At 67.4% G+C, this 57,671-nt stretch carries 46 protein-coding genes and 1 pseudogene (2 of these 47 cut by a window edge); 20 read left to right on the top strand and 27 right to left on the bottom strand.

Annotated elements, in window-relative coordinates; all coding sequences use genetic code 11:
* The 3 genes in view from ACVOKU_RS04635 to ACVOKU_RS04625 are tightly spaced (each overlapping or abutting the next) and all read left to right on the top strand, a layout consistent with a single transcriptional unit that may run on beyond the window.
* A protein-coding gene (locus tag ACVOKU_RS04635; RefSeq protein ID WP_481559284.1) for an amidohydrolase crosses the window boundary here: on the top strand, positions 1–1,100 show its 3' portion. It extends 748 nt beyond the left edge of the window; the window shows 1,100 of its 1,848 coding nt (coding positions 749–1,848); its start codon lies off the left edge, out of view; its stop codon occupies positions 1,098–1,100.
* Positions 1,079–2,362, top strand: a complete 1,284-nt coding sequence (locus tag ACVOKU_RS04630; protein WP_481559241.1) for an alginate export family protein — start codon at positions 1,079–1,081, stop codon at positions 2,360–2,362. The genes ACVOKU_RS04635 and ACVOKU_RS04630 overlap by 22 nt, the downstream gene beginning before the upstream one ends.
* Entirely contained in the window at positions 2,356–4,002 is a 1,647-nt protein-coding gene (locus ACVOKU_RS04625; protein WP_481559240.1) for an MFS transporter, read from the top strand. Before ACVOKU_RS04630 ends, ACVOKU_RS04625 begins: the two co-directional genes overlap by 7 nt.
* 105 nt (positions 4,003–4,107) lie before the next feature.
* Here ACVOKU_RS04625 and ACVOKU_RS04620 read toward each other — a convergent pair whose 3' ends face one another.
* Entirely contained in the window at positions 4,108–4,932 is an 825-nt protein-coding gene (locus ACVOKU_RS04620; RefSeq protein WP_481559239.1) for an alpha/beta fold hydrolase, read from the bottom strand.
* A gap of 187 nt (positions 4,933–5,119) precedes the next feature.
* Between ACVOKU_RS04620 and ACVOKU_RS04615 the strand changes: the two genes are divergently transcribed.
* A complete protein-coding gene (locus ACVOKU_RS04615; RefSeq protein ID WP_481559283.1) occupies positions 5,120–5,515 on the top strand; it encodes a DUF4124 domain-containing protein in 396 nt (131 codons plus the stop codon).
* A 70-nt stretch (positions 5,516–5,585) separates the two neighbouring features.
* Here the strand turns inward: ACVOKU_RS04615 and ACVOKU_RS04610 are convergent, their stop codons facing one another.
* The 13 genes from ACVOKU_RS04610 to ACVOKU_RS04550 form a co-directional block, all read right to left on the bottom strand.
* A complete protein-coding gene (locus ACVOKU_RS04610; protein ID WP_481559238.1) occupies positions 5,586–6,293 on the bottom strand; it encodes a DUF2968 domain-containing protein in 708 nt (235 codons plus the stop codon).
* A 98-nt stretch (positions 6,294–6,391) separates the two neighbouring features.
* On the bottom strand, positions 6,392–8,539 hold the full coding sequence (locus ACVOKU_RS04605; protein WP_481559237.1) for a TadG family pilus assembly protein: 2,148 nt from the start codon (positions 8,537–8,539) through the stop codon (positions 6,392–6,394).
* 8 nt (positions 8,540–8,547) lie between these two features.
* Positions 8,548–9,003, bottom strand: a complete 456-nt coding sequence (locus ACVOKU_RS04600) for a DUF3613 domain-containing protein (protein ID WP_481559236.1) — start codon at positions 9,001–9,003, stop codon at positions 8,548–8,550.
* Positions 9,000–9,878, bottom strand: coding sequence for a tetratricopeptide repeat protein (locus tag ACVOKU_RS04595; protein ID WP_065175332.1), 879 nt, complete (start codon positions 9,876–9,878; stop codon positions 9,000–9,002). Before ACVOKU_RS04595 ends, ACVOKU_RS04600 begins: the two co-directional genes overlap by 4 nt.
* Positions 9,879–9,883: 5 nt before the next feature.
* Positions 9,884–10,813 carry a type II secretion system F family protein gene (locus tag ACVOKU_RS04590; protein ID WP_065175251.1) on the bottom strand — a complete coding sequence of 310 codons (930 nt, stop codon included), beginning with the start codon at positions 10,811–10,813 and terminating at the stop codon, positions 9,884–9,886.
* Between the two features lie 22 nt (positions 10,814–10,835).
* Positions 10,836–11,786, bottom strand: a complete 951-nt coding sequence (locus ACVOKU_RS04585; RefSeq protein ID WP_481559235.1) for a type II secretion system F family protein — start codon at positions 11,784–11,786, stop codon at positions 10,836–10,838.
* A 2-nt stretch (positions 11,787–11,788) separates the two neighbouring features.
* Positions 11,789–13,138, bottom strand: a complete 1,350-nt coding sequence (locus tag ACVOKU_RS04580; RefSeq protein ID WP_065182946.1) for a TadA family conjugal transfer-associated ATPase — start codon at positions 13,136–13,138, stop codon at positions 11,789–11,791.
* The gene (locus ACVOKU_RS04575) at positions 13,123–14,379 is read right to left on the bottom strand and encodes a CpaE/TadZ family protein (protein ID WP_481559234.1); all 1,257 of its coding nucleotides are present in this window, start codon (positions 14,377–14,379) and stop codon (positions 13,123–13,125) included. The genes ACVOKU_RS04580 and ACVOKU_RS04575 overlap by 16 nt, the downstream gene beginning before the upstream one ends.
* A 27-nt stretch (positions 14,380–14,406) precedes the next feature.
* Positions 14,407–15,765 carry a type II and III secretion system protein family protein gene (locus ACVOKU_RS04570; RefSeq protein ID WP_111185926.1) on the bottom strand — a complete coding sequence of 453 codons (1,359 nt, stop codon included), beginning with the start codon at positions 15,763–15,765 and terminating at the stop codon, positions 14,407–14,409.
* 18 nt (positions 15,766–15,783) lie between these two features.
* Entirely contained in the window at positions 15,784–16,827 is a 1,044-nt protein-coding gene (gene cpaB / locus ACVOKU_RS04565; protein WP_481559233.1) for a Flp pilus assembly protein CpaB, read from the bottom strand.
* Between the two features lie 19 nt (positions 16,828–16,846).
* The gene (locus ACVOKU_RS04560; protein WP_065182943.1) at positions 16,847–17,323 is read right to left on the bottom strand and encodes a TadE/TadG family type IV pilus assembly protein; all 477 of its coding nucleotides are present in this window, start codon (positions 17,321–17,323) and stop codon (positions 16,847–16,849) included.
* Positions 17,320–17,865: an A24 family peptidase gene (locus ACVOKU_RS04555; protein ID WP_065182942.1), complete on the bottom strand. Its 546-nt coding sequence runs from the start codon at positions 17,863–17,865 to the stop codon at positions 17,320–17,322. Before ACVOKU_RS04555 ends, ACVOKU_RS04560 begins: the two co-directional genes overlap by 4 nt.
* A gap of 104 nt (positions 17,866–17,969) precedes the next feature.
* A complete protein-coding gene (locus ACVOKU_RS04550; protein WP_263174570.1) occupies positions 17,970–18,149 on the bottom strand; it encodes a Flp family type IVb pilin in 180 nt (59 codons plus the stop codon).
* 690 nt (positions 18,150–18,839) lie between these two features.
* On the opposite strand from ACVOKU_RS04550, the gene ACVOKU_RS04545 reads away from it, so the two are divergent.
* The 4 genes from ACVOKU_RS04545 to ACVOKU_RS04530 all read left to right on the top strand — a co-directional run bounded on the left by ACVOKU_RS04545 (position 18,840) and on the right by ACVOKU_RS04530 (position 27,794).
* Positions 18,840–19,820, top strand: coding sequence for an AraC family transcriptional regulator (locus ACVOKU_RS04545; RefSeq protein ID WP_481559232.1), 981 nt, complete (start codon positions 18,840–18,842; stop codon positions 19,818–19,820).
* Between the two features lie 202 nt (positions 19,821–20,022).
* On the top strand, positions 20,023–26,478 hold the full coding sequence (locus tag ACVOKU_RS04540; RefSeq protein ID WP_481559231.1) for an ESPR-type extended signal peptide-containing protein: 6,456 nt from the start codon (positions 20,023–20,025) through the stop codon (positions 26,476–26,478).
* Positions 26,479–26,540: 62 nt separating this feature from the next.
* Positions 26,541–27,380 carry an outer membrane protein assembly factor BamE gene (locus tag ACVOKU_RS04535; protein ID WP_481559230.1) on the top strand — a complete coding sequence of 280 codons (840 nt, stop codon included), beginning with the start codon at positions 26,541–26,543 and terminating at the stop codon, positions 27,378–27,380.
* A 123-nt stretch (positions 27,381–27,503) separates the two neighbouring features.
* Complete coding sequence (locus ACVOKU_RS04530) at positions 27,504–27,794, top strand: DUF6959 family protein (protein WP_053517836.1); 291 nt, start codon at positions 27,504–27,506, stop codon at positions 27,792–27,794.
* Between the two features lie 15 nt (positions 27,795–27,809).
* Here ACVOKU_RS04530 and ACVOKU_RS04525 read toward each other — a convergent pair whose 3' ends face one another.
* Positions 27,810–29,606 (bottom strand): chloride channel protein, encoded by a 1,797-nt coding sequence (locus ACVOKU_RS04525; protein ID WP_481559282.1) that lies wholly within the window; start codon positions 29,604–29,606, stop codon positions 27,810–27,812.
* A 38-nt stretch (positions 29,607–29,644) separates the two neighbouring features.
* The gene (locus ACVOKU_RS04520; protein WP_481559229.1) at positions 29,645–31,726 is read right to left on the bottom strand and encodes a TonB-dependent receptor family protein; all 2,082 of its coding nucleotides are present in this window, start codon (positions 31,724–31,726) and stop codon (positions 29,645–29,647) included.
* Positions 31,727–31,856: 130 nt separating this feature from the next.
* On the opposite strand from ACVOKU_RS04520, the gene ACVOKU_RS04515 reads away from it, so the two are divergent.
* Positions 31,857–32,777 (top strand): M14 family metallopeptidase, encoded by a 921-nt coding sequence (locus tag ACVOKU_RS04515; RefSeq protein WP_461289323.1) that lies wholly within the window; start codon positions 31,857–31,859, stop codon positions 32,775–32,777.
* A gap of 73 nt (positions 32,778–32,850) precedes the next feature.
* Here the strand turns inward: ACVOKU_RS04515 and ACVOKU_RS04510 are convergent, their stop codons facing one another.
* Complete coding sequence (locus tag ACVOKU_RS04510) at positions 32,851–33,702, bottom strand: LysR family transcriptional regulator (protein WP_345781886.1); 852 nt, start codon at positions 33,700–33,702, stop codon at positions 32,851–32,853.
* A gap of 112 nt (positions 33,703–33,814) precedes the next feature.
* Between ACVOKU_RS04510 and ACVOKU_RS04505 the strand changes: the two genes are divergently transcribed.
* From ACVOKU_RS04505 to betT, 4 genes are all read left to right on the top strand, one after another.
* Positions 33,815–34,168 (top strand): SMR family transporter, encoded by a 354-nt coding sequence (locus tag ACVOKU_RS04505; protein ID WP_481559228.1) that lies wholly within the window; start codon positions 33,815–33,817, stop codon positions 34,166–34,168.
* Positions 34,168–34,488 (top strand): DMT family transporter, encoded by a 321-nt coding sequence (locus ACVOKU_RS04500; protein WP_065175236.1) that lies wholly within the window; start codon positions 34,168–34,170, stop codon positions 34,486–34,488. Before ACVOKU_RS04505 ends, ACVOKU_RS04500 begins: the two co-directional genes overlap by 1 nt.
* Positions 34,489–34,554: 66 nt before the next feature.
* The gene (locus ACVOKU_RS04495) at positions 34,555–34,935 is read left to right on the top strand and encodes a VOC family protein (protein ID WP_065175235.1); all 381 of its coding nucleotides are present in this window, start codon (positions 34,555–34,557) and stop codon (positions 34,933–34,935) included.
* Between the two features lie 137 nt (positions 34,936–35,072).
* Positions 35,073–37,052 (top strand): choline BCCT transporter BetT, encoded by a 1,980-nt coding sequence (betT, locus tag ACVOKU_RS04490; RefSeq protein ID WP_481559227.1) that lies wholly within the window; start codon positions 35,073–35,075, stop codon positions 37,050–37,052.
* A gap of 127 nt (positions 37,053–37,179) precedes the next feature.
* On the opposite strand, the gene ACVOKU_RS04485 is transcribed toward betT, so the two are convergent.
* Together ACVOKU_RS04485 and ACVOKU_RS04480 are read right to left on the bottom strand one after the other, a co-directional pair.
* Complete coding sequence (locus ACVOKU_RS04485) at positions 37,180–39,807, bottom strand: TonB-dependent receptor (RefSeq protein ID WP_481559226.1); 2,628 nt, start codon at positions 39,805–39,807, stop codon at positions 37,180–37,182.
* Positions 39,808–40,007: 200 nt separating this feature from the next.
* Positions 40,008–40,984, bottom strand: a pseudogene (locus ACVOKU_RS04480) (zinc-binding dehydrogenase).
* A gap of 431 nt (positions 40,985–41,415) precedes the next feature.
* Between ACVOKU_RS04480 and ACVOKU_RS04475 the strand changes: the two are divergent.
* The 4 genes from ACVOKU_RS04475 to ACVOKU_RS04460 all read left to right on the top strand — a co-directional run bounded on the left by ACVOKU_RS04475 (position 41,416) and on the right by ACVOKU_RS04460 (position 45,719).
* The gene (locus ACVOKU_RS04475) at positions 41,416–43,779 is read left to right on the top strand and encodes a ribonucleoside-diphosphate reductase subunit alpha (RefSeq protein WP_128987960.1); all 2,364 of its coding nucleotides are present in this window, start codon (positions 41,416–41,418) and stop codon (positions 43,777–43,779) included.
* A 105-nt stretch (positions 43,780–43,884) separates the two neighbouring features.
* Positions 43,885–44,928, top strand: a complete 1,044-nt coding sequence (locus ACVOKU_RS04470) for a ribonucleotide-diphosphate reductase subunit beta (RefSeq protein WP_231107806.1) — start codon at positions 43,885–43,887, stop codon at positions 44,926–44,928.
* Between the two features lie 13 nt (positions 44,929–44,941).
* Positions 44,942–45,421, top strand: coding sequence for a flavodoxin (locus ACVOKU_RS04465; protein WP_481559281.1), 480 nt, complete (start codon positions 44,942–44,944; stop codon positions 45,419–45,421).
* Entirely contained in the window at positions 45,393–45,719 is a 327-nt protein-coding gene (locus tag ACVOKU_RS04460) for a thioredoxin family protein (protein ID WP_053517820.1), read from the top strand. The genes ACVOKU_RS04465 and ACVOKU_RS04460 overlap by 29 nt, the downstream gene beginning before the upstream one ends.
* A 66-nt stretch (positions 45,720–45,785) precedes the next feature.
* Here the strand turns inward: ACVOKU_RS04460 and ACVOKU_RS04455 are convergent, their stop codons facing one another.
* Positions 45,786–47,117 (bottom strand): Nramp family divalent metal transporter, encoded by a 1,332-nt coding sequence (locus ACVOKU_RS04455; protein WP_481559225.1) that lies wholly within the window; start codon positions 47,115–47,117, stop codon positions 45,786–45,788.
* Positions 47,118–47,233: 116 nt separating this feature from the next.
* Between ACVOKU_RS04455 and mntR the strand changes: the two genes are divergently transcribed.
* Positions 47,234–47,698, top strand: coding sequence for a manganese-binding transcriptional regulator MntR (mntR, locus tag ACVOKU_RS04450; RefSeq protein WP_053517818.1), 465 nt, complete (start codon positions 47,234–47,236; stop codon positions 47,696–47,698).
* 115 nt (positions 47,699–47,813) lie between these two features.
* Here mntR and ACVOKU_RS04445 read toward each other — a convergent pair whose 3' ends face one another.
* The 4 genes from ACVOKU_RS04445 to fabR form a co-directional block, all read right to left on the bottom strand.
* On the bottom strand, positions 47,814–48,362 hold the full coding sequence (locus ACVOKU_RS04445) for a thioredoxin-like domain-containing protein (RefSeq protein WP_164152555.1): 549 nt from the start codon (positions 48,360–48,362) through the stop codon (positions 47,814–47,816).
* Positions 48,352–50,508, bottom strand: coding sequence for a TonB-dependent receptor plug domain-containing protein (locus tag ACVOKU_RS04440; RefSeq protein ID WP_481559224.1), 2,157 nt, complete (start codon positions 50,506–50,508; stop codon positions 48,352–48,354). The genes ACVOKU_RS04445 and ACVOKU_RS04440 overlap by 11 nt, the downstream gene beginning before the upstream one ends.
* A gap of 237 nt (positions 50,509–50,745) precedes the next feature.
* A complete protein-coding gene (locus ACVOKU_RS04435; protein ID WP_481559223.1) occupies positions 50,746–53,133 on the bottom strand; it encodes an autotransporter family protein in 2,388 nt (795 codons plus the stop codon).
* 328 nt (positions 53,134–53,461) lie between these two features.
* The gene (fabR, locus tag ACVOKU_RS04430; protein WP_053517811.1) at positions 53,462–54,118 is read right to left on the bottom strand and encodes an HTH-type transcriptional repressor FabR; all 657 of its coding nucleotides are present in this window, start codon (positions 54,116–54,118) and stop codon (positions 53,462–53,464) included.
* 93 nt (positions 54,119–54,211) lie between these two features.
* On the opposite strand from fabR, the gene ACVOKU_RS04425 reads away from it, so the two are divergent.
* Together ACVOKU_RS04425 and ACVOKU_RS04420 are read left to right on the top strand one after the other, a co-directional pair.
* Positions 54,212–55,282, top strand: coding sequence for a ferredoxin reductase (locus ACVOKU_RS04425; protein ID WP_481559222.1), 1,071 nt, complete (start codon positions 54,212–54,214; stop codon positions 55,280–55,282).
* A 12-nt stretch (positions 55,283–55,294) separates the two neighbouring features.
* Positions 55,295–56,443, top strand: coding sequence for a fatty acid desaturase family protein (locus ACVOKU_RS04420; protein ID WP_262100547.1), 1,149 nt, complete (start codon positions 55,295–55,297; stop codon positions 56,441–56,443).
* 27 nt (positions 56,444–56,470) lie between these two features.
* Here the strand turns inward: ACVOKU_RS04420 and ACVOKU_RS04415 are convergent, their stop codons facing one another.
* The 3 genes in view from ACVOKU_RS04415 to ACVOKU_RS04405 are tightly spaced (each overlapping or abutting the next) and all read right to left on the bottom strand, a layout consistent with a single transcriptional unit that may run on beyond the window.
* Positions 56,471–56,809, bottom strand: a complete 339-nt coding sequence (locus tag ACVOKU_RS04415; protein WP_053517807.1) for a tetratricopeptide repeat protein — start codon at positions 56,807–56,809, stop codon at positions 56,471–56,473.
* A complete protein-coding gene (locus ACVOKU_RS04410) occupies positions 56,806–57,384 on the bottom strand; it encodes a flavin reductase family protein (protein ID WP_164152563.1) in 579 nt (192 codons plus the stop codon). The genes ACVOKU_RS04415 and ACVOKU_RS04410 overlap by 4 nt, the downstream gene beginning before the upstream one ends.
* Positions 57,381–57,671: the 3' portion of a superoxide dismutase gene (locus tag ACVOKU_RS04405; protein ID WP_164152564.1), read on the bottom strand. The gene runs 339 nt beyond the window's last position; only the last 291 of its 630 coding nucleotides appear in the window; its start codon lies beyond the right edge, outside the window; its stop codon occupies positions 57,381–57,383. Before ACVOKU_RS04405 ends, ACVOKU_RS04410 begins: the two co-directional genes overlap by 4 nt.

Below are 57,671 nucleotides of genomic sequence, written 5' to 3'. Positions count from 1 at the left end.
ACGACCAGCTGACCGTGCGTATCGCCTACAACCTGTTCACGCAGAACAAGGGCAAGGAAGTGGATGACTTCCGTGGCTGGAGTGAGATCCTGCAGCCCCGCCAGGGCGATGATCTGCTGCGCCACAACGGTGCCGGCGAGATGCTGGTGTTCTCGGCAGCGGACTTCGAGCTGTTCAGCGAACCACGCCCCGAGCTGCCGCCGGAGCTGGAGCCGGAGCTGCATGATGTGGTGAAGCTGCTGGTGCAGAAGCGCTGGCCGTTCCGCATCCACGCGACCTATGACGAGAGCATCGGCCGCATCCTCGATGTCTATGAGCAGGTCAACCGCGAAGTGCCTTTCGATGGACTGCACTGGTTCATCGATCACGCCGAGACCATCACCCCGCGCAATATCGAGCGGATCCGGGCACTGGGTGGAGGCATTGCGGTACAGCACCGCATGGCCTACCAGGGCGAAGCGTTCGTCGAACGCTATGGCGTGCAGGCGGCACGGCATACGCCGCCGGTGAAGCGGATGCTGGCCGAAGGCGTGCCGGTCGGCGCCGGCACCGACGCCACCCGCGTGGCCAGCTACAACCCCTGGGTCGCGCTGTCGTGGCTGGTCACCGGGCGTACCGTCGGCGGCCTGGCGCTGTATGGGGAGGAGAACCTGCTGGAGCGCGAGCAGGCCTTGCGCCTGTGGACGCAGGGCAGCGCATGGTTCTCCGGCGATGAAGCGGTGAAGGGCACATTGAAGGAAGGCCAGCTGGCCGATTTCATCCTGCTCTCGGCCGATTTCTTCCGCGTCGAAGATGCCCGCATCGCCGATATCACCAGCCTGCTTACCGTGGTCGGTGGCCGCATCGTGCATGCCGACGAAGACTATGCCGGACTGGCGCCGCAGCTGCCGCCGGCGATGCCGGACTGGTCGCCGGTCAACCGGTTCGGGGGGTATCACGTGGGCGGCGCGGCCACCGGCCTGGCGATGGCGCATCACCATCACCCTGGTGCGGCCTGCAGGACCCACGGTGCACACGACCATGCCGCGCGCCACGCAGCACCCAGCAATGATCTGACCGCATTCTGGGGTGCGATGGGATGCTCGTGCTTCGCATTCTGAGCCTCGCCCTGCTGGCCGCGCCGTCCCTTGCGCTTGCCTGCGAGGGCGGCTACTGCAGCGATGCCGCTGATGGCACGCTGCAGTGGGATGCCTCGATGCGTCTGCGCGGCATGTACTACGACCCGACCCGCTTCGGTATCGGCGGCGGCGAGGATGGCTACGGCCTGCTTCGCGCATTGGCGTCGGCCACCTACAGTGAACGCGACTGGAAGGCGATGCTGCAGCTGGGCGTGCACGGCGAGCGTGGGAGGGCCGGCGGACCTGGCAGGACCGATCGGGGTGCGCTGGACGTGCAGCAGGCGTACTGGCGCTGGCAGCGCGGCGGCCTGCATGTGCAGCTCGGGCGGCAGGAGGCGGGCCATGGCAGCTCGCGCCTGCTGTCGGTGCGCGACGGGCCGAACATCCGCCTGGCCTTCGATGGTGCCAGGGTGGGATGGCAGGGCGGACTGGGCGTGCTGGAACTGATGGCACTGCGTCCGGTGGAGAACCGGCCGGGTGCGTTCGATGACCGTGGCGAACGCGGTGCACACCTGTGGGGCGCCTATGCAACCACGGCGCCAGGCCAGGGTCCGGGCCAGTGGGACCTGTATCTGCTGGACTATCGCCGGGAAGACGCCCGCTTCGCGGCAGGTGCCGGCATCGAGCGCCGGCAGACCCTCGGGGCGCGCTGGTTCGGCCAGGCCGGATCGTTGGACTGGAACAGCGAGCTGGTCGTGCAGGGCGGTGAGCTGCGGACCACCCGCCAGCAGCTTGATATCCGTGCGTGGACGCTGGCCACCGATACCGGTTGGCGTTGGCCGCAACTGCCCTTGCAGCCACGGTTGGGACTGAAGGCCGACATCGCCAGTGGTGATGGCCGCCCGAACGACGCCCGGCTGGGCACCTTCAATGCCCTGTTCCCGAAATCGGCCTACTTCAGCGAAGCCAGCCTGCTGGCGCCGGCGAACCTGATGGACCTGCAGCCAACCCTGACCCTGCGGCTGCATGAATCCGTCACCACTGAACTGGGCATGCAGATGGCCTGGAAGCATCGCCGCGCCGATGCGGTGTACACGACGCCCGCACCGCTGGTGGCGCTGCCTGGCAGTGCCGGTGGCGCGCGCAGGATCGGCCGGCAGTACAAATCCGAAACCCGCTGGCAGGCCAGTGCACACTGGCAGTGGCAGCTGCAGCTGGCCTGGGTCGATGCCGGTCCTGCGCTGACGCAGGCCGGTGGCCAGGACACGTTGTTCGCCTCGATCGTTGGAGCATGGCAATGGTGAATGCACGCACATCGCAACCTCCCGCACCGGCCGCAGGTGCCTGGTCCCCGCTGAAGATCCGGATGTTCCGCTCGATCTGGCTGGCGATCCTGGCCAGCAACATCGGTACGTGGGTAAACGACGTGGCCGCGGCCTGGGTGATGGCCGAACGCACCGGATCACCGCTGATGGTGGCCCTCGTGCAGTCAGCTACAACCGTACCGATCGTGCTGCTCGCACTGGCCGCAGGAACCCTGGCCGACATCGTCGATCGCCGCACGTACCTGCTGGCCACCCAGGGATGGATGCTGGCAGTGGCGGCCTTGATGGCGGTGCTGACCTCGCTCGGCATGCTGACGCCACAGCTGCTGGTGCTGCTCACGTTCTGCATGGGATGTGGCGCGGCGATGGCGATGCCGGCGCAGGCGGCGATCGTCTCCGAGCTGGTGCCGCAGCCGATGCTGCCGTCGGCAGTGGCGCTCAATTCGATCGGCATCAACATCGCCCGTTCAATCGGGCCTGCTGTCGGTGGCCTGATCGTCGCCCAGCTGGGAGCTGTGTGGGCCTTCGGCTTCAATGCCATCACCTTCGGTGCGATGCTGTTCGTGGTCTGGGGCTGGAAGCGTGACCCGAAGGCATCGAGCCTGCCGCCGGAAGGCTTCGGTGCCGGACTGAAGGCCGGACTGCGCTATGCCAGCCGCGCGGGGCGTCTGCAGGCGGTGCTGATCAAATCGGTCGGGTTCTTCTTCTTCGCTGCCGCGATGAACGCATTGTTGCCGGTGGTGGTGCGAGGGCAGATGCAGGGCGGTGCAGGGCAGTACGGCATGCTGCTGGGCTGCATCGGCATCGGCGCGGTTGCCGGGGCGCTGCTGCTGCCGAGGTTGCGCGCACAGCTGGACCGCGATCTGCTGGTGTTGCTGGCGACGCTGGCGCTGGCACTGAGCCTGGTTGGACTGGCGCTGACCCGCAGCTGGTACCTGCTGCCGGTGGTGATGCTGGTGAACGGTTTTGCCTGGATCACGGTGCTGTCCTCGTTGCAGATCGCCGCACAGACGGCGGTTCCGGCGTGGGTGAGGGCGCGAGCGCTGGCGCTGTACATCATGGTGTTCTCGGCAGGCATGGCCGCCGGCGGCCTATGCTGGGGCGCGCTGGCGCAGCGAACATCGCCGGAACTGGCGCTGCTGGTTGCGGCAGCAGGCGCGGTCATCGGCGGGCTGCTGGTGTGGAGGGTGCGTATCGCTGGCACCGAAGATCTCAACCTGCGCCCGGCGGGTCATTGGCCGGCGCCGGAACTGTCGGTGCCGGTCTCCAACGATCGCGGGCCGGTGCTGGTGACGATCGAATACCGCATCGATGCCGCCGACCGTGCATCGTTCCAGGCGCAGATGCGCGCGCTGGGCACGATCCGGCGCCGCGACGGTGCGGTGGTGTGGGGCGTGGTCGAAGATGTGGCCAGCCCGGGCATCCATCTGGAGTATTTCGTGACCCCGTCCTGGCTGGAGCACCTGCGCCAGCACGAACGCATCACGGCCGACGACAAGGCGATCCAGGAAGTGCTGCGTGCCCTGCACCGTGGTGAACGCGCGCCGGTGGTGCGTCACTTTGTGGGTGGTCACGATCCGCTGCCTGCCGCCGTGCCTCATCACCACAGCGATATCTGACCGGTAGCGCCGGGCCATGCCCGGCGGATGCTGGATACGTTCGCCGGGCATGGCCCCGCGTGACCCCGCAGGAGCGGCGGCGCAGTGGGGCGCCGCCGCGGGACATCATCTGCGGGCGAACGCCAGCAGGTCGGCGTTGAAGCGATCGGCATGGGTGACGGTCAGGCCGTGCGGCGCGCCGGGGTAGACCGTCAGTTCGGCGTCCTTGATGATCTGCGAGGACAGCTTGGCCGACGCATCGAAGGGGACGATCTGGTCGTCGTCACCGTGCACGACCCATGCCGGCACGTCGATCTTCTGCAGATCTGCGGTGTAGTCGACTTCCGAGAATTCATGGATGCAGTCGTACTGGCCCTTCACGCCGCCCAGCATGCCCTGCAGCCAAAACGAATCGCGCATGCCCTGGGTGACCGTGTTGCCGTCACGGTTGGCACCGAAGAACGGCGTGGCCAGGTCCTGGAAGAACTGCGAACGATCGCCGCCGGTGCCCTTGCGGATGCCGTCGAACACCTCCAGCGGCGTGCCGGCCGGGTTGCCCGCTGTCTTCAGCATCAGTGGCGGTACCGCACCGACCAGTACCACTTTCGCCACGCGTGCGCTGCCATGGCGGCCGATGTAGTGGGCCACCTCGCCACCACCGGTGGAGTGGCCGACCAGGATGGCGTCCTTCAGGTCCAATGCGTCGATCACCGCGGCCAGGTCGTCGGCGTAGGTGTCCATGTTGTTGCCGTCCCAGGTCTGGCTGGAACGACCGTGGCTGCGACGGTCGTGGGCGATCACGCGGAAGCCGTTCTGGCCCATGAACAGCATCTGCGGGTCCCAGGCGTCTGAGGACAGTGGCCAGCCGTGCGCGAACACGACCGGTTGCCCGGTGCCCCAGTCCTTGTAGAAGATGCGGGCGCCGTCGTTGACGGTGATGTAGTTGCTCATTGCGGTTTCCTTGGCGGAAGGGAAGGACGGCGGCGGCGAAGGTGGCCGTCGCCTGTGGCAGTACAGCGCAGAGGCGATGCAGTGGCTTGCACGGCTGTGCTGGATGAGCACGGATGTGACGCGGATCGCTCTGGCGCGCGGCGCGCGTCGTACCGACCATGAGTGCTGGTCGTGGGAGGGGGTGAAGATGAGGACTTTGCCGGGATGGGGGCTGCTGGCCATGCTGCTGGCGACATCCGCAGCGGCGCAGACCCAGGTCTACAAGTGCGCGGACGGCGGGCGTGCGCTGTACCAGCAGACGCCTTGCCAGGGGCAGGCGGAGTGGCGCTGGGAAGTGCCCGCCGAGCAGTCGCTGCCGCGCGGCAGTGCGCCCACCGCCGAGGTGACCTCCACGGGTAACGGTGGACGCAGGCCGGTGCGGCGATCGGGCCGTGCACAGGGGGCGTTGATTCCGATCAGTGCGGATGCTGCGGCCTGTGCACGGGCGCGCAGGGTGCGCACGGAGGCGCTGGCGAGAACGCGCCGGGCGGATTTCGTCCAGCGCCGGCAGTGGGACGATGCCGTGTTCGAGGCCTGCCGCTGAAACGGGTCGCAATCAGGCCAAAAACGACAACGGCGCCGTTCGGCGCCGCTGTCGGGTTCTGTCGGGGGATTCAGCGAACGTCGCTGGCCGCTGCCGGCGCGGTTGTGCTGTCCGGCTTCGGCAGGCTCAATTCGGGGTTGCCCTGTTCGGCCTGCAGGATCTGGATGCGGCGCTGCAGGGCGTCCAGCTGGCTGTTGGTGCTCTGCACATCGGTGCTCAGGCTGACGGCCTGCTGCTGGGCCTGCTGCAGTGACGCGCTGACCTGGGCCGACTGCGCCTGCTGCTGCTCCATTTCCTGCTGCAGGGTACGCAGGCGCTCTTCGTTGTAGGCCACCAGGCGCTCGGTATAGCGCTTGCCGGCTTCCAGGCGGGTGGTATCGATGTAGACCTGCGCGAGCTGTTCGGTCTGCTGCACGAACGTGCGGTAGACCCGCTCGGCGTTGTCGACGGCATCGGTCTTGATGACGCGCCAGAAGTTCTTTTCCTGGAACAGGGCGACGTAGTAGGTCAGGGTACTGGCATTGAAAAGCAGGCTGGCGCCGTAGTTGCCGTTGTACGTGGTACGCAGTTCGGTCAGCTGACGTGCGTCCATCAACTGCTTGAGCTCGTCCACCGTGTTGCGCACCACGGGTGCGCTGCTGCGTACCGGTTCGGCTGCGGCTTCGCGGCTGCTGCGCGCCGCCAGTGCGGACGGTGCCGCCAGCAGCATGGCCACGGCCAGCAGTGCCGCGCCGCGCGCGTGGCGGGCGAAGACGGTGCCCCCTGAAGTTTCTCGCATGTCTGGACCATCCACGGATGAGTGTGGGTTGAGATGGAAGTGTTCCCCGCCCGGGAGTCTAGCATGCGCGGCGGCGGCGCCAAGGGCGCCGGCCCGGCTCAGAACACAAGCTGTGCGCCATTGCACTGGATGGACTGGACGTTGACATCGGTGCGGCCCAGCTCCAGCCCCAGCAGGCTGGCCAGGGTCGTGCTCAGCAGGGAGCCGACGGTGTTGAGCACCGGCTTGAGCGCGGCCAGCACCGGGTTCAGCACGGTGCACAGCACACCGCTGCAGGACACGTTGTTGCCGGGCGTGGTGACACCGCCGCCGGCCGCCGCGTCGAGGAAGCCGTCCGGGGCGGTCTGGATGTACGAGGCCAGATTGGTGCGGACGCAGCCGTTGTAGTCGATCAGGTTGCCCAGCAGGCTGTCGCAGCGGTTGATGAGCAGCCCGCCGACCAGTGAGCCGAGCAGCCCGTCGAGCAGACCCAGGCCCTGTCCCGTCACGGTGGCGCGGTAGCCTGCCCACACCGAGCCATCTTCCCAGCAGGTGCCCAGCCCGATCAGGCAGGGTTTTGGCACGCCCTTCTTGACCGTCCAGTTGCCCAGCGGTGCCAGGCTGCGCGACGGGTCGCCGTCGCGCAGCAGGGGAATGAGCTGGTCGACGTTGTAGCGGCCGCCCGAGGGGAACGCTGCCTGCAGGTAGCGGTCGGCCAGTGCCTTGGCCGTGTCGTTGGCATTCATGCCCTGCGCCGGCGAGCTCAGCATGCCCGACAGGACACGCAGCAGCTCGTTGACCAGGTGCGAGACCGCGTCACCGACGGCCAGGGGATTGATCCGGGTGGTGCCGGTCTGGCCGGCGGCCAGGGTCAGGCTCTGCGTGCCGGTCAGCGCCGGCAGGGTGATCTTGTCGTTGATCAGCGGCCGTCCCAGCAGTGTCAGCAGTTGTTCGTTCTGCAAGGTGGCGTCGCAGACATTGCTCTTGGAGAAACGGTCGGCGGCATTGACCTTGCCGACGCACGCGCGCAGTACCGAGGAGTCCACCTGGATGGTGGCGGTGGGCGGTGCCGCGCTGCATTGGATGCTGGTCAGTGTTCCCATCGCGTTGGCCACGTCCACATGCAATGGCAGGTGCAGGCGCGTGCCCAGCAGGTTGAGCAGTGGCCCCACCCCGAACAGGCGGTCGCTGTCGACGTCGACCATCAGCCGGACCTGTGCGTTGTAGGCGCGTGCGCCGACACCGCCGATGGCGATCGAAGGCGGCTCGACAACGCCGGCCTTGATGTCCATGCCGAGCAGGTTGAGGTTCGGCACCGCTACCCCATTGCCATCATTGGCGATGGAGATGGCTGCATTGACCAGGTCAAGCACGTTGATCTGCGACTGCAGCGCACTGCCCACCGTGCCGTCGGGAGAGATCACCTCGGCGAACAGTCCGCCGCCGCCGTTCTGGCTGCCCAGCGCGATATTGACCCGATTGATGTCGAGGCGGGTGGCCACCAGGTCGGACAGCGCACGCAGCTGCACGCCCGCGGTGGTGCTGCGGCCGACCACCGTGGCGGTGGCGTCCACCAGCCGTGCCAGTGAAACCTGGTTCAACGACAGCAGGCGATTGAAGTCGGCCACGCTGAGATTGGCGGTGACCGGAATGCCGAGCGCATTGAGCAGGCCTGACGGTGTGATGTTGGCCTGTGCCAGTCCGTCGTACGACAGCACCGTGGCGTTGGTGACGTCCAGCCCCACCAGGCGCAGGGTGCCCATCAAGGGCGAGTTGCCGTTCGTGCGCAGCAGCTGCGAACCCACCGCGAACACCGCCGTCGGTTCCGAGCGGCGCGCCACGGCCTGCACGGTGATGGTCGGCAGGCTCTCGTTCTGGCCGAAGAACGGCAGCACGCTGCGGGTCGCAACCACCCGGACCGCGTTGCGTGGATTGCTGGCGTCGACCGTCTCGCTGAAGCGGTTGCCTCCGCGTGCGGCGCTCCAGTTGCCGCAGCGGACCTGCACCGTGCCCGGGAACTGGTTCTGCGTGAGTGCGCTCTGCCGCGCGGCGCTGTTGTCGCCGTTGCTCGATGTACACAGCTCAAGTCGCTGTGCACCTGCCAGCGCCGCCAGATCCACGACCTTCTGCGCATCGCGCTTGGCCCAGAACAGGAAACCGACCTCGATCAGACCCAGCATGGCCACCAGTGCCAGCATCACCAGCATCATGGTGACGGACATGCCGCCGCGCGGGCGGTGGAAACGGGGCTGGCGAGAGCGGTTCATGGCATGCCTCAGCGTCCGGAGTTGGAGGTGCTCTTGGAACTGCCGACATCCGTGTCGAAGAAGGCCGGGATGTCCTGCTCGAAACTCTTCAGGTAGCGCGCGTAGCTGGCGGTGGCCTGGTCACCGAGGATCGGCAGCCGCGGGCCGGCCTGTTGCCCGGACGCCTGCAGCTGGAACAGCTGGCGCGTGGCATCACCGACCTCGTTGCGCCGTGGCGCAGCCGGTGCAGCGGCCACCGGGGCAGGAGGCGCGGGTGGCATCGCCGGGGGCGGCGCAGGCGCCGCCAGGTCGACGGTTGCAAGTGCTTCGGCCTGCTGTGGGGCGACGGCCGGGCCGGCGGCCGGGCCGCCTCCCAGCATCTGGCCGGTCAGCGGCGCTTGTGGCGACTGTGCGTGGGCTCCCGTGGCAAGCAGGCAGCAGGTGACCGCAGGCAGCAGGCATCGGATCAGGGTCATCGCGGTCATGGCGTGTTCTCGGTCGGGTGGTCGGACGTGCCGAAGCGCTCCAGCATCGACGGCGGCAGGCGGGAGGGATCGCGATCGCGGGCGTCACGGCGTGTTTCGGCCGCCAGCCGGCTGCCGGCCGGGGCGGGGGCGCGGGATGGCACAGTGGCGATCCGTGCCGTGCTGCTCGCCGCCGATGCCTGGGCCTGGCGCTGCTGCAGCCGGCTGCGGATCTGCTGGGCCTGCTGCTGGATGCTGCGCCGGGTGTCTTCGTTGAGGTTGGCCTGCGCAGCCAAGCGTTCAGCCGTGGCGTTGTCGCCGCGCAGGACCGCCCACAGCGCCAGGTTGGCGGTCGCCTTGGCGTTGCCCGGTGACAGTTCCAGTGCTTTGGCCAGCGGCTCGCGGGCCTGATCGAAGCGGCCGGCACGCAGACGCGCATACCCCAGGTCACCCAGGTAATCGGTATTCAACGGCTGCAGCTGGGTGGCGCGGGCCAGCGACAGTTCGCTGCCGGCCTCGTCATCGCGATGCGCGGCAATCAGGCCCAGGCCATGCGCCGCGGCGGCGGCCTGCGGCCCGCTGCTGAGTTCGCGGTACAGCGCGGCCGCGGCGTCGGTCTGGCCGGTCTCGCGCAGTGCATTGGCCTGCAGCAGGCGCAGCGCCGGAGGATCGCCGTAGCGCTGGCGGAATGCATCCACATGCGCCAGCGAGGCGTACCAGGCCCCTTGCAGCTGCATGCGCTCGATCAGCTCAAGGTAGGCATTGCGGCTGTCCTGCGGCGCGGGCCCGGGCTCGGCCAGGGTGGGCGCGCGCAGGTACTTCGGGGTGGACGAGGCGCATCCCGCGACGGCAGTGGCAAGAGCAAACAACAGACAGGCGTGGCGCAGAGCAGGCATGACGGTCATCCCATGTTCGACAGGGTTTTGGCCAGCGCGACCAGCGCAGGCCCGGCCAGCACCAGCATCAGTGCAGGCAGCAGGGTCAGCATCATCACCACGGTCATCTTCACCGAGAGCTTGCCGACCTTCTCTTTCAGTGCATTGCGGCGCTGTTCGCGCAGCCGGATGCTGAACTGGCGCAGCGGCTCCTGCACCGCGCCGCCGTGGGCGTGCACCTGCAGGATCAACTGCACCAGGCTGGACAGGTCGTCATCGCCGTAGACATCGCTGAGCCGGCGCAGCGACTGGGCGCGAGTGCGTCCATGGGTGTAGGCGACATTCGCCTCCTGGATCTCGCCACCGAGCACCGGCAGTGCGTCGCGCAGCTTGTCGCCCAGGGTCTGCAGGCTCTGATCCATGCTGAAGCCAACCCCCTGCAGAAGGCGCAGCAGGTCGATCAGCAGCGGCAACTCGTTGTTGACGGCGCGCCGCCGCCGCTTGACCCACGCAGCCAGCACGAACTTGGGCAGCAGCAGGCCGGCGGCAAGCGCGCCGACGATCACCATGATCCGGGCCAGGCCGGTGGCATCGCTCACGGCCAGGGTCAGCGCCAGCACCAGTACTGCCAGCAGCAGGCGCAGGCCCAGATAGATCGCCGTGCCGCGACGGGTGTTCCAGCCGGCCAGATCGAGCAGCAGGCGATCCTCGCCTGCCAGCAGTGCGGCTTCCAGCCGCCCGCCGCTGAGCGTCCGGCCGAAGCGCTCCAGCCAGCCCAGTGAATCCCTGCGGGCCGCGTCCTCGTCGGCGACCGGGTCACGTGGCTGCAACGCGGTCTTCAGCGTTGCCGCACTGCGGTCCTCGCGATGGCTGCGGACCCAGCCGCCCACACCGAGCAGGGCGACGCCGGCGGCCAGGACCAGCAGGGCAAGTGCAAACCAGGCAGTTGCGCTCATCGGGAACCTCCGCTGCAGATGCTCATAGCGACTTGGCCAGGCGATACAGCAGGAAACCACCGAGCAGTTCCAGGCCCAGGGCGATCAGCAGGATTTTGTGACCGAGCGGATCGTGCAGCACGGGCTGGAAGAACTCGGGGCTGGAGATCGCCATCAGTACGGCGCTGGCGGGCGGAAGCAGTCCCAGCACCCAGGCCGACATGCGGGTCTCGGAAGTGGTGGCTGACAACTCCTGCTGGGCCTGCTCCAGGTCGCGCATGAAATCGCCCATGCGCTGCAGGATCTGATCGGCGCGGCCGCCGATGCGGACGCTGACGCCCATCACCACGGCCAGCACCTTCAGCACCTCCATCCGATAGGGCTGCGCGGCGAGGTTCAGTGCGCGGTCCAGGTCCATGCCGCCCCGCGCGTATCGCACCGTGGTGTCCAGCAGCTCACGCAGCGGCGGCGTCGCCTGCTGCGACGCGACCTGAAAGGCCGACTGCAGGCTGTTGCCGAGCGCGGTCAGGCGGACCAGGTTGTCGAGGAAGTCCGGCAGCTGATGCAGCAGCTTGGCCTGCAACTTTGCGGTGCGGCGCATGATCCACAACCAGCAGCCCAGCAGGTACAGCAGCAGTGTCAGCGGCAGCATCCATGCCGTTCCCAGCCGCAGCATCGCGAACAGCGAGAGGGCCAGGCCGGGCACCAGCAGCATCAGCGGCACCTTCCAGCCGGTGGCGAGGCCCGCGCGTTGCAGCAGGCCATTCCAGGGCAGCGCGCGCCGGCCAGCTGCTGCCGGCGGTGGCCGCGATCCATCGTTGGCCGCAGCCGCGTTGCTGACCGGGCCCGCGCTGCCACGTGCCAGCTGCTGTTCGGCGTGCTGCAGGGATGCCTGCCGCTGTTCGCGGCTGTTGGCGGTGCCCCACAGCCATACCGCCAGCGCCAGCAGCACCGACACGATGCTCAATACGCCCAGCAGCAGGCCGGTCCCCATGTTCAGTAGTCTCCGTAGAGGGATTCGCGCAACAGTTGGCGGAACGGCTCGAGCTTGTGCGAGTGCGGCTGGAAGCCCAGCCCGATCCAGCGGTCGGTCTCCTTGCCACTGCCGTCGATCTGCACTTCGTGGCGGAACATCTCCTGGGTGGTGATCAGGTTGTCGCTGACGCCGGTGATCTCGGTGATCGATACCAGCACGCGCCGGCCACTGCCGAGGCGCGAGATCTGCACGATGAAATCGATCGCGCTGGCGATCTGCCGGCGCAGGCTGTCTTCGCTGCCCTGGAACCCGGCGAAGCCGGCCAGCATCTCGATGCGATAGAGACAGTCGCGTGGCGAGTTGGCATGGATGGTGGCCATCGAGCCGTCGTGGCCGGTGTTCATCGCCTGCAGCATCTCCAGCACTTCCGCGCCGCGCACCTCGCCGACCACGATGCGGTCGGGGCGCATGCGCAGGCTGTTGCGCACCAGGTCACGGATGCTGACAGCGCCCTGTCCCTCCGCACCACCGATGCGGCTCTCCAGGCGTACCACGTGCGGATGGTTGAGCGAGAGCTCGGCAGTATCCTCGACGGTGATCACGCGCTCGGTGGGTGGCACGTAGCTGGCCAGGGCGTTCAGCAGCGAGGTCTTGCCCGAGCTGGTGCCGCCGGAGACCAGGATGTTGCAGCGACCCAGCACCATCGCCTTCAGCAGCGCCTGCATCGGCGCATCGAAGGTGCCCTTGGCCAGCAGTTCATCGGGCGTGAACGGGTCCTTGCGGAACTTGCGGATGGAGACCATCGGGCCGTCCACCGCCAGCGGCGAGATGATCGCATTGAGGCGGCCGCCGTTGGGCAGGCGCGCATCCACCATCGGATTGGAGTCATCCAGGCGCCGGCCAAGCGGTGCGAGGATGCGGCGCAGGATGCGCAGCAGATGGGTGTCGTCGGTGAAGCGCTGGGTTGCGCGCTTGAGCTGTCCGCCCTGCGAGACGTGCACATCCTTGAAGCCATTGATCAGGATGTCTTCGATGGTGGGATCATGCAGCAGGTCGTCCAGCGGGCCGAAGCCGGTCAGCTCCTTGACCAGGCCCTCGGCCACCACCTGCATCTCCTCTTCATTGATCGGGATGCGCCACTCCTGGATGAAACCCACGGTCTGCACCTGCACCCAGCGCGCGATCGTGTCCGGTGCCCAGGAATCGATATCGATGCGCTCGTCCTCGATGCTGTTGAGCAGGTGCTCATGCGCCGCGGACAGCACCTTCTGGTACTGCTCGGTCTCTGCGAACGGCAGATTGCCCGCAACGTGGTCAGGCACGGTGTGGCGGGCGACGGCGTGCGGAAACGGGGTTACTTTGTCTTCCATTGCGATCCACCCAGGGCAAGGGCAAGTCTTTCCCGCAGGCCGTGCGTCTGGACCGGGCATGCAGCCGGATCCAGGCGTTGGACGAGCGGGGCGAGGGCACGCAGGTACGGATCACGCGGCGCGTCCTGCAGCAGCAGGTGGCCGTGGCTGGCGGAGGCACGTACGCGTGGTCGTTCGGGGAGCGTGGCCAGCAGTGGAAGCTCGAACCGGCGGGCGATCTGCTCCGGACTCATGCCGCTGCTGTCGTCATGGCGGTTGATCACCAGTTGCAGGCGCTTCTCCCGTTCGCGCTGGCCGGACAGATGCTTGAGCGCATGGTCAAGCGAGACCAGGGTGGCAATTGAAGCGTCCGCGACCAGCCAGATCTCGTCGGCCTGGTCCAGCAGCAGCGGGGGCAGTTGACGCAGCGGGCAGCCGCCGGCGTCGCACAGCACGCTGGCAAACACGCCGCGCAGCCGCTGCAGCAGGGCGCCCGGATCGGACGGCGGCAGTGCATCGCTGCCGCTGGCGCGGTCGAGCAGGACCAGTCCGCTGTCATGGCGCGCCATCGCAGTGCGCGCCAGGGTGGCGTCGATGCGGCTGGCATTGCGCAGTGCGTCTTCGTAGTGGAAGCGGCTGTCCAGATTGAGGTAGAGCGCCAGGTCGCCCGCCGGCTGCGCCAGTTCCAGCAGCAGGCCGTCCTGGGTGCTGGCCTCGCCCTGCGCCAGTGCATGGGTCTGTTGTGCGAGCACGGCCAGATGCGCGGCCAGTGTGCTGGTGCCGACCCCGGCACGTACGCCCAGCAGCAGGATCAACCGCGCCTTGTGCGGCTGGTGTGCGGCGGCGGCGGGCCGCGGCGAGAGCGCGCGGCGCAGCGCGGCCTCGATGCCGGTGTTGTCGCTGTCCAGGTCGAGCACATCGCGCAGGCCGGCGCGCAGCGCCATCACCACGCCTTCGACCTGCCCGGCACTGGTGGCGCCGACGGCGATCAGCGCAAGGTCCGGCTGGGTCTGCTGCAGCTGCTGCGCCAGCACGGTCGAGGCGGCGGCATGCTCGGGGCGGAAGTCGAGCAGTACCAGGTTCTGCGGACCGCGTTGCAGGTCCTGCGCGGATGTCGGCTCACCGCTGTCCTGCCAGTGCAGGGTGGTGGCAGGCGGCAGCTTGGCCGCCAGCCGCGGCAGCAGTTCGCGATCCATCCCGTACAGGACCAGGTTCATCGGCGGTCCTTGCGGATGCAGCGGCTGGGCAGTGGCGTAGGGCATGGGCGTGGTATCGCAGGCATCATGGATTCAACGTGAGAAACCGGGCACAGGGTCCTGGCTGACCGGACCCAGCAGCCAGGAACCCCACTCAGGCAGGTTGGGCCGGGCCTCGCGCTCGCCTGGCAGTGCCAGCTCGGCATTGCGGGCGAGAGGCTGCACCAGCCGTGGCGTGACGATGATCACCAGTTCCTTGTCCTGGCGCTTGTAGTCGAAATCGCGGAAGAACGAGCCGATGATCGGCAGGTCGCCCAGCAGCGGGATCTTGTTCACCGTGGAGGCGACCGTCGAGCTGACGAGACCGCCGATCACGAAGCTCTCGCCATCGCCCAGTTCCACCGTGGTATCGGCACGGCGGGTGCTGATCGACGGAATCTGCACACCGTTGAGGGAAATGGCGTTGGTGTAGTCGAGGTCGCTGGCTTCCGGCGCCACCTTCAGGGCGATGCGGTTGGGCGCGAGCACGGTCGGGGTGACGGTCAGGCCGATGCCGAACGGCTTGTAGGTGATGGTGGTGGTCCCCAGGCCCTGGGGTTCGAGGATCGGCAGTTCGCCACCGGCGAGGAAGCTGGCGCTCTGGCCGGACAGCGCGACCAGGGTCGGCTCGGCCAGCACCCGGGCCATGCCGTTGGACTGCAGCAGATCGAGGTCCGCATTCCACAGGCCCTTCGTCGAGCCGAACACCAGGCGGAAGGCCGATGAAATGGGCGATTCCGATTCGTTGCTGGAGTTGCCCTCCTGCATGCCGGGCAGCACGCCGGTGTTGCCCGGCAGGATCCCGCCCGGACGAGCGAAGCCATAGGCAAAACCGCCGTTGCGGTTCTGGAAGCTGATGCCGACCTGTTTCAGCGCGGTCTTGTTGAACTCGACCACCTTCACCTCGACCTGGACCACACCGCCGCTGGCGATGGTGGAGGCATCGGCCAGCTGGCCATCCTTGCCCAACGCCATCGCGGCCGCCTTCTGTTCCTGCATGTGCGAGAGCGCACTGTCGGTGCTTCCCTGCAGCAGGCCCTGCTGGTCCTGCTGGGTGAACACCAGGCCGCTGGAACCCGCATCGGCCGCCCCCTGCACCGCGCTCTGCACGCGGACCTGCACGCGCTGTGGCTCCGACTGCTTGCGGTGCCACAGCAGCAGGGTGGTGGTGCCGGGGGCCTTGCCGACCAGCAGCGCCTGGCGCTGGCCACGCAGCATCACGATATCGGCGACGCCCGGATCGGCGATGGCCACCCGTTCCAGGTCCGCGGGCAGTGTCCAGGGCCGCTGTTCGCGGGCCTGCAGCACCAGGTCGTCAGCAGCCACGCTGGTCGCAGGCGCCAGCAGCACCAGCAGCAGAGCGAGCCAGCGCTGGCGGGAGGAGGGGCGTGGACTCTGGCGACGTTCGGTCATGGAAGCTCTCGGTGCAGGTCAAAGGGAGCCGCGGGGCGCAGAACCATCGCCGCGGATGATCTCGATTCCGGATGCGCGCGGTGCGCTGCGGCGGGCGGCGGGGGGCTGTGCCGGGGCGTCGTTCACCGCGCGTGCGCGTGCGTTGCTGCGGCCGGCCAGCGCATCGCCATCGATGCCGGCGAAGGCGTGGTTCTCGGGGCGCTGCAACGCCAGCTGCTGTTCCGCGTCCAGGCCACGCAGCGGATCGATCACGCCTCGCGCCTGCGGGAACAGGGCCAGGTCGGGCTGGCCGGCGTCGGCGGGATTGCGCAGCGCGAGGTAGAGCTTGCCCTGCTGCGCGCCCAGCAGCAGCCGGTTGGCATCGGCCACCGGCACCGCCAGCACGGCGCTGCGGGCCGGCTGGGCCGCGTCACCGCTACTGCCGCCACCGCTGCTGGCGTTGCTGGTGATATCCGCCGCGCGCGGGTCTGCACGGTTGCTGGCATCGGCGCTGGCATTCGTGCTGCCCGTGTTCGGGGCGATGTCCTGCTGGCCATAACTGAGCACGCGCAGGCGCGACAGCAGAAGGCGGGTCTGTGCGGCGTCGGGTGCCGCGTTGTAGCTGGCAGGTTCGCTGCGCAGGTTGAGGAACACATCGACGAAATCGCCCGGCAGGATGCGGTTGCCGGCACCGACCAGTTCATCCACCGGCACCGCCAGTGCACGCTCGCCGGGCCGCAGCTGCAACGAGAAGCCCTGGGCCAGCACCGCGTCGCTGATGGTGCTGCCTTCGGCGATGTCCTGCACCGGCACCTTGCCGACCACGGCGGCCAGGTCTGCGGCGGCGCCCGGCACGGCTGCGCTTCGACGCGCCAGGCGCACGCCATTGGCAGTGATCGGTTCACCGGCCGGCAGCCGGGCGATGGCCTCGACCACCGTAATGGCCTGTGCGTCGGCCTGAACGACCGGAGCCGCGCTTTCCGTCGAAGGGGCGGGTCTGCGGCCGATCACGAATGCGATCAGCGCCAGCAGCACCGCGAGTGCGATCAGAGCGATGGCGGCGATGCGGGTCAACTTGAGCATGGAACCGTCTCCTGTACCGTCAGTTGCCGGAGCCGAGGTCGAGCTGGGCGACCGCGACGCTGCGGATGGGGGCCTGCATCACCCAGCCGTAAAGCGTGGCGGTGCCGGGGAAGAAGGGGTGGGCGGCATAGTCGTAGCGGACGGTCACCGTCATGCACTGCGCGGTTGCCATGCCCGCGCACGGTGCCTGCGCCGAGACCTGGATCGGACCGGTGCCGCCGGCGCTGCAGTCGGGGTTCTGCCTGGAGAACTGCAGCAGCCATTGCATCGACTGGCGTGCTGCGACGCACGCGGCGGTGCGTCGTTCGTTGGCGGTTCCGAAGCGCAGCGATGCGCGCGCGCCTTCGGCAGCGGCCGTTGCAAGCGTCTGCTGGGCAGCCATGATCAGCACGCCGGAAAAAGTGAACAGCAGCAGCGGCACCAGGCCGAGAATCATCATCAGCGCGTATTCGACGGCAACCACGCCACGCTGGCGCCGCGGACCGAGGGTGTTCATGCGAGACCTCCGTAGGTCGTGGCCAGGAGCCAGCCGATCGCCGCCAATGCGAGGTAGGCCGCATAGGGAATGCCGCGGCGCCCCTGGCGGGCAGCCTCCATTCCGCGCAATGCGGGGTGTGTCTGCCATTGCTCGCTGGCGCGCGATACCTGCAGCTGCACGCGCATCGGCAGGTGCATGCCCAGCTGGCGCCCGAGCAGGATCGCCACTGCGTGGGCGCCGGCGGCAAGGCTGGCCACTACCCATATCGGCAGCAGGGCATGCCATCCCAGCAGCAGGCCGAGCACGGCAAAGAATTTCACGTCGCCTGCGCCCATCCAGCGTAGTGCGTAGAAGGGCAGGAGCGCGAGCAAGCCGGCAACGGCACCGAGCAGGTGCGCCGGCCATGGCAGTCGTGGCTCACCAAATTGCCCCGCGACCAGCAGAGGTATTGCGAGTGCGCACGCCGCCAGCAGCCAGGCATTGGGCACCCGGCGGGCATACAGATCGCTGATCGCGATCCGCAGGCACACACCGATGGCCAATAGTCCCAGCAGTGTCATCGCACTCCCCTTCGTCCGTCACTGGACCGTCTGCAACCGCATCCCGGCCTGCGGCCACCGTGGTCGCGGATGGCGCGACCAGCGGTGGTGTGTCCGCAGGTCGCTCAGGTGGTTGCTTCGGTGGCGATTGCCGAAAGGCGGGTGAACAGCGTGGTGAAGAATGCCGTGATCTGGGTGCGGCCCACGGCAATCAGGATGCCGGCGATCACAGCGGCCAGCAGCCCGTATTCGAGTGCGGTCACGCCATCTTCTTCTTTCAGGAACTTGCGGATGGAAGCGTTCATGACGGTTGTCTCCCTCTACCTGTCAATGGCAACAAGACACCTGCATCGGCCGGTTGCCCGACTCCGTCGGGACCGTCCATGGACCTCTGCCATCCTGGCGGAGGTGGCAATGCGGGCTGTCCCGCATCGCTCAAGCAGGGTGATCTCCGCCAGGGAGTGCAGCGACCGCGCATGCGCGACCGCGCGGCACCAGGCCGGTGGTCGCAACGTCATCGAGCAGCGCGTGCATCGTCATGCTGTCCCCTGGGTGTGACCGCATCGGAGCGGTTCGATCACCGTGATACCGACTTTGCCTGAATGGCGGCCGGGTGCAACCGGAACCTATATGCAAATTCGGCAGGAATCTCTTATTCCTGATAATCGGTTGCTTATTCTGTGATGAAGCGCCGTTCCCAGGCGTAACGATTCATCGTGATGTTAATAATGTGACCCGGGTTAACGCATGCGAGAATCGTGCCACTGGCGCCCACATTTCCTTCACGCCGGGCGCGGGTTGCTGTATTCCCGTGCGACCTGTTTACCTGCGCGGATTATCGGGCATACTCGTATTCAAGGTTTGGTACTTTCAAGGTGGAGCCGGCCAGTGGCCGCATCCATCACGGCAACGGATGATGCTCTTGGAAACCGCGCGCACCTGTAGGGCAGTGGGGGGTTGCGGCGGGCAGCTGACCAACGGGGGACGACACTGTCATGGTTGATGGTGGGGTGGTTGACAGCGACGACGGCGAGCTCCGGTCGATCGACCTGGCCACGCTGAGCGGTGTGCTTCGCGTATGCGATGTGGAACTGTTGCTGCTCGACGGCAATGGTCCGCGCGCGGCGTTCGCTTCGCGCGTGCATGAGGAAGCCCTGTTCTGCAGCATCAGCTGCGGATTCCATTGCCGTGGCCGCTTCATGCTGCCGCCGGACTGGGCGATGCTGGGGTACCTTCAGGCCACCGACGAGGCGGTGAGCTGGTGCCATGGCGTACCGCTGGCGGCCGGGATGGCGTTGACCGTGCTTCCCGAAGGCATCAGTGAATTCACCCTCAGCCCCGGTACCCGCTTGACCCTGATGCTGGTGCCGGTGTCCCGCGTGCAGCGCAAGCTGACCGAACTGAGCCTGCGCAGCACACCGCCGGCGGGGCAGGCGCTCTCGCTGTTCAATCTGTCCGGTGATGATGCCCCGCTGGCGATGCATTACCAGCAGCTGCACCAGCAACTGGGGCAGGGTGCCAGCCTGCAGCCGGAGGAAACCGAGCGGCTGCTGCACGAGCACATCCAGGCCCTGCTGGGTGCCGGTGCCGTCGATCGCCCGGGGTGCAGCCGCGCACGGCGTACGCATTACCTGATCGCCCAGCGCGCCGAGAATTTCATGCGGCTCAACCTGCGTCGCAATATATATATGAATGAAATCTGCGACGCCGCCGGTGTCAGCGAGCGTGGCCTGCGCTATGCATTCGAAGATCTGTTCGGTACGTCGCCCAACCGTTATCTGTCCATGCTGCGCCTCTGTGCAGCCTGCCGCAGCCTGTCGATGGCCGACTCCAGCAGGCGTTCGGTCAAGGCGATCGCGCTGAGCTGTGGCCTGTGGGATCTCTCCCGCTTTGCCGACAATTACCGGAAGGTGTTCGGTGAACTTCCGCGGGATACCCTGATGCGTGCACCCGCGCAGTTGGGCCAACCGGCCTGAGTCCTGCCCCACAAGGGCTTTCACGGCATTGCTGCCGGTTTTGCATATTCGGCTGCCGAATCCGGCCGTGGATTTGCCGGATTGCGCGATTGCCCTGCCGGATTGAAGTGCGCCACGCCTCCGCGAACCGTTGAAATGTCAGTCACCTGCCTAGCGGCAAGTCCACTGTCATTCAAGTTGTTCGCCTACGGGGGAAATGCTCATGAACCGCATCTACCGGCGTGTATGGAACCGCCAGCTCAATGCTCTGGTTGTGGCCTCGGAACTGGCCACCGGCGATAGCGGCGGCACCGCATCACGCGATCCGCGCACCTCCCTGCTGACGCCCAGCGCCCTTGCACTTGCACTGCTGTGCGTGCTGGCCAGCGGGCCGGCATCCGCAACCGAATCCAACCAGTCGCTGCGCGATCTGCAGGCGCTGGCGGCCAAGTACACCCAGACGTTGCCGGTGAAGGTCGACGCCGAAGTCGCCCTGGCCGCAGCCGCGCGACAGGCGCAGGCGACGCCTGCGATCAGTGCCGATACGCGCGTGGGCCTGCAGTTGAGCACGACCTCGCTGCCGCTGGTGCGCGAGGTCCTGCCGGCCGCCGTGCAGGTGAAGCTGGGGGCGAACGCATCGCCGCAGCATGTGCCCACGCCAGCGCTGGCCGCTGATGTGCGGGCCCAGCTCGGCATCGGAGCCGGTACCCAGGTGGATACCTCACTGGCAGCGAACGTTTCCTCCGGCGCCGCTTCGCCGCTGGGGCTGACGGCCGATGCGAAGGCAAAGGCCAGGGTCGGCATCGCAGGTGCCCCGGTGGCATCGGTGGGTGCCGGCGCCAAGGCGGCAGCGGGTATCACGACGTCCTCGCAGGGACTGTCCGGGTTGAAGGCCGGCATCGACGGCAACGCCGACTCGCATCTGGCCATCGCCGGACATCGAATCTCGGGCCAGGGCAAGGCCTCCGCAACCGCAGCGGTGAGCTTGCCCGCCAAGGAAGAACTGCCGGGCGAGACCCATGATCGCGCGATCACGGCGGCGTTCGATGCAGGCGTCGCCGGCAAGGTGCGCGTGCAGGGCCCGGGTGGCCAGGACGTGGTGGCCGATCGCAACCTGAAGCTTGCGGGCCGGACCGTCGCGAGTGCGCAGGCCAGCACGCTCGGTCTTGGAGGCCTGCATCACGGCGCCCTGGGCGATCTTGGCGGTGCGGTGGGTGGCGTAGTGCACGGCGTAGTCGGCACGGTGGGCAGCGCAGCAGGCGAGACGCTGCACGAAACCGTCGGCACCGTAGGTAGCGCAGTGGGTGGCGCACTGCACAACACCGTAGGCGCAGTAGGTGGCACGCTTCACGGAGCTGCCGGCACGGTCGGCGGTGCGGTGGGCGGCACGCTGCACAACACCGTGGGCGCAGTAGGCGGCACGCTGCACGGTGCTGTCGGTACGGTCGGCAGTGCGGTGGGCGGTGTACTGAACGGCACCGTCGGCAACGTCGGTGGTTCCCTGGGCGACACGTTGAACAACACCGTAGGTGCCGTAGGTGGTGCGCTCAACGGCACAGTCGGTACGGTCGGTGGCGCCGTAGGCGGCGCCTTGAATGGCACAGTAGGTGCCGTCGGCGGCGTCCTCGATGGAACCGTCGGCACCGTCGGTGGTGCAGTCGGTGGCGCGCTCAACGGCACGGTCGGTACGGTCGGCAGCGCCGTAGGCGGCGCCTTGAATGGCACAGTAGGTGCCGTCGGCGGCGTCCTCGATGGAACCGTCGGCACCGTCGGTGGTGCAGTGGGTGGTGCGCTCAACGGCACGGTCGGTACGGTCGGCAGCGCCGTAGGCGGCGCTTTGAATGGCACTGTGGGTGCGGTCGGCGGTGTCCTCGATGGAACGGTCGGCACCGTCGGCGGTGCAGTGGGTGGTGCGCTCAACGGTACAGTCGGTACGGTCGGCAGCGCCGTAGGCGGCGCTTTGAACGGTACCGTGGGTGCGGTCGGCGGTGTCCTCGATGGAACTGTCGGCACCGTCGGTGGTGCAGTGGGCGGTGCGCTCAACGGCATGGTAGGTGCAGTCGGAGGTGTCCTGGATGGAACTGTCGGCACGGTCGGTGGTGCAGTGGGTGGTGCGCTCAACGGCACGGTCGGCACGGTCGGTAGCGCCGTAGGCGGCGCTTTGAACGGTACCGTGGGTGCTGTAGGCGGCGTCCTCGATGGAACCGTCGGCACCGTCGGTGGTGCGGTGGGCGGCGCGCTCAACGGCACGGTCGGCACGGTCGGCAGCGCCGTAGGCGGCGCGCTCAACGGAACGGTCGGCACGGTCGGTAGCGCCGTAGGCGGCGCGTTGAACGGCACCGTAGGTGCAGTCGGCGGTGTCCTCGATGGAACCGTCGGCACCGTTGGCGGTGCGCTCAACGGCACGGTTGGCACGGTTGGCAGTGCTGTGGGTGGCGCGTTGAACGGCACCGTAGGTGCGGTCGGCGGTGTCCTCGACGGGACCGTCGGCACAGTGGGTGGCGCGCTTAACGGAACGGTCGGCACGGTCGGTGGCGCCGTAGGCGGCGCCTTGAACGGCACCGTGGGTGCGGTCGGCGGCGTCCTGGATGGAACTGTCGGCACGGTCGGTGGTGCTGTCGGTGGTGCGCTCAACGGCACGGTTGGCACGGTTGGCAGTGCTGTGGGTGGCGCTCTGAACGGCACCGTAGGTGCGGTCGGCGGCGTCCTGGATGGAACTGTCGGCACGGTCGGCGGTGCAGTCGGCGGTGCGCTCAACGGCACTGTCGGCACGGTCGGCAGCGCGGTAGGCGGTGCGCTGAACGGCACCGTTGGCACAGTCGGCAGCGCCGTAGGCGGTGCTTTGAACGGCACCGTGGGCGCGGTCGGCGGTGCAGTCGGAGGCGTGCTCAACGGCACGGTCGGCGCAGTCGGGGGTGCGGTGGGTGGTGTGCTCAACGGCACCGTCGGCACCATCGGAGGTGCCGTGGGCGGTGCACTCAACAATACGGTCGGCTCGGTCGGCAGCGTTGTCGGTGGCCTGCTCGGGGGTGGCAGCACCACGCCGGGCAGCGGGCTGGACGGCGTACTCACCGGCACGCTCGGCAACGTCGGGGGTGCGGTGGGCAACCTGCTGGAGGGCAACCTCAACGGTACCGTCAACAATCTCGGCGGCGCAGTCGGCGGGCTGGTGGGCGGCACGCTGGGTGGCCTGGGCCTGACCCAGCCCTCGGCGATTCCGCCGGACAGCCCGAAGGCACCCGCTCCGGCTGATCCGAATGCGGGACTCATCATCGGCACCGGTGGCCTGGTCGGCAACGTCGGCCAGCTGATCGGCCCCACGACCAGCAGCCTGTTCGGCGGTGACGGCTATCTGCACAACGGCAATCTCAAGCTCAGCAACGCGAACGTGATGCAGGCCTACTCCACGGTCAACGTGCTCGGCCTGCCGGTCGTGAACCTGTCACCGGTCGGCAGCACCCTCAATGGCCTGGGCGGCGCGGTGACCGGTGGCAGCTCGCACCTGACCCTGATCGGTGGCGTCACTTCCGACAGTTACATCTACAACATCAACAACGGCAACCCCGGTGGCCTGCTGGGCCTGCTGCTGCCGACGGATTCGCCGGCATGGGCCGCCAAGTGCCTGGATATCGCGTTGGCCGACATCTCCTGCTGGGCGGTCAACGCCGCACAGGATTACCAGGTGCTGATGGGTGACGGTGCCTTCGCCAACGGCTCCAAGGAAGTGGTGATCGGCGCCAATGCCCGCCATGAGCTGCCGAAGGTGGATGCCAACGTGGCGTTCCCGGGAGCCGGTCCCAATGATCCTACCAATCCAACCGGCGTGCCGACTGCGGACTACGCCGCGCGCATGGGCCACTCGGTGATTGTCGGCGACAGCGCGGTGGGTACTGCCAACGGCCAGACCCTGCTGGGTGCGGAGGCGACCTCCAACCAGGCCAACTCGGTGGCGCTGGGCTACCGTTCCGCTGCGCTGCGCGGCGCACAGGCCAGCTACAGCGCCTATGGCCTGACCGCCGCCCAGGTGTCTGCCGGTGAAGTTTCGGTGGGTACCGCCAACGGTGGCGAGCGCCAGATCACCAACCTGGCTGCGGGTAGCGCCAATACCGATGCGGTCAACGTCGCCCAGTTGAAGGGCGCGATCAGCCTGATCGATGATGTTTCGGCCGGCGCGGTGATGTACGACGTCGATGGCGCAGGCAATCCGGACTATCGCCGCGTCACGCTCGGCAACGGCACCGGTACCACCACCATCGGCAACCTCGCCGCGGGTGCGGTGACCGCCGGCAGCCTGGAAGCCGTCAACGGCGGCCAGCTGGCCACCACCAACGCCGCCATCGCCGGCTTCTTCGGTGGCATCACCGCCTTCGATCCGGTCAGTGGCGCCTTCACCGCGCCGCTGTTCGAGATCAGCACGATCTCCACCGACGGCGCCATCGCGCAGGGCCTGTACAACAATGCGACCGATGCCTTCGACGCCGTCGACGGCTCGCTGGTCAATCTCAACACGCAGATCAACGATATCCGCAACGGCGGCACCAAGTACCTGCGGGTGAACTCCACAGGCGTGGAGGCAGTGGCCACCGGTGCCGACTCCATCGCGGTCGGTACCAACGCCCGCGCCACGGCGGCCAACGCGATCGCGGTCGGTGCCGGCAGCCTGGCTGACCGTGCGAACAGCGTGTCGATCGGTGCCGCGGGTGCCGAACGCCAGGTGACGAATCTGGCCGCCGGTACGGCTGCCACCGATGCGGTGAACCTGGGCCAGCTGCAGGCCTCGGAGGAAGGCGCGCTGCGCTACGACCTCAATGGCGATGGCAGCGTCAACTACGCCAGCGCGACGCTGGGTCAGGGCGGCACGGCGACCACGCTGCGCAACCTCGGCCCGGGCCAGGTGAGCGCCACGAGCACCGAAGCCATCAATGGTGCCCAGCTGTTCGCTGCCAACCAGGCCGTTGCCACCCACCTCGGCGGCGGCGCGGCGGTCAATGCGGCCGGTGTGCTGACCGCGCCGACCTACACCATCAACAACATCGCCGCCAATGGCACTATCAGCCAGGGCAGCTACAACGACGTCGGCACCGCCTTCGACGCGGTCAGCAATTCGCTGGCCAATGTCGCCGACCAGACCGACGATATCGACAAGCGCGCGGTGAAGTACGATGTCGATGGCAGTGGCAACGTCGTGAACACGGTCACCCTGAGCGGTACCGGCACGGGTGCGGTGAAGGTGACCAACGTGGCGGCTGGCAGCATCCTTGCAGGCAGCAGCGACGCCATCACCGGCGACCAGCTGTTCAGCACGAACTCGACGATCGCCAACTACTTCGGCGGCAGCACGGCCTTCGACGGCACCACCAATCTGTGGACCGCGCCGTCGTTCAGCATCTCCAGCATCGCCACCGACGGCACCCTGACCGCCAACGACTACAGCAACGTCACCGCGGCGTTCTCCGCGGTGGACGGTTCGCTGAGGGTGCTCAACCAGCGCATCACCAACGGTGGCGGCAGCCCGTACCTGGCAGTGAACTCCAGCGCCGCGGCGGCCGCTGCGGCAGGTGCGGAGGCGCTGGCGGTGGGTCCGCAGGCCAGTGCGGCAGGTGCTTCGGCCGTGGCAGTCGGCAACGGTGCCAACGCCAGCGCGGACAACAGCGTGGCACTGGGTGCCGGCTCGGTGGCCAGCGTCGGCGCGCAGAGCGGCTATACCGGTGCCTATGGTCAGACGGGTGCCAGCAATTCGGCAGGCGAAGTGTCGGTCGGCAGCAGCGGCAGTGAACGCAAGATCACCCACGTTGCCGACGGCTCGGACGATCACGACGCGACGAATGTCGGCCAGCTGAAGAATGGCGTGAACTATGCCATCGATCAGTCCAAGGCCTACACCGACCAGAAGATCCAGAACATCACCAACGTCGCCGGCAGCTTCCGCGCCAACAACAGCAACAACCTGGCCGATCCGGCCGCAACGGGTGCCAATTCCGCAGCCGGTGGTGCAGGATCGACGGCCGCCGGGGCCAACTCGACGGCCCTGGGCAACGGCTCGCAGGCACAGGCCGACAACTCGGTGGCCCTGGGCGCAGGGTCGGTGGCCAACCGTGCCAACACGGTTTCGGTGGGGGCCAGCGGCGCCGAACGGCAGGTGGTCAATGTGGCAGACGGCACCCAGGCCACCGATGCGGTCAACGTGCGGCAGCTGCAGGCCTCGCAGCAGGGCACCATCCGCTACGACACCACCGTCAACGGAGCCACCAACTTCAACAGTGTCACTCTCGGCAGCAGCACCAGCGGCCCGACGACGGTCCGCAACGTTGCGGCCGGTACGGCAGGCACCGACGCGGTCAATGTCGACCAGCTGAAGTCCGGCATGGCGCAGACCCTGGACTGGTCGAAGGCCTATACCGACGAGCGCATGGGCGGCTTCGAGCGCGACCTGCGCAGGACCGACAACCGCGCTTCGGCCGGCATCGCTTCGGCCATGGCCACGGCCTCGCTGCCGCAGCCGAGCGAAGCGGGTCGCAGCATGGCCTCGTTCGCCGCCGGCAGCTACAACGGCGAATCGGGCGTGGCGGTGGGCCTGTCCGGTGTCTCGGAAGGAGGCCGCTGGATCTACAAGTTCAGCGGCTCCACCAACAGCCGTGGCGAGGCCGGTGTGGCCGTCGGTGCCGGCATCCAGTGGTAACCGCCGTAGCCGGGCCGCAATCGCGGCCCGGCTGCCGCGCAAACGTCTACAGGGGGAATGACATGAATCAGCATCGCATCGCCCGCGCCGGCCGCATCGCCGCGTCGCTGGGTCTGATCCTCGCCGCCGGCCTGCTGGCCGCCTGCCGCAGCCACGCGCCCGCCGGTGAGGCGCCGGCCGAGGCTACTGCAGTAGCCTTCCCGGAAGCCTCCAAGGCGTCGCTGAAGGAGGGCACCTATCCCGACATCGCCGACCTGCGCCGCTTCGCGCCCGGGATGAGCAAGCGGCAGCTGTACAGCCTGCTGGGTACGCCGCATTTCAACGAAGGCATGTGGGGCGTGCGCGAGTGGAACTACCTGTTCAACTTCCGCACCGCACAGGGCGCCGAGTACTTCACCTGCCAGTTCCAGGTGCGCTTCGACAACAAGGGCATCGCCCAGGCCGGCTACTGGAAGCCCGAATCCTGCGCCGCCGTGCTCGACCCGCCGCGGCCACCACCGCCGCCACCGGCACCCGCGCCACTGCCCGAACAGCCGCTGCGCCTGGCCGCCGATGCACTGTTCGGTTTCGACAGCGCGGTACTCAGCGCCGAAGGCCAGCAGGCGGTGCAGGGCATCCTGGCGCAGGTCCGTGAGGCCAGCAAGGTGCAGTCGATCCAGGTCGTCGGCTACACCGATCGCATCGGTGCGGCCAGCTACAACCAGCAACTCTCGCAGAAGCGGGCCGAAGCGGTGCGCACGGCCCTGGTGCAGGGCGGAGTGCCGCCGGGCAGCATCAGTGCCGAAGGGCGCGGCGCGGCTGAACCGATCGTGCAGTGCGCACAGCGCAACCGTCGCGAACTGATCGCGTGCCTTGCGCCGAATCGCCGGGTGCAGATCGTCGGGGTCGCGCACCCGCGCTGAAGTCTCCCGCGCCGTGGCCATGCCCCGGCATCCCGAGTCCCCCCTGACCACCGGCAGGACGTGGCCACGTCTCCCCCGTCGTCCACCCCTGCCGGTGGCTCAGGTTTTCATACGGTGCACGCGATGAACGCCCAATTCCTGCCTCTGTCCATGAAGACGGAAACCACCCTCAGCGTGTATGGCCAGCTCGGCAATCATGCGGTCGTGCGCATCCCCGGGCGGCGCCTGCCGGGCCTGATCCTGCAGGCCGATACCGTGGCCGGGTTCCTGGCCCAGCTGCAGGAAACCCAGGCCTGCCTGCGCAGTGGCCGGGCGCAGCGTGCCGATGCAGAGCTGGACATGCTGATCGACATGCTGGAGCAATGGTATGCCTTGATCGAGTCGCGGCTGGCCGATGCCGGCGAAGCGCTGTAGCAGCGGGGCGGGCGATCAATCGGCGTCTTCGACGCGCTCGCCCATCAGTTCGCGCTGGCGCTTGTCCAGCTCCTCGGCGTAGCGCCTGCGCACGAAGGCCTCGGAAACAATGCCCAGCAGCTGGCCATCGGCGGCAACCACGGCCAGTTCGTCGGCCTGCGTGCGGTCGAAGCACTGCATCACGCTGACCACATCCGCGCCGGGCAACAGTGACACCTCGCGATTCTCGGCCAGGTCGCCAACGGGTGTCTCCGGCTTCACGCCGTCGGCGTAGACGCGCGGAATCTGCACGATGCCGGCGTAGTGGCCTTCACTGTCGATCAGGACCACGCGACTGCCGGAGCCCAGCGGAAAACGCTGGCGGAATGCACCAGCATCCAGCCCGGCCGGAGTGGTGGCAACGCCCTTGCGCATCATCCGCCCGGCGTTGAGGGTGTGGATCCAGCCGACGTCGCGTGCGCTGCGGATGGTTTCGCCGCGCAGATGCATGCGCCATGTCGAGAACGAGTAACCGAACCACTGGCGGACCAGTGTGCTGGAGACCAGTACCGCGCTCATCACCACGCTGGTCAGCAGGAAGTCGTGGGTGCCTTCCAGCACCAGCATGGCCATGGTCATCGGCGCGCCGACCACTGCGGCGGCCAACGCGGCCATGCCCGCAAGCGCCGCGGACGTGGCATCAATCACCGGCACGCCAGTGGCCATCGCCAGCAGGCCGGCAAACAGGGTGCCGACCAGGGTGCCCATGAACAGCGACGCAAAGAACAGACCACCGCGGAAGCCGAAGCCCAGCGAAATGCCCGAGGCGAGAAGCTTCAGGGCGAGCAGGCCGCCGATCCAGATCAGTGGCAGCTGCGTGGTCAGGTCCAGGTGCAGCGCACCGTGACCGGAGGAAAGCACCTGCGGGCTGGCCATGGCCAGTGGAATCAGCAGGAGGCCGCCGACCACCGGGCGCCCCCACAGGGGCAGTGGACTGCGCTTGACCACGCCTTCGATGGAGGCGATCAGTCGCATCACGCCGATCCCCACCATGGCGCAGCAGCAACCGAGCAGGCCGTAGATCGCGTAGTCGGCGGCGCGCACATCGATGGTCGAGGCTGCGGGCAGCAGGTACGCCTCGATGCCGGACTGGTCGGCGACGAATGCACCCGCCAGTGCGGCCAGGGCCACAGGCGCGAGAGCAGCGGGCGTGTAGGCGCCGATGACGATCTCGAACGCGTAGAAGGCGCCGGCCAGCGGCGCCCCGAAGGCCGCGGCGATGGCGCCGGCGGCACCGGCACCGACCAGGATGCGCACATCATTGCGGCGCAGGCGCATGATACGGCCCAGCTGCGAGCCGCTGCCCGCACCCATCTGGGTATACGAAGCCTCAAGACCGACGGACGCACCGCAGCCGTTCGACAGCAGGGTCTGGGTCAGCACGATCAGATTGTCGCGCATCGACATGCGACCGCCATGCAGGGCATTGGCCTCGACCGCGTCGAGCAGCGGGCGCTTGCGCCGCGCTGCCGCCAGGCTGACCAGCCCGACCAGCAGGCCGCCCAGCGGCAACACCAGCAGGGCGGTCCAGCTGAGCGCGGGCAGGGAGCTGAGGCGCATGCCGGGTTCCAGCCCGTACAGCGCACTCTGGAGCCCGCGCGCGATGTCCGACTGCAGCAGCGTCAGGCCACCGGCGATCAGGCCGACCAGCAACGCCAGTGCGATGAACCACAGGTCGCTGCCACGCAGGCGCAGTCGCAGGCCCTGGAAGGCCAGATGCAGGCGCGATGGTGGAACCGTGGAGGCCATGGTGGCGGCATGATACGCCGCCATCGTGATCGCCACCGTCACCGCATCGGGCATTTACCGCATCAGAAGCGGTAGCGTCCCTGCAGGTAGAAGGTGCGTGGCGCGGCCACCATGCGCCCGGCATTGCCGTCGACATTGCGGGTGTACCAGCGCTTGTCGGCCAGGTTGTTCACGCCGGCTGTGATCTCGCTGTCGCCCAGCCCCGGAACCTGCCAGGCCACCTGCGCATTCCACAGCCGCACCCCCGGCACGCGGCCCACACGTGCATCGGCGCTTTCCTGCCAGGTGTTGGCAGCGTCGGAGAACTGGCCGCTCTGGTGCGTGCTGGAGACATTGAAGGTCCAGGCCGACAGCGCATAGCGGGCGCCGATGCTGTCGGTGTCGCGCGAGTAGAAGGGCACGTCCCGGCCGCGGTTGTCACCGGACTGCTGGATCGCCTTGGTCCAGGTGTAGTTGGCGTACAGCTCCAGTCCGGCCAGCACGCTGTCTTCGGCGAAGCGGTATTCGAGCGCGCTTTCCACACCCTTGTGGTCGGTCGCGCCGATGTTCTGGAAGGTGGGAGGGGTGATCCCCGGCACCTGCAGGATCTGGTTGTCGAAGCGCATCCTGAACACCGTGACCTCGGCGCGCAGTGCACCGTCCTGCCAGCGGGCGCCCAGCTCGGTGGTCCTGGCCACCTCCGGATTCAGCGGATTGCTGGCGGTCTGCGAGTTCAGCTGGATGTTCTGCACCGGCCCGAACGAGGTGGTGTAGTTGCCGAACACGGTCAGCTGCGGGGTCAACAGATAGGCGACGTTGAGCGAGGGCAGGGCTTTGTCGTTGCGGCTGCTGAAGGTGGTGCCGCCACCGGCCTGGCGGCGGTCCATGTCGATCCACTCCATGCGCACCCCCGGCGTGATCCGCCACTGGCCGATGGCGATGCGGTCGTCGAGATAGAAGGCGTGGGCGTCGGTGGCATTGTCGAAGCGGTTGACGGCGCTTGTGGCGCCGGTGCGGCGGGTTACCGTGTAGCTGCGGTCGTTGCCGCGCTCGCGCAGGAAGCGGTAGCCGGCGGTGACGTCGTGCACGCTTGCGCCCCAGTGCAGGCGCTGGGTGTAGCGCGGTTCGATGCCGAGCACGCGGTAGTCGCGTGGCTGCACGCTCACCTGGGTGTTGGCAGCGTTGATCAGCGAGCTGGCACGGGTGCTTTCGTTGTAATAGGCCAGCACCTCGAACTCGCGGGTGTCGGACAACGTGTGGGTGTAGCCCAGATCGATGCCCGTGCGGTGGCCCTTCCAGAAGTCATCGGGACGCGTGTTCTGGAACGGATCCGCCTCGTACTGCGCGCGGGTCAGGCCGCCTGGCGTCAGCGAGCGGACGTCGTAGTAGGACAGCTTGGCACGCAGCGTCTGCTGGTCGTCGATGGCGTAGGCGAACTTCAGTGCCAGATCGTTGAAACGGTCGTCGCTGCCTTCGCGCCAGCCGCGACCGTCCTGGCCGGAATAGAGCAGGGCGACGCCCAGGCCGTTGTCGCTGGTGCCGCCGAGGAAGGTGTTGTACTGGGTGCTGTCGCCGCCGCCATGGTCATGGGCGTTGTAGCGGATCCCGACCTCGCCGTGCAGGCCGCTCTGCTGCGGAATGGCGCGGGTGCTGAAGTTGATGATGCCGCCCACGTTCTGCGGCCCGTAACGCACGGCTCCGCCGCCGCGCACGACGTCGATCGATTCGATGTTGGACAGGCTGGCCGGCGCGAACGACAGCTGGGGCTGGCCGTAGGGTGCGACGGCCAGCGGCACGCCATCCAGCAGCACCGTCGAGCGGGGTGAGTAGCGGCCGGTGAGGCCGCGCACGCCGATGTTCAGCGACACCGAACTGCCGGCGGTGCCGGAGTTGTCGGTGATCTGCACGCCGGGGATGCGGCGCATGGCGTCGCCGATGCTGGCCGCGCCACTGGCCTCGATGCGCTGGCGATCGACCACCGTACGTGCCCCGGCGAAGCTCTTGACGCTGTCATGCAGGCCGGTGCCCAGCCAACTGCCGGAGACCTGGATGCTGTCGAGCGTGGTCGGCGCGTCCTGGGCGAGGGCGGAAGCAAGGGGCATCAGGCACAGGGCGAGGGCTGCCACCAAGGGCAGTCGGGCCGGTTTCGGGGTGTGGAGGGGCATCTGGACGGCGCAGGGAAGGTGGTAAATGAGAATTATTGCTGATTCCATTCGTGAATGGAATCGAAGGCCGATGGCCTCCGGGGTCGGGTGGTAAAGTGAATGATTGCCTCCTGACTCACCGAGATCCGTCATGCCTGCAGCTGTCTTCTATCCCGTCGGAACCCCTGGCCAGCCGTGGGGAGCGGCGGAACGGGAGCAGTGGCGTGCGCGCCAGCAGCGCCTGCGCCGCTACGACGAGGAAGTACTGCCGCGCATCGAGGCACTGGCAGCGCGCTTCGACAAGGTGGCCTACGGCCAGCTCGACTACGCGGGAGAGACCTATACCCTGTTCGCCCTGCGCAGCCGCGACTGGAACCCGGCGCTGCCGGCGGCGCTGGTCACCGGCGGCGTGCACGGCTACGAAACCAGTGGCGTGATGGGTGCCCTGGAGTTCCTTGAAAAGCACGCGGCCGATTACGCGGGCAAGGCCAACCTGCTGGTGGCACCGTGCGTCAACCCGTGGGGCTTCGAGCGCATCAACCGCTGGAACTTCGATGCGATCGACCCGAACCGCAACTTCCGTGCCGGTGGTCCGGCCCGCGAATCAACCGCGCTGATCGAGCTGATCGAACCCCTCAAGGGCCAGTTCGTGCTGCACATCGATCTGCATGAGACCACCGACAGCGATGAAAGCGAGTTCCGCCCTGCGCTGGCGGCGCGCGATGGCAAGCCGTTCGAACCGGGCCTGATTCCCGATGGCTTCTACCTGGTGGACGACAGCGCCAATCCGCAGCCGGCGTTCCAGCAGGCCGTGATCGCGGCGGTGGAAAAGGTGACCCACATTGCACCGGCCGACGACAAGGGCGAGATCATCGGCTCTGCGGTGGTGGCCCATGGCGTGATCGAGTACCCGCTGGTGGAACTGGCCCTCTGTGCCGGCATCACCGGTGCGCCGTACACCACCACCACCGAAGTCTACCCGGACAGCCCGCGCGCCACGCCGCAGCAGTGCAACGATGCGCAGGTGGCAGCGGTCTGCTCTGCGCTGGACTACGCACTGGCGCATCGCTGAGGAGGGGGGCAAGCCCCTGCGCGGCTGCGGTTGCGGCCAATCCTGGTGCATGCCGGGCCGATAGGGCCCGGCGCTATCGCAGCGCGTCGGCCCACCACAGCGCGGCCGGCCCGGGCGGTGTGTCGCGCCGCCACACCAGGTCGCTGTGGATGCGCCGCGGCCAACCGGGCAGGACCAGTTCCACCAGGTGTCCGCGGTCGTAGCGCTGCACCAGCGCTCTCGGAAGTTCGGCCCAGCCGATGCCTTCCTCGGCCATTTCCATCACCATCAAATAGTCCGATGCGGTCCAGGCCGGACCGGCGACGGCGCGCGCGTGATCGACCTGTGCGCTCAAGCGTATCTGCCGATGGCGGGCAAGCTGCGCGGCGGCGCGCGCACCGGCCGCGGCCAGTGCGTGTCCATGCGCGACATACACCGCCAGCTCGCTGTGATGGGCCAGCGGCCGTGCAATCACTGCATCCGGATAGCGCTCCTGGCGGGGCAGCAGCCCCAGTCCGGCGCGGCCGCTGCTGACCAGCTCCAGCACATCGTGTCCTTCAGCGTCGAGCCACTCCAGTTCGATTTCGGGAAAGGCTTCGGCGAAACGCTGCAGTAGCTGTTGCGCCGGGTCCAACTGGTAAACATCGGAGAACACCACCGTCAGCCGGGGTTCGACAGGCGCAGCCAGGCGCACGCTCAGCTGCCGCAGGCGCGCATCGGCAGCCAGGATTTCCTGGGCATGGCCCAGCACCTGCCGCCCCGGGTCGGTAAGCTGCGGATAGCGCCCGCTGCGGTCGAACAGGGATACGCCCAGATCGGCTTCCAGATGGGCGATGGCGGTGCTGACCGTCGATTGCGTCTTGCGCAGGCGCCGCGCGGCAGCCGAGAAGGAGCCCAGTGCGGCAGCCTCGACGAACGCCTGCAGGGATTCAGGAGAGTAGGGCATCGATCCATCGCTCATTTCGATGGGTTCCACTTTGGCGCCATCGTAAAGAGCGATGATACTGGGCGCCATCGCCCCTGTCAGCGGGCGCTGTGAATCCTGCTGGAGTTTCCCAATGACCCGTCGTGTTCCCGCCCCAGGCCCCTTGATTGCCTGGGCTTGCCTGACCGTGGCGATCGTCGCCGAAGTGGTCGGCACGTCCTTCATGGCCCATGCCGCCCGCGCCGGTGGCTGGACCGGCTACCTGGTGATGGCCGGGGCGCTGGCGTTGTCCTATTACTTCCTGGCACTGTCGGTGCGGCGCATCGCGGTCGGCGTTGCGTACGCGGTGTGGGAGGGGCTGGGGCTGACCCTGCTGACCCTGGTCGGCATCGTGGTGTTCGGCGAGAGCCTGTCGGTGCAGCAGCTGGCCGGCCTGCTGCTGGCAGTGGCCGGCATTGTCTGCGTCACCCTTGGGGAGGCGCACTGATGAACACAACGGCACTGTTCTTCGTGATCTGTTCCGCACTGATCGACGTCGCGGCAAACATGATGGTGGCCAAGTCCGAAGGCTTCCGCCGCTGGCAATGGGGTGTCGCTGCCGTCGTCATGGTCTGGATCGCCTTCGCGCTGCTGGGCCAGGCAGTACGCCACCTGGACCTGGCCACGGCCTATGCGCTGTGGGGTGCCATCGGCGTGATCGGCACCGCTGCCTGCGGGCGCCTGCTGTTCGGCAATCGCCTGCGGCCCATCGGCTGGATCGGCATTGCACTGGTGACGGGGGCGGTGCTTCTGCTCAGTACCGCATGAGCGGCGACGATTGCAGACCGGAGCGCGCTGTCCGACACTGCGGTTTTTCCGCAACGGAGTGCCGCCATGTTCAGCCACATCACCGTCGGTTCCAATGATCTTGCGGTCTCGCGCCGCTTCTACGACGCACTGTTCGCAGCCATCGGCGGCCGACCGGGCATGACCGATGAAGATGGAAAACTGGTCTACGTCAAGGACGGGCGGATGTTCATCGTGACCCCGCCCATCGATGGCCAGCCGGCGTGCCACGCCAATGGCGGCACGATTGGTTTCGCGCTGGAGACTCCGCAGGCAGTTCACGCCTGGCAGGACGCAGGCATCGCCCACGGCGGCAGCGCCATCGAAGATCCGCCGGGCGTACGCCACAAGGCCGGGCGGCAGCTGTACCTGGCCTACCTGCGCGATCCCGACGGCAACAAGTTGTGCGCCGTGCACGTGATGCGCTGAACTTCGCGGCGCGCGCGTGATACCACGCGCGTGCTGTCCCTGTGCTGTCATCGCGCGACAGCACTTCATCCTGCGTCCACCGCCGTTCAGCCAGAATCCGCCGGCTCACTCTTTGATCGACCGGAGAACGCCGCCCCGTGGAAGCCCTGGAGCCGCAACAATCCCCGGTGCGCACCCTGCGGCCTGTATTCGCCTTCGCGGCGATCATCGTCGTGGCGTTCGCGCTGTTCGTCAGCCTCTATCCAATCGGTGCCGGTCGCCTGCTGCTCAGCGCACAGGACTGGGCGGCACTCAACGTTGGCTGGTACTACCTGCTGGCGATGACCCTCTATCTGGTGTTCGTGGTCGGCGTGGCGCTGTCCAAGTATGGTGGCATCAAGCTCGGTGCCGACCATGACGAGCCCGAGTTCAGCTATCTCTCCTGGGCGGGCATGCTGTTCGCCGCGGGCATCAGCATCACCCTGTTTTTCTTCTGTGTCTCCGAGCCGCTGACCCATTACCTGCAGCCGCCGCAGGGCGCTCCCGCCGCCGGCGAGGCCGGCGCGCGCCAGGCCATGCAGCTGCTGTTCCTGCATTGGGGCCTGCATGGCTGGGGCGTGTTCGCGCTGGCGGCGATGGCCATGGCCTACTTCGCCTATCGCCACAACCTGCCGCTGGCGTTGCGCTCGGCGCTGTATCCGCTGATCGGCAAGCGCATCAACGGACCGATCGGCTACACCGTGGACGCGCTGGGCATTGTCGCCACCGTGTTCGGCATCGGCGCCGACATGGGCTTCGGTGTTCTGCACCTCAACGCCGGGTTGTCGCACCTGTTCGACATCCCGCACTCGAACTTCGTGCAGATCGTCCTGGTCGCCAGCATGATGGGGGCGGCGGTGGCCGTGGCAGTGTCCGGCGTGGAGAAGGGGGTCCGCTGGATGGCCAACATCAACATGCTGCTGGCGATCGCGCTGGTGCTGTTCATGCTGTTCGCCGGGCCCACCCAATATCTGTTCGGCACGTTGATGCAGAACCTGGGCGACTATCTGGGCAGTGTGGTCGGCAAGAGCTTTGACGTGTACGCCTATGGCGGACGGCCGGCATGGCTGGGCGGCTGGACGGTGTTCTACTGGGCCTGGTGGATCGGCTGGGCGCCGTTCGTCGGCCTGTTCATCGCCCGCATCTCGCGCGGACGTACCATCCGCGAATTCGTGTTCGGCGTGCTGCTGATTCCGCTCGGCTTCACCCTGGCCTGGTTGTCGATCTTCGGGAACAGCGCGCTGGACCAGGTGCTGCACCATGGCCAGCAGCAGCTGGCACAGCTGGCCGTGGATGACCCGCCGACCGTGCTGTACGCATTGCTTGATGGTTATCCGTGGAGCCGCACGGTGATCGCGGTGACCGTGCTGGTCAGCTTCATCTTTTTCGTGACATCGGCCGATTCGGGCGCGGTGGTGCTGTCCACGCTGTCGTCGCACGGCGGCGCTCCGGAAGACGATGGCCCGCGCTGGCTGCGCGTGTTCTGGGGCACGGTGATCGCCGTGCTCACCGCAGGCCTGCTGCTGGCGGGCAGCATCGATGCGTTGAAGTCGGCGGTGGTGCTGGCGTCACTGCCATTCTCGGCGGTGCTGCTGCTGATGATGTGGGGCCTCACCCGAGCCTTCAGTGACGAATCGCACCGCAAGCGCGCGCTGCAGTACCGGCCATCGCCGCTGATCGGCGACGATCGCCACCACCAGGGCTGGCGCCAGCGCCTGAGCCAGGCGATGCACTTCCCGGTGCGCGACCAGGTCTACCGCTTCATGGATGACACGGTGAAACCGGCGATGGAAGCCGTGGCCGAGCAGCTGCGCGGGCAGGGCTGGGATGTGCATACCCGCATCGAAGCCGGCGACATGGAACTTTCGGTCAACCATGGCGAGCAGCAGGACTTCCTGTATCGGGTGATCCTCCGCGGCTACCTGACGCCGTCGTTCGCCGCCCAGCAGCTGCGCAACCAGCGCTACTACCGCGCCGAAGTGCATCTGTTCGAAGGCAGCCAGGATTACGACCTGGTCGGATACAGCCGCAAGCAGATCATCAACGACATCATCAGCCAGTACGAGCGGCACCTGCAGTTCCTGCACCTGAGCCGGTGATGCACGACCGCTGCGATGGGTGCGGACCGTTGGTCCGCACACTCCGTGGAGCCGAGCCCACGCTCGGCTCCATCAAGCCGGTAGAGCAGCCGGGCATGGGCTCGGCGCTACATGTGCAGTTTCCGCATCAGAACCGGTAGCGTGCCCCCACCGTGACGAACTGGCCGCGCAGGTTGTACTGGCTGATGTCGAAGCCGTTGGAGCCGCCCGCGGGGTCGAACGGCGGGTCCCGGTCGGTCAGGTTCAACACGGACAGCGAAAGCGTGGTGTTGGCCAGGCCCTCGTACGCCACGTACAGGTCCAGCTGGTGATAGGGCTTGACGCGATCACGCAGGCCCGGGTTGCTGGTGGCCGTCGCTACCCGCTGGTCGTAGCCGCTGACATATTGCAGGCTCAGCGTGCTGTTCCAGTCGCCCACCGCCCAGCTCAGTGACGTGGTGCCGCGGGTGCGCGGCAGCGCGCCGTGGCGGTTGTTGCCCGCGCCGTCATAGGGCGCCTGACCGGCTACCAGGGGCTGCTTGAAGCTGAGCAGATGGGTCCAGCTGCCGGCGAGGGTGAGGTTGCCCCAGCCGTCGGTGCGGAAGGTGCGGCTGGCCTCCAGGTCGAGACCGGACGTGGTCAGCTCCCCCTGGTTGGCATACTGGTTGGTGATGAACTGGATGCGGCCCTGCGCATCGCGCTGGACCCGGCCCGGGAACAGGGCGGGATTGTCGACGATGAACTGTGCGCTGTCGGGCTTGACCAGGTTGTCCTGCTCGATGCGGTACCAGTCCAGGCCGATGCTGCTGTCAGCGTCCGGCGACCACACCGCGCCAACGTTGAGATTGCGCGAGCGCTCGGCCTTCAGGTCGGGATTGCCGGTGCGGATGTTGGTGACACCGCGGCTGCCACCGGGCTGCAACGGGTCGAGCGGGTCGATCACCGATCCGTAGCTGACCGTCTGTCCGGGTGCGATTTCCGGCAGCGAGGGGGCGCGGAAACCGCGCGAGAACGAACCGCGCAGCAGCAGGCTGTCCAGCGGCTGCCAGCGCAGCGCGAACTTCGGCGAGAACGCCTTGCCGAAGTCGTCGTAGCGGTCGCCGCGTCCGGCGACCTGCAGTTCCAATGTGCGATGCAACGGTACGCTGAACTCGGCATACGCGGCGCTGACCTGCCGCTCGCCATCGACCACGTTGATCGCCGGCCGCAGCTCCGTTCCGGACAGCACCTGCGCACTGGTCCGTGCATCCAGCGATTCCTTGCGGAACTCCGCGCCCCAGGCGAAGCCGACCGCGCCGGCCGGCAGCTCCCACAGCGACGTCGATGCCTTGAGGTTCAGAGAGTGCAGCTGGTACCAGCCCGGGCGCTTGGTCTGCAGGCGCAGCGCGTCAAGCGCGGCCGGCGTGCTGGCCGGGTCGAGGAAGTTGTAGCTGCCATCGCGCAGGATCTGCTCGAACGCGTAGCGGTTGATGAAGTTGTCCACGTACTCGCGCTGCTCGCTCTGCGAGGTCAGCGCGGCGACCTCCCAGTCCCAGCGCTCGCCCTGGCCACGCACGCCGGCCAATGCACGGTAGAACACCTGCGTGTTGTCCTTCAGGCGCGGGCCGAGATCGAAGAACGTGTACTCGAAGGGCAGGGGAGCGCTGCCCGGGTTGTTCGGATGCCCGACCGGCAGCACTGCCGGAATGTCGAGCAGGGTGCCGGTGGCGGGGTTGTAGGCGCGCAGGCCCGGGCCGACGGTCAGTGGCGCGCTGAAGATCTGGTCGGCCTTGTTGTGGCTGTAGAGCACGTCGGCGAAGGCTTCGACGTTGTCGCTGAAGCGGTAGGTGGCGCTCAGCGATGCCTGCAGGCGTTCGGCACCGGGCTGCAGGGTCTTGAACGGCTGCGCGTTGAACGCGCAGGCCTGGCCGGGCAGGCTGCTGCCGAAGTCGCTGTAGGGCCGCAACTGGCTGCCCTCGGGGCACGGCGCGAATGGCTGCGGCGCCCGCGGGTTCGACAGCCAGTTGCCACCGGCAGTGGACCAGCCGGCCAGGCGACCACCGGGCTTGTCGCGGAAATCGCCGCTGCGGGTATAGGCGCGCTGGTCGGCGTCGAGCCGATCACGCTTGAGCAGGTCCAGCCCGAACAGCACGTTCCAGCCCTGCTGTTCGAGGTCACCGAAACCGGCCAGCAGATTGGCCTTGCGTTCGTCGAGGCCGCCCTGGGTGGCCGTACCGAAGCCGCCGCCCACTTCCACGCCCTGGAAGTTCCTGCGCAGGATGATGTTGATGACACCGGCGATGGCATCGGAGCCATACACCGCCGAGGCGCCGTCCTTCAGCACTTCAATGCGCTCGACCGCGCTGATCGGCAGCGCATTGAGATCGACGAAGGTGTCCTGGGTATTGAGGGCGAAACCGAAGTTGGCCACCCGATAGCCGTTGACCAGCACCAGGGTGTTCTTCGGCGACAGCCCGCGCAGGCCGATCGACGCCGAGCCCGCCGCGAAGCTGCCGGTGTACTGCTCGTCGAAGCTGTTGCCGGCATTGGCCGACAGGTTGCGCAGCACATCGGTCAACGTGCTGCGACCGGTCTGTTCGATCTGTTCACGGCTGACGATCTGCACCGGGTTGGGGCCGGCGGTGTCGCTGCGCTTGATGTTGGATCCGGTCACCAGCACGGTGCCGAGCGTGGCGCTGTCCTTGCCGGTATCGGTGGTTTCAGCAGCGCCGGCAGCGCCGGCGGTAAGTCCCAGCGCGATGGCGCCGGCAAGCAGGTTCAGGGTGGTGCGGTACATGGAAGCGACAACGCCGGACAGAAGAGGAGCCGCCAGTACCGCATGCGCTCGCCTGCGCCTTCCAATGACGAAAGCGCATTCAGTTATACATCACAGGTTCTTAACGAGTGACTGGCCCTGTTATCGACCGGTGCTGCGCATTCCTCTCAGGGGTCAGATCCCTTTCCAACGGAAAGGGATCTGACCCCGTTGTCCGACCCTCAAGGCCGCAGGAGCACCTTGCCGTTGCGGCCGGAACCTGCGCCGGCTTTGACCGCCGCAGCGATATCGTCGAGCGCGAACACCTGTTCCACCGGCAGCGTCAGTTCGCCGCCGGCTGCACGCTGCAGCAGTTCGCCCACCAGCCGTCGCTTGTCGTCCACCGCCATCGCCTGGCTGACCTTGCTGCCCCAGAAGCCCTTCACGGTGGCCTCCTTGTAGATCAGGCCTCCGGCGGGGATGCGCATGGGCTCGCCGCTCATCACGCCGAAGGACACCAGCGTGCCGTGGTGGCCGAGCAGGTCGACCAGGTCACCGCTGGCGTCGCCGCCGATGGAATCCACGGCGGCCGCCGCCTGCGCTTCACCGGTCACTGCACGCACGCGGTCCTTCCAGCCGTCCACCGAGGTATCGAATACATGATCGATGCCGAGCGCCTGCAGCTGCGCGACCGCATCGGCGTTGCGCACAAGGTTGGCCACATGGACACCCCGCGCCCGCGCCAGCATCGCCAGCGACTTGCCGACCGCGCCATTGGCGGTGTTCTGCACGATCCATGGCCTGGCTCGACATGCAGGAATTCCAGCAGCATCAGCGCACTGAGCGGCATGGCAATCAGCTGCGCAGCGGTCTCGTCGGGGATCGATTCGGGCATCGGAATCACCATCCGTGCCGGCGCGATGAATGCTTCGGCCCAGGTGCCGTGCACCGAGGCGGCAGCGACACGCTGACCGACCCGAAGGCCGTCGACGCCGTCGCCAACCGCGTCGACCACGCCCAGTGCCTCGCTGCCACCGATCGCCGGCAGCGTCGGCTTGTAGCCATACAGGCCGCGTACGGTCAGCAGATCGTGGTTGTGGATGGAGGCGAGCACGGTACGGATGCGCACCTCGCCAGGACCAGGTTCAGGCAGGGCGGCCTCGGCGACGGCAAGGACGTCGGACGGGTCGCCGAAGGAGGAGTACTGGGCAGCGCGCATGGGGGATGTTCCGCGGAAAGTGGAGGTTGTATCGAAGTGGGGATGCGTGCGGCGTCGACAACCGGCGCAGACGCAACACGGCATCCTGCGACGGTTCGTCGCGGAGGGCGCTATTTACTGCATCTTGTGTTGACGATATCCATCATCCCCATTATGTTGGGGCCGTCACTCCCGGTCAGCCGCCGCCGCCGGACGATGCAAGACACGTCCCGCGGCCCGCCCCTGAAGGCTTGCCGTGTCGACGCGGCCGCCCTCGTGCGGACTCAGGTCGCCCCCACGGCCCGGATACCGGCCGCAGGCGCAGGCACTTGCCGACGACCTGGTGTTTCCGCGCTTTGGCATCCCACCCGATCGCCCCGTGCGCCGGTATCGCGTGCAGGGCCGCCATGGCATCGGCGCAATCGTGCGTGCGAGCCTGGAGACGCAGGACCATGACCGAATACACCTACCGCGCGGCCGATCCGGCCGGCGCCGGCGACGCCCTGCGCACCGGTGGCGAGCGCGTGCCGACCTGGATCACCAAGGAGGCCGGCAACCGACGCCTGCCGTTCGACGCCGGGCGCCTGCAGCGCAGCATCGACGCCATCCATGCCGAGTTCCCGCAGCTGGACGTAGCCGACTACCGCCGCGTGGTACAGGCGATGGTTGAGCGCAAGCCCAGCATCAGTGCCGACGACCTGGTGGACCTGCTGATCCGCGAGGCGGAATCCCGTGTGGATCTGGTCGCGCCGGACTGGGAGCGGTTCGCCGCCCGCATCTACCTGCGCCGCCTGTACAAGCGCGCCAGCCGCAACCGCTTCTACGATGTCAGCCTGAAGTACGGCTCCTACGTGGGCCTGCAGGAGAGCCTGGCCGACCGTGGCGTCTACAGCAATGACATCCTGCGCTGCTACTCGAAGGAGGAGCTGCAGCAGGCCGGAGAGATGATCGATCCCGACCGCGACCGTCTGTTCGCGTACAACGGCCTGTACCTGCTGGCGACGCGCTACCTGGCCAGCGACCGCAGCCGCGAGGTGTACGAGTTGCCGCAGGAGCGCTGGCTGACCATCGCCCTGTACCTCATGCAGGAGGAGAAGCCGCGTGAGCGGCGGATGCAGCTGGTCGGCGAGGCCTACTGGGCGCTGTCGAACCTGTACATGACGGTGGCCACGCCGACGCTGGCCAACGCCGGCAAGGTCGGTGGACAGCTGTCCAGCTGCTTCATCGATACAGTGGACGACAGCCTGCAGGGCATCTATGACTCCAATACGGACATTGCCCGCGTGTCCAAGCACGGCGGGGGTGTCGGCGCCTACCTGGGCTACGTGCGCAGCAGCGGTGCACCGATCCGTGGTGTGCCCAACTCGTCCGGCGGCGTAGTGCCCTGGATCAAGCAGCTCAACAACACCGCGGTATCGGTCGATCAGCTCGGCCAGCGCAAAGGCGCGGTAGCGGTATACCTGGACATCTGGCACCGCGACATCGAGGCCTTCCTCGATCTGCGCCTGAACAACGGCGACCAGCGCCTGCGCGCGCATGATGTGTTCACGTCGGTCTGCGTGCCCGATCTGTTCATGGAGGCGGTCGAGCGTCGGGCCGACTGGTACCTGTTCGACCCGCATGAAGTGAAGCAGGCCAAGGGCTGGTACCTGCAGGACTTCTACGATGAGACGCGCGGTGCGGGCAGCTTCCGCGACCGCTACGCGGAGCTGGTGGCCGACGAGCGCATCAGCCGGCGCACCGTGCGCGCGATCGATCTGTTCAAGCGCATCATGCTCAGCCAGCTGGAGACCGGCAATCCATTCCTGTTCTACCGCGATGAAGTCAATCGCAGGAACCCGAACAAGCATGCGGGCATGGTCTATTCCAGCAACCTGTGCACGGAGATCCTGCAGAACATGAGCCCGACGCGGATGATCCAGGAGATCGTCAGCGGCGACCAGATCGTCACCACCCGCCGCGCCGGCGATTTCGTGGTGTGCAACCTGTCCTCGATCAATCTGGGACGGGCGGTCACCGCGCCGGACGATCTGCTGGCGAAGGACGTGCTGGAACGGTTGATCCCGATCCAGGTGCGCATGCTGGACAACGTGATCGATCTCAATGCCTTGCCGGTGCCGCAGGCCACGATCACCAACCGCAAGTACCGGGCCATTGGTCTGGGCACGTTCGGCTGGCATCACCTGCTGGCGCAGCAGGCGATCCCGTGGGAATCGCCGGAGGCGGAGGCGCTGGCCGACCGCCTGTACGAACGCATCAACTTCCTGACCATCCAGGCCAGTGCCGAACTGGCGAAAGAGAAGGGCCACTATCCGATGTTCGCCGGCAGCGACTGGCACACCGGCCGCTACTTCAGCGACCGCGATTACCGTGATGCGGCCTGGCAGGGCCTGGCGCGTGAGGTGGCCCGCCATGGTCTGCGCAATGGCTGGCTGCTGGCGGTCGCGCCGAACATGAGCACCGCCCAGATCGCCGGTTCCACTGCCTCGATCGATCCCATCTACAGCGCGTTCTACTACGAGGAGAAGAAGGACTTCCGACGGCCGGTCGCGGCCCCCGGGCTGTCGCTGGAGACCTGGCCGTACTACGAGAAGGGCGCCTACAAGGTGGACCAGTTCGCCAGCGTCCGGCAGAACGCCCGGCGCCAGCGCCATGTGGACCAGTCGATCAGCTTCAACCTGTATGTGCCCAGCACCATCCGTGCCAGCACGTTGCTGGAGCTGCACCTGAGCGCATGGCGCGCGGGACTGAAGACCACCTACTACGTGCGCTCCAACGACATCGACATCAGCGAATGCGAGTGGTGCTCGAGCTGATCGCTGCGCCCCAGCCGCGGTAGCGCCGGGCCATGCCCGGCGAGCGCACCGCGCGGCCGCTCTACATTCCGCCGGGCATGGCCCGGCGCTACCTCTGCAGGAACGATCATGGCAACGCCGCTTGACCGCATCAAGATCCTTGAACCACGCCATCCCAACCGCAGCACCGGCATCATCAACGGCCGCACCAGCGGCATACTGAACTGGAACGACATTCCGTACCCCTCGTTCTATCGGGCGTACAAGGAACTGTCGACCAACTTCTGGATCCCCGACGAAGTGGACATGAAGCTGGACGCACGCCAGTACGGTGAACTGTCCGGACGCGAGAAGAACGCCTACGACTCGATCATCGGCCTGCTGGCCACGCTCGATTCGCCGCAGACCCGGTTCATCTACAACGTCGCCGAGTACATCACCGATCCGGCCGCGCATGCCAATGCGGCGATCATCGGCCAGCAGGAAGTGATACATAACGAAAGCTACAGCTATGTGCTGGCGTCGATCACCGATCTGCCCAACCAGAACCGGGTGTTCGAACTGGCCCGCACGCATCCGACCATCATCAGCCGCAACGCGCCGATCATGCAGGCGTACGACGACTTCATGCGCGACAAGACTGCGGAGACGCTGCTGAAGTCGCTGATCCAGTCGTCGATCCTGGAGGGCATCAACTTCTATTCCGGCTTCGCCTACTTCTACAACCTGGTGCGGCAGAACCGCATGACCGGCACCGGCAAGATCATCAGTTTCATCAACCGCGACGAGCTGGCCCATACCAAGTTCATCAGCGAGGTGATCCGCGCCATCGTCGGCGAGAATCCGGAACTGCAGACCAACGAGCTGACGGCTTACGTACACAGCGCCTTCGAGCATGCCATCACCCTGGAGACGCAATGGTCGTCGGAAGTGCTGGATGGCATCGACGGCATCGATGTGGACGAGATGGTGCGCTACGTGAAGTACCGCGCCAACAAGATGGCCGGCATGCTGGGCATCGAGCGGCTGTACAGCGATACGACCGACAATGTGATGCCGTGGATCAAGGCCTACGCCGACAACTTCACCGAAACCAAGACCGACTTCTTCGAGATGCGCAATGCAAGTTACAAGAAGACCAACGTCGACAACGGCTTCGACGATCTCTGAGCGGGGGGCGGGGCTGGGCATCCTGATCGTGGTCGCCTCGCTCAGTGGCAATACCCGGGAGCTGGGGCGGCAGATCGCCGAGCGGTGTCGCGCGGCGGGTCACGCGGTGCATTGGCAGGAGGCCGACGACCTGCGCCAGCCGGCTCCGCTGGCGGCCGATGAAGCCGACCTCGTGCTGCTGGGCAGCTGGACCGACAACTCCGGGCGCACACCGGCGGAGATGAAGGCGTGGGTGGCCGGCATTGCCGGGCAGGGGCAGCGGCCGCGACAGGTGGCGGTGTTCGGCACCGGCGAGACACAGTGGGGCCAGGAGTACTACTGCGGCGCCGTGCACCGCCTGATCCGCTACTTCCACAGCAGCTACCCGCCGCTGGAGATTGAACAGATGCCGCACGGCGAACGCCACGCCGCCGCCATCGACGCCTGGACCGACGCAGTCCTGGCCCATTACCGGAGTACCACCGATGCAGATCATCGACGCCACCACGCCTGAGCAGCTCCAGCAGCTGTTGGCCGAACATCCCCGGGTCCTGGTGGATTTCCACAAGGACCAGTGCCCGGGCTGCCGGATGCTGGAGATGTCCCTGCAGCGTGTCGCCAGCAGCGGCGCGGGGCAGGGCATGACCCTGCTGCGGGTGCAGCTGGAAGTGCTGGGTGAAACCTTCTTCAGGGAGCTGGGGCTGCGCCAGACACCAACGCTTGCGCTGTTCCGTGACGGCAACGAACGCATCCGCCTGGCCGGATTCCAGTCGCCACAGCAGATCGAGGCTGCCATCGCCCTGCATCTGTAGAGCGGGGCCACGCTCGACAGCGCTGCACGCGTGCGTCGAGCATGGCCCGGTGGCGGCCCTCGGCCGTCAGGCGGCGGCGAAGGTGTCGACCAGCAGCTTCACATTCAATGCCACGATCACCAGCGCGATCAACCAGGCGATCGTACCCAGCCACCGCGGCGCCACCAGTGCGCCCATGGTCACCTTGTCGGTCACGATCCGCACCAGCGGAATGATCGCGAACGGCAGCTGCATCGACAGCACCACCTGGCTCAGCACCAGCAGCTTCACCGCGCCCTGGTCGCCGAACAGCACGATCACCACCACCACCGGAATGATCGCCAGCGCCCGGGTCAGCAGCCGCCGCAGCCAGGGCGGCAGGCGAAGGCGCAGGAAGCCCTCCATCACGATCTGCCCGGCCAGCGTCGCGGTCACCGTGGAATTCAGGCCCGATGCCAGCAGTGCCACCGCGAACAGCGTCGCCGCGGCGCCCACGCCCAGCATCGGTGCCAGCAGCTGATGCGCCTGCTCGATGTCTTGCACGTCGAAGCGACCGTTGGCATGGAACACGGCTGCGGCCAGGATCAGGATGCTGGCATTGATGAACAGTGCCAGCGTCAGGGCCAGCGTGCTGTCGGTCACCGCCCAGCGCAGCGCGCTGCGGCGACCCTCGTCGGTACGCGGGTACGCTCGGGTCTGCACGATGGACGAGTGGAGGTACAGGTTGTGCGGCATGACCGTGGCGCCGATGATGCCGATCGCGATGTACAGGGCGTGCGGATCGGTGACCACCTGTGCGCGTGGAATGAAGCCGCCAAGCACCGCCATGACAGGCGGCGCGGCCATCGCGATCTGGACCACGAAGCAGGCGAAGATCACCATCAGCAGCGCGATGACGAAGGCCTCCAGCGCGCGGAAGCCGCGGTTCATCAGCAGCAGCACCAGCAGCGTGTCCAGCGCGGTGATCACTGCACCCCACAGCAGCGGCAGGTCGAACAGCAGCTTCAGTGCGATGGCGGTGCCGATCACCTCGGCCAGGTCGCAGGCGATGATGGCTGCCTCGCACAGCGCCCACAGGGCCAGGTTGACCGGCTTCGGGTAGCGCGCGCGACAGGCCTGGGCCAGGTCCAGCCCGGTGGCGATACCCAGCCGCGCCGAGAGCGCCTGCAGGATCACCGCCATCAGATTGGACACGAGGATGACCGACAGCAGCAGGTAGCCGAAGCGTGAGCCGCCGGCCAGGTCGGTGGCCCAGTTGCCAGGGTCCATGTAGCCGACCGAGATCATGTAGCCCGGGCCGAGGAACGCCAGCAGGCGGAACCACCAGTGGCCCTTGTCGGGTACCGCCACCGAGGCATTGAGCGCACCCAGGCTGGCCGGGGCAGGGGCCGAAGGGTCATCGGGCGCCAGGGTGTTCATACGTGTAATATAGCCCCTGCTATATCCAATAGCAATGTGAAACAATCGTCTTTATCGCGTCACTGGTCCAGAATTCAGCTTCATTCCCGGACGACTTCGGCAGGACAGGCGCACGCGTGGGCAAGAGCGACGATTCGACATCGCCAAAGAATCCCCCCTTGATCGAGGCCGAGCGCCAGGTCGAGAGCTTCCGGCAGGTGCGCGAGGCGCACCGGATGGAACTGGTGGAGGACTATGTCGAGCTGATCTCGGACCTGCTGGCCGATGGGGGCGAGGCCCGCCAGGTCGACATCGCCACCCGCCTGGGGGTGGCGCAGCCGACGGTGGCGAAGATGCTGCGGCGGCTGGCCCGCGACGGCTGGGTCGTGCAGCGGCCCTATCGTGGTGTCTTCCTGACCGCCGAGGGCGAGGCGCTGGCCCATGCCAGTCGCCAGCGGCACCAGACGGTGGAGCGCTTCCTGTTGGCGTTGGGCGTGGATGCCGATACCGCCCGGCGCGATGCCGAAGGCATCGAGCATCATGTCAGCGAGCAGACGCTGGCGCTGTTCGAAGCATTCGTGCGCAAGGCCGAGGGCGGGTAGGGCCGGTGCCCGCGATCTGGGTGGCGGTAGCGCCGGGCCATGCCCGGCGGCTGCATGCGCTGGGAAGGAGGGGTAGCGCCGGGCCATGCCCGGCGGCCGTGGAAGGAGCCGCAGATCACTCAAGCGGCGGGCAGCGCGCCTGCTCCTGTGCGCATGCCCCTGCCTGCCACAGCTTCAGCACAGGCTGCAGACCCTCATAGCGCCGCCCATGCCACCCCTTCGCCAGCACGCGACCTTCCGCGTCGATCAGCACCAGATTGGGCGGCGCGGGGCCGGCCAGGGCCTGCAGCACCGGCATGCGCGCGGCCCTGCGCGGGTCCAGCACCGGCCACGGCATGTCCTGGCGGCGCATGTAGCGGCGCAGCGCGGCCTCGCTCTCATCCTGGCTGACGTACACCACCTCGGTGTCCGCACCGGCCTCGCGCAGTGCGTCACGCACGCTGCGCAGGGTCGGCACGAAGGCATGGCAGGGCGCGCACCAGTCCGCACCGAAGTAAAGCGCGATCAATCGCGGCGGCGGCGACCACTGCATCGGGCGCAGCGATCGCGCCTCCGGTCGCATCAGCGACGCCGAGACCTGCGCGTGCAGATTCTCTGCCGCGACCGGCGCGGCCAGCAGCGCGCTGCCGGCGCACAGCAGAACGCGCAGTGCTTCAGAACGCATAGCGCAGGCTGACATACCACGAGCGCGCGAAGCGGGGCCCGTAGACGTAGTCGCTGTCGCGCAGCGCGCCGGCTTCAAGATCCTTCTGCCGCTGGTCGAACACGTTCTTGACTCCGGCTGCCACGGACACCTCCCGTTCGGCGCCCACCCCCAGGTGGCGATGCCAACGGGCGCCCAGGTCGGTCACCCAGAAGGCACGGGTGCGGTGCAGCTCACCCAGCCGGTTGTTCAGCACCGGCATTGAACCGGTGTGGCGCAGCGCGATGAAGGTCTCCCACGGTTCTGAAGGCAACCAGCCGAGCTGGGCCAGCCCGGTCCAGCGAGGGGTCTTGAGATAGTCGCGGCTGTCGATCACGGTGTCGCCGCCCTCGCCGGTGTCATCGAAGATGCGCTGGGGTTCGCGGAAGCGCGAGCGGTACCACGATGCGCCCGCGGTAAGACGCCACTGCGGCGAGGGCTGCCAGCCCAGATTGGTTTCCATGCCCAGTACGTCCGAGCCCGAGGCGTTGTAACGCAGCTGGCCGAGCTGGCCATCGGCGCCGCGCTGGATCTCGCCCAGCGCGAAGGTGTCACGGATGCGCGCGTAGGAGGCGGTGGCGTCCCACGTCCACACCGGCTCGGCCGGATCCGAACGCCAATCGAAGCCGAGCAGGGTGGTCAGCGCACGTTCCTCCTTCAGGCCGTCGGCATTGCGCACGCGCACCTGCTCGCCGCCGAGCGTGTCCACATGTACATCCTCGACGAAGATTTCCGGTGCGCGGAATCCGCTGGCGATGCCGGCCCGCCACTTCAGGTTCTCCGTGGCCTGCCAGGCCAAGGCGACTCGTGGTGAGAACACCGCGTTGTCCAGTTCGGAACTCTGGTCCACGCGCGCGCCGATCACCAGGTCGATGTCCTCGCGCAGGCTCCATTCGTCCTGCACGAAGGCGCCCAGGTTGTGGAAGCTGGCGTCCTCCAGCACGGCCAGGCGCTGGCCGTCACCGGTCCGGTTGTCGTCGCGCAGGCGCTCGTGCTTGTACTGCACGCCGAACGCCAGGGCGTGTGCGCCCAGCCGCCAGTTCAACTGGCTGTCGAGGTAATGCAGCGGATTGTGCGTGCGCCCGTATTGCCGCCAGGAGCGCGAGGCGGCGCTGCCGGCCACCGTGGGGTCGAGCTCGGAAGGATCGTATCCGGCTGCCGACGGGTCGGTGACCACATCGCCGAGACCGCCATAGAAGCTGTCGCGATCGATGTCGGCGAAGGCATAGGCGAGGCGGAAGTCGATGTCCGGGCTTACTTCCTGGTCCCAGGACACGCTGCCACGCCGGTACGTGGTGTCGAGCGATTCTGCGATGTTGGCCAGATACTCCGGCTGGTCGAGGCGGTTGCCGCCGCGCCGGCTTTCATCGGTGACCTGCACGTCCACGCGCAGCCGTGTTCCCGGTGTGGGCGCATACCAGGCCTGCAGTCCACCGACCTTGAGATCCTTGCGCGTGATCTCGGTGTAGTCATCACCGTTGTAGTCGATGCCCCCGTTCCAGTTGCGCTGGGCGATCACCGACAGTCCGGCATCGGCCTGCGTGGCGACCAGATCCAGCCGGACATCTGCATTCTTCTGCGGCGTGCCACGCAGCACATCCACGCCGGCCTGCACATGGCCACCACTGCGCGAGGGCAGGGGCGGAACCAGGTTGATCACGCCGGCCACCGCGCCGGGTCCATACAGCGCCGAGCCACCGCCCTTGACCACTTCGATGCGATCGACGAAGCCGGCGGGAATCTGCTCCAGGCCGTACACGCTGCCCAGTGTGGACAGCAGCGGGATGCCGTCGAACAGCAGCTGGTTGTAGGCACCCGGCAGGCCCAGCAGCTGCACTTCGCTGGTGTTGCAGTTCTGGCAGTTGCTTTCTACGCGCAGGCCATTGATCAGTTCGACCGCACGGGAGAAATCGGTGGCCGCACGCAGCGCGATGTCCTCCCTGCGCAGCACTTCGGTACGGATCGGCACATCGGCAAGCAGGCGCTCGCTGCGCGTGGCGGTACTGACCTTGACCTGCACCCGGTCCAGCTGCGTGGGCGAGGGCGTGCCGGCTAGTACCGGGGTCGACAGGGCAAAGAAGATGGCGGTGGCCAGCGGAAGGTGGCACGGCGGCACGGCGTGGGGCATGGAGGCGTCGTCCTTGGGGAAGAGAGCGGCGAGGGCGACCTGGCTGGCGCACATGAAAGCAAACGCTTATAGATATAGCAATGGCTATATCAGGCGCGGCGCTGCTTTCATCTGGACGGCGCAGGGGCCTCATCAGGAACGACGGTGTTATAACATTACAATAGACGACGTCACCCCTGCCGGATGTCATATCCGGCAGGGGTGTTCAGGCGCGGGTTCCGGGCGGGACGCCGGGGGTCACCAGGCGGCGCGCAGGCCGACCTGTGCACCGTGGTTGCGATAGCCGCTGTCGCCGCGCTGCACGCGCAGGTCGCCCCAGGCACTCCAGCGTTGCCCCAGCTGCAGCTGCGCGCCCGCCTGCATTTCGTAGCGGCTGTCGGGTGTCTTCGCGCTCAACAGCTCTTCATTGAAGCGCATCGAGGGATCTCGCTGGCCGCGCAGCCAGTTGACCGCCAGGAAGGGTTGCACGCGATTGCCGCGCAGGGTGCTCTGTCCAAACAGACGCACACCCAGCCGACTGTTCAGCCCGATGCTGCGGCCATCCTCGACCCGTGTTCCGTTGTCCTCAACTACGCTGTCACTGTCGTAGTCGGTCCAGGTCACCTGTGCCTGCGGCTGCAGGTACAGAGTGCTGGCCTCGCGGGTGCGGATCGCCCAGGCGTAGCCGAGCTCCAGCGACGCGCTGCGGACGTCCGCATCGTAGGTTTCCGCTGCAATGCCCTCGCCCTGCACATCATTGTCGAAGCGGGCAGCCTGCACCCAGCCGTCCACGTACAGGCCGCCGCTGCTCTGTGCATCCTGCACCCAGCCCAGGTACACGCCTGCCGATTTGCCCTTGATCCTGCCGCGGGTGCCATAGCCGGACAGCATGGAGACTGCGCGGGTGGTGGCGTCGCCGGTGCCGAGCATCACGCCCACCTGGCCGCGCCCGTCGCTCCAGCGCCACAGATCGCTGCCCAGCTGCAGGACGTTGAGATGCGTGCGGGCATCGACCTGGCCGGCAATGCTGGCCCGCAGCTGGTCGCGACCCGCGCGGACCCAGGTTCCGATGCGCGCACGATCGAAGCCCGGTTCGCCGCGATCATGGCGGCGTACCTGGAACATCTGCTCGGCCGCGATCTGGTTGGCCAGATAGGCACCCGGCTCCGGGCGCAGCACGGGTTCGGGATCGGGGTCAGGATCGGGGTCGGGATCGGGAGGAGGAATCACCGGATCCTCCGGATCGCACTCCGGCAGGGAAGGATTGATATCGCACGGATTGCCCGTGTAGGCCGAGGTCAGGTACCAGTTGCCGTTGGCCGTCGTGGCCGAGCCTTTGTGCAGGAAATACTCGTACATGCCGCCGATGGCGCGGCCCTGCAGCGCGAAGCTGCCGTTGCTGGCGCCATCGACCTGGACCAGCAGGATGCCGTCGACCGTCTGCGCGCCGGCGCCCGCGACGTTGTTGACAATGACGTTGGTGGCGCCGCTGGTGGCGCCGGTCACATGCAGGCGCGAACTGGCGGCGGCGTCGCCGGCCAGCACGGTGTTGAAATGCAGGGTGCCGCCGTTGCCGGTGTAATCGCCATTGACGGTCAACTGCGGATACGCCGCCTGACCCTCCGCGCCGAGCAGGATGTGGCTGTCCGCGCCGAGGGTGAGGTTGCCGGTGCTGCTGTCGCCGGACAGCGTCCAGCGTCCGCCCTGGTCGACGATCACCTCGGCCGGGCCGGTGATCTGTCCGGTCAGCACCAGCCCATCGAGGAAGCGCAGGGTCGTGCTGGCGGTATCGGCGATGACGAAGTTGCCGTTGAGGGTGGACGTGCGGGCCGTGAAGTCCAGTGCCATGTCGGGATCGACGTCAACCAGATGGCCGTTGCCACCGATGAGCGTTGCGCCGTTCTGGACGGTCAGGCGCGCCAGCTCGGGCGTACGGCCAAGCTCCATTCTCACCTTGACGGCGGGACCGGTGGTGCCCTCCACGCGTGATCCATCCACCAGTACATGCCAGTCCGCAGGGTCCGCATAGGGGGGTTGGTTCACTCTGGAATTTCCCAGTAGCAGGCCGATGTCGCTGCCGATGGCGGCGGAGCCATCACGCAGCTCGATCGAGCCGGCCAGGCTGCGCATGCCGATGGCTCCGGAGAAGGTCGAGCGCTCGGCAACGATGGTGCCGCCACCACTGGCCTGAGCGCCAATGGCGGCACCCGATACCTTGCTGTCGATGAACTGGACGAGGCTGAGAGGCTGCGGGGTGGCGGTAATCAGCGCGCCGGTTGAAAAGCCGAAGCCGTTGGCATCCGTATTGACGATCTCCGACCTGAGGTAGCGGCCCTGCGAGTTGGTCATCGATCCTCCCGCTCCCGACGCATTGCTGGTAATGGTCGTGTCCGTCGCATTGACGACGCCCCCCTCGCGGGCGACCACGCGACCCACACTGACGCCATTGAGGTTCAATGTTCCCTGGACGGAAAAATCACGCCCCTCATAGGGGCTTCCCGGATCCACCGTCAGCGTGGTGCCGGCCGGGACAGAAACTGACTGGGCATGACCTGTCTGCGGCACGCCGACGCAGGCCGCCAGGGCCAGCGCAAGCGGAGCGACCTGCGCGGGCAGGGCGCGTGAAGCGGACTTCATCGTGTACATGGCGTCTCTCCAATGCAATGGATGGGGCCCGTCCCCACAGGCCGTAAGCAACACTCTGCGGGGCGACGGCCTGCAGAGCCATGCAACTCGTCCAGAAGACTGCGGCGGCGTCCATCCAGCTGTGGAGGGCCTATTCAGCTGCGGAGCTCGCGCATGCTGGATAGTCCTGCTGAAGTGAAAACGGCATGAAGCCCCTGTCGAAGCGAGGCGAACCCCATTTCACCGATCTAAATCGTGATGCAAGTCACAGATCGGCGACGCAGTAGCGCCCTGCATTGCTGCATTGCAGCATTCCGGCGCAAAGCGGCAACGGTCTGGAGCCTGGCGATCAGCCGCGGCGGAAGGCGGCCGGGGTGCGGGCGCCGACGATGATCATGCGGATCATCGTGGAGATCTGTTCGACCAGTTCCGGATCCTTCTCCGGCGGCAGGTCCATCGCGGTGGCGCCCATCGCGAACACCAGGCGGGTGATCGCCTTGGCCACCAGTTCCGGTGCATGCAGCACCGCGCCGTCGAGGGCCGCCAGGCGCACCAGGTCGTGCTGCAGCTCTTCCTCGAAGTAGTGCAGCTCGCGCTCGACGGCATGCTTGAAGTCATCCGAGCCGACCGCGCCTTCGCGCAGCAGGACGTGCAGCAGCTTGTCGTCTGCGCGCAGCTGCTCCATGAAGGTCTCCACTGATACCCGCACTACGCTGGTGGCGGAGGAGGTCGCGCGCTGCCGCGCCTCGCCGATGATCGTGCGCAGCGAGCGGCCGGCCACATCGATGAGGGCCACGGCCAGTTCGTCCATGTCGCGGAACTGCCGGTAGAAGCTGTTCGGCGCGATGCCTGCCTCACGCGCGACCTCGCGCAGACTGAGGGTGGACAGGCTGCGGTGCGGGCCGATCAGCTTCAGGGCCGCGGCCAGCAGATCCTCGCGGCTCACCGTACGGCGGGCCGGGCTCTGCGCATCTTCGGGTATCGACAGGACGGTGGCAGCGGCCATGAGGGTTCCGGTGGGGCAAGGCTGAATCATACCCAATCCGGTTCAATATACACGTGTATACACAGGTGTATGTGCGCCCGTATAGTGGCTGCCATGAGCGCTGTCGTCCGTCCGTCCCCGTTTTCCCTGCACCGCTGGCTGTCGCCCACGCTGTTCGATTTCTGGGCCGGCCAGATCAATCCGTTGTGGACGCTGCGCGAGCCCTTGGCACGCCTGGTCCGACGCGAACCAGCGGGCGAGGGCGCGGCCACCCTGGTCCTGCGCTGCAACCGGCACTGGGCCGGCATGCGCGCCGGCCAGCACGTCACCCTCGGCGTCGAGCTTGAGGGGCGGGTATGGCAGCGCAGCTACAGCCCGACCCCGCTGAGTGGCCGCGAACTGGCCATTACCGTCAAGGCCGTGGAAGGGGGGCGGGTCAGCCAGCACCTGGTGAACCAGGCGCGGCCGGGAGACCTGTTCCGTATCGATGCCGCCTTCGGTGACTTCCATATGCCGGCCGCCGCGCCGGTGCTGCTGCTGGCGGCGGGCAGCGGCATCACGCCGATGCGCAGCCTGCTGCGCGAGGCCTGCCAGCGACCGCTGGGCGCGCCGGTGGACCTGTTCTACTGGGAACGCACAGCGGCCGCCATCCAGTTCCGTGACGAACTGCATACGCTGGCGGCAGCGACGCCGGGCCTGCGCGTGCACCTGCTGACCACCCGCGAGGGCGAGGTGCCGGCCGCGCGCATCGATACCCACGCCCTGCAGATTCCCGGCGATGACACGCCGCTGGCACAGCGCCATGTACTGGCCTGTGGCCCGGACGGCTTCGTTGCCGCCGCGCGCCGCCGCCTTGCGCATCAGGTTGCCGGTTTCCAGGCGGAAGCCTTCACGCCGCCCGCGCCGCTGCTGGATGCCGACTGCGAAGGCGAAGTGTCGCTGACCCTGGCACGCAGTGGGCGCCAGCTGCGCGTGCCGCGCGGCCGCTCCCTGCTGGAGAGCCTGGAAGCGCAGGGCATCAAGCCCCGGCACGGCTGCCGCATGGGCATCTGCAACAGCTGCAGCTGTGAACGCGTCAGTGGCGGTACCCGCCATCTGCGCACCGGCGATACGCATTCCGAAGCGGCACAGCCCGTACGGATCTGCGTGAGTGCGCCGACCACCGACCTGACCCTGGATCTCTGAGGAACCGTTGCCATGACCCGCGCTACCGACCGTGCCCTGAGTCCTGCCGAAATGAACGCCTTCGGCCAGGAACTCGACGCGATCCGCGATCGTGTGATCGGCAGTCTCGGCGCGTCCGATACGCGCTATATCCGGCGCGTCGCCGCGGCCGTGCGCTGGTTCGGCGTCGGCGGCCGCAGCCTGCTGTTCCTGGCGGCGTTCTCGCCGCTGCTGTGGGCACCGCTGCTGTGGCCGGCCGCCATCGCTGGCACGCTCATGCTGGCGCTGTCGAAGATCCTGGAGAACATGGAGCTGGGCCACAACGTGATGCACGGCCAGTTCGACTGGACCGGCGACCCGAAGTTGAACGGCAACACCTACGAGTGGGACATCGTTGCCACCGCCGACAACTGGCGCAAGACCCACAACTTCCGCCACCACACCTATACCAACGTGCGCGGCATGGACGATGACATCGGCTACGGCCTGCTGCGCATCTTCCCGGAACAGCGCTGGAAGCCGTTCTATCTGCTGCAGCCGATCATCGCACCGATCTTCGCGCTGCTGTTCCAGTGGGGCGTGGCCGCCCAGGACCTGCGCCTGGGGCGCTGGCTGAAGGGCCGCATCAGCAGCCGCGCGATGTGGCTGCAGACCCGTCCGGTGGCGCGCAAGATGCTGCGCCAGGTGCTGAAGGATTACGTGCTGTTCCCGCTGCTGGCCGGCCCGTTCTTCCTGACCGTGATGCTGGGCAACCTGGTCGCCAACGGCCTGCGCAACATCTGGACCTACGTGATCATCTTCTGCGGCCACTTCACCGCTGAATCGGAGACGTTCCCCAAGGAGTGCCTGCGCAACGAATCGCGTGGCCACTGGTACCTGCGCCAGCTGCGTGGCTCGTCGAACATCAGCGGTGGTTTCCTGATCAACGTGCTGTCGGGCAACCTCAGCCACCAGATCGAACACCACTTCTATCCGGATCTGCCGGCCAACCGCTATGCGGCCATCGCCAAGGAAGTGAAGGAGATCTGCCTTCGCTACGGTCAGCACTACAACAACGGTTCGCTGCCACGGCAGTTCGGCCAGGTGGTGTGGCGCATCCTGCGGCATGCCTTCCCGAGCAAGCCGCGCCGCCTGCCGATGCCGGACATCATGCCGGCGCCGGCACCGGCCAACGCGGGCTGATCGATGCGGCCGGCCTGTGCGGCCGGCTCAGCCCGCGCTCTCCTGCGGCGCCGGCTGTTCGCGCTGCAGCCGGCGCAGAAACACCTGCATTTCCTTCCGAGCCTGCTCATCGCCCTGGTGGCTGGCCACGCTGAGGCCGCGTTGCCATGCCTCGCGCGCCGCCTGCGGCTGGCCACCCGCCAGCCAGGCCTTGCCCAGCAGTTTCCACGCCGCCGAGTAATGCGGATCAAGTGCCACGCAGCGGCCCAGATGGGTCGCCGCGCGCGCCGGATCGCCGGCGTCGAGCCAACCCTTGCCCAGCCCGAAGCGCAGCAGCGCGCTGTCGTGGCCGTTGGCGAGCAGGTCCTCCAGTGCCTCGATGGTCATGTCTGTACCTCCCGCAGGGTGTCCAGCGGCCCCGGCAGGAAGCGGCCACGGTGGAACATCAGCGGCGCACCGCCGGTCTCATTGATCTCGATGATGCGGCCGGCCAGCAGCAGGTGATCACCCACAGGCCATTGCGCATGACGGGTGCAGGTCAGGTGCGCGACCGCGCCGGCGATGCGCGGCGGCGCGTCGTCTTCGTCTGGAAGCAGGGGTACGCCGTCGAAACGATTGCGCACCTGGGGATCGGCGAACGTGCGCGCCAGTGCTTCCTGGTCCGCGCCCAGCACGCTGATCGCGAAGCGCGTGGCGCGCTGGAAGGCCTGCAGGCTCTGTGCGTGCAGGGCCAGGTTCCACAGTACCAGCGGCGGCTGCAGCGACACCGGCACGAAGGAATTGATGGTCAGGCCCAGCGGTGTGCCCCGTGCGTCGCGGGTGCAGACGATGGCCACGCCGGTAGGGAAGTGGCCGAGCAGCCGCCGCAATGCACGCGGCGGCAGACTGACCGAGGGTACCGGAGCCGGGGCGGGGAAGACCCCTGCCCACGGCCCGGCGTAATGGGGAGTGCAGGCGCTCATGCGCCGCCCGCCTGGCGGTAGCGGCGACCGACTTCGGCCCAGTCGATGATGTTGAAGAACGCCCCGATGTAGTCCGGACGGCGGTTCTGGTAATGCAGGTAGTACGCGTGCTCCCACACATCCAGGCCGAGGATCGGCGTGTTGCCGGACAGGCCGGCCGCCGCGCCCATCAGCGGGCTGTCCTGGTTGGCGCTACTTTCAACCCGCAGGCGGCCATCGCGATCACTGGTCAGCCAGGCCCAGCCGCTGCCGAAGCGGGTCAGCGCCGCCTTGCTGAAGGCATCCTT

The organism is Stenotrophomonas sp. STEN147, assembly GCF_056757995.1.
This window is presented reverse-complemented; position numbering and strand designations above follow the sequence as displayed.

Coding starts and splice junctions, on each gene's coding strand:
- ACVOKU_RS04580 (WP_065182946.1), bottom strand. CDS start 13,138: ATGGAAGACAAAGTAACCCCGTTTCCGCACGCCGTCGCCCGCCACACC.
- ACVOKU_RS04590 (WP_065175251.1), bottom strand. CDS start 10,813: ATGAGCGCAACTGCCTGGTTTGCACTTGCCCTGCTGGTCCTGGCCGCC.
- ACVOKU_RS04605 (WP_481559237.1), bottom strand. CDS start 8,539: ATGAACCGCTCTCGCCAGCCCCGTTTCCACCGCCCGCGCGGCGGCATG.
- ACVOKU_RS04600 (WP_481559236.1), bottom strand. CDS start 9,003: ATGACCGCGATGACCCTGATCCGATGCCTGCTGCCTGCGGTCACCTGC.
- ACVOKU_RS04515 (WP_461289323.1), top strand. CDS start 31,857: ATGCCTGCAGCTGTCTTCTATCCCGTCGGAACCCCTGGCCAGCCGTGG.
- ACVOKU_RS04530 (WP_053517836.1), top strand. CDS start 27,504: ATGAACGCCCAATTCCTGCCTCTGTCCATGAAGACGGAAACCACCCTC.
- ACVOKU_RS04615 (WP_481559283.1), top strand. CDS start 5,120: ATGAGGACTTTGCCGGGATGGGGGCTGCTGGCCATGCTGCTGGCGACA.
- ACVOKU_RS04510 (WP_345781886.1), bottom strand. CDS start 33,702: ATGCCCTACTCTCCTGAATCCCTGCAGGCGTTCGTCGAGGCTGCCGCA.
- ACVOKU_RS04425 (WP_481559222.1), top strand. CDS start 54,212: ATGAGCGCTGTCGTCCGTCCGTCCCCGTTTTCCCTGCACCGCTGGCTG.
- fabR (WP_053517811.1), bottom strand. CDS start 54,118: ATGGCCGCTGCCACCGTCCTGTCGATACCCGAAGATGCGCAGAGCCCG.
- ACVOKU_RS04535 (WP_481559230.1), top strand. CDS start 26,541: ATGAATCAGCATCGCATCGCCCGCGCCGGCCGCATCGCCGCGTCGCTG.
- ACVOKU_RS04485 (WP_481559226.1), bottom strand. CDS start 39,807: ATGTACCGCACCACCCTGAACCTGCTTGCCGGCGCCATCGCGCTGGGA.
- ACVOKU_RS04570 (WP_111185926.1), bottom strand. CDS start 15,765: ATGACCGAACGTCGCCAGAGTCCACGCCCCTCCTCCCGCCAGCGCTGG.
- ACVOKU_RS04555 (WP_065182942.1), bottom strand. CDS start 17,865: ATGACACTGCTGGGACTATTGGCCATCGGTGTGTGCCTGCGGATCGCG.
- ACVOKU_RS04610 (WP_481559238.1), bottom strand. CDS start 6,293: ATGCGAGAAACTTCAGGGGGCACCGTCTTCGCCCGCCACGCGCGCGGC.
- ACVOKU_RS04630 (WP_481559241.1), top strand. CDS start 1,079: ATGCTCGTGCTTCGCATTCTGAGCCTCGCCCTGCTGGCCGCGCCGTCC.
- cpaB (WP_481559233.1), bottom strand. CDS start 16,827: ATGCTCAAGTTGACCCGCATCGCCGCCATCGCTCTGATCGCACTCGCG.
- ACVOKU_RS04435 (WP_481559223.1), bottom strand. CDS start 53,133: ATGTACACGATGAAGTCCGCTTCACGCGCCCTGCCCGCGCAGGTCGCT.
- ACVOKU_RS04440 (WP_481559224.1), bottom strand. CDS start 50,508: ATGCCCCACGCCGTGCCGCCGTGCCACCTTCCGCTGGCCACCGCCATC.
- ACVOKU_RS04460 (WP_053517820.1), top strand. CDS start 45,393: ATGCAGATCATCGACGCCACCACGCCTGAGCAGCTCCAGCAGCTGTTG.
- ACVOKU_RS04500 (WP_065175236.1), top strand. CDS start 34,168: ATGAACACAACGGCACTGTTCTTCGTGATCTGTTCCGCACTGATCGAC.
- ACVOKU_RS04545 (WP_481559232.1), top strand. CDS start 18,840: ATGGTTGATGGTGGGGTGGTTGACAGCGACGACGGCGAGCTCCGGTCG.
- ACVOKU_RS04475 (WP_128987960.1), top strand. CDS start 41,416: ATGACCGAATACACCTACCGCGCGGCCGATCCGGCCGGCGCCGGCGAC.
- ACVOKU_RS04550 (WP_263174570.1), bottom strand. CDS start 18,149: ATGAACGCTTCCATCCGCAAGTTCCTGAAAGAAGAAGATGGCGTGACC.
- ACVOKU_RS04585 (WP_481559235.1), bottom strand. CDS start 11,786: ATGGGGACCGGCCTGCTGCTGGGCGTATTGAGCATCGTGTCGGTGCTG.
- ACVOKU_RS04520 (WP_481559229.1), bottom strand. CDS start 31,726: ATGCCCCTCCACACCCCGAAACCGGCCCGACTGCCCTTGGTGGCAGCC.
- ACVOKU_RS04505 (WP_481559228.1), top strand. CDS start 33,815: ATGACCCGTCGTGTTCCCGCCCCAGGCCCCTTGATTGCCTGGGCTTGC.
- ACVOKU_RS04540 (WP_481559231.1), top strand. CDS start 20,023: ATGAACCGCATCTACCGGCGTGTATGGAACCGCCAGCTCAATGCTCTG.
- ACVOKU_RS04420 (WP_262100547.1), top strand. CDS start 55,295: ATGACCCGCGCTACCGACCGTGCCCTGAGTCCTGCCGAAATGAACGCC.
- ACVOKU_RS04445 (WP_164152555.1), bottom strand. CDS start 48,362: ATGCGTTCTGAAGCACTGCGCGTTCTGCTGTGCGCCGGCAGCGCGCTG.
- ACVOKU_RS04560 (WP_065182943.1), bottom strand. CDS start 17,323: ATGAACACCCTCGGTCCGCGGCGCCAGCGTGGCGTGGTTGCCGTCGAA.
- ACVOKU_RS04625 (WP_481559240.1), top strand. CDS start 2,356: ATGGTGAATGCACGCACATCGCAACCTCCCGCACCGGCCGCAGGTGCC.
- ACVOKU_RS04525 (WP_481559282.1), bottom strand. CDS start 29,606: ATGGCGGCGTATCATGCCGCCACCATGGCCTCCACGGTTCCACCATCG.
- ACVOKU_RS04575 (WP_481559234.1), bottom strand. CDS start 14,379: ATGCCCTACGCCACTGCCCAGCCGCTGCATCCGCAAGGACCGCCGATG.
- ACVOKU_RS04495 (WP_065175235.1), top strand. CDS start 34,555: ATGTTCAGCCACATCACCGTCGGTTCCAATGATCTTGCGGTCTCGCGC.
- ACVOKU_RS04410 (WP_164152563.1), bottom strand. CDS start 57,384: ATGAGCGCCTGCACTCCCCATTACGCCGGGCCGTGGGCAGGGGTCTTC.
- ACVOKU_RS04455 (WP_481559225.1), bottom strand. CDS start 47,117: ATGAACACCCTGGCGCCCGATGACCCTTCGGCCCCTGCCCCGGCCAGC.
- ACVOKU_RS04595 (WP_065175332.1), bottom strand. CDS start 9,878: ATGCCTGCTCTGCGCCACGCCTGTCTGTTGTTTGCTCTTGCCACTGCC.
- ACVOKU_RS04415 (WP_053517807.1), bottom strand. CDS start 56,809: ATGACCATCGAGGCACTGGAGGACCTGCTCGCCAACGGCCACGACAGC.
- ACVOKU_RS04620 (WP_481559239.1), bottom strand. CDS start 4,932: ATGAGCAACTACATCACCGTCAACGACGGCGCCCGCATCTTCTACAAG.